64 protein-coding genes and 1 pseudogene (1 of these 65 only partly in view) are annotated in these 56,937 nt (G+C 34.9%); 38 read left to right on the top strand and 27 right to left on the bottom strand.

Annotation, left to right across the window (positions count from 1 at the left end):
* The 8 genes from GSY47_RS01035 to GSY47_RS01000 all read left to right on the top strand — a co-directional run.
* Positions 1–566, top strand: partial view of a VIT1/CCC1 transporter family protein gene (locus GSY47_RS01035; RefSeq protein WP_219071047.1) — the 3' portion only. The gene continues 124 nt to the left of window position 1, outside the view; 566 of the gene's 690 nt are visible here — the last part of the coding sequence; its start codon lies beyond the left edge, outside the window; it ends in the stop codon at positions 564–566.
* Positions 567–671: 105 nt separating this feature from the next.
* Positions 672–1,106 carry a thioredoxin family protein gene (locus GSY47_RS01030; protein ID WP_219071046.1) on the top strand — a complete coding sequence of 145 codons (435 nt, stop codon included), beginning with the start codon at positions 672–674 and terminating at the stop codon, positions 1,104–1,106.
* A gap of 40 nt (positions 1,107–1,146) precedes the next feature.
* Positions 1,147–2,040: an FAD:protein FMN transferase gene (locus GSY47_RS01025; RefSeq protein WP_219071045.1), complete on the top strand. Its 894-nt coding sequence runs from the start codon at positions 1,147–1,149 to the stop codon at positions 2,038–2,040.
* Positions 2,037–2,270 (top strand): DUF4266 domain-containing protein, encoded by a 234-nt coding sequence (locus GSY47_RS01020; RefSeq protein WP_056251109.1) that lies wholly within the window; start codon positions 2,037–2,039, stop codon positions 2,268–2,270. Before GSY47_RS01025 ends, GSY47_RS01020 begins: the two co-directional genes overlap by 4 nt.
* A gap of 17 nt (positions 2,271–2,287) precedes the next feature.
* Positions 2,288–3,472 carry a DUF3570 domain-containing protein gene (locus GSY47_RS01015; RefSeq protein ID WP_056251106.1) on the top strand — a complete coding sequence of 395 codons (1,185 nt, stop codon included), beginning with the start codon at positions 2,288–2,290 and terminating at the stop codon, positions 3,470–3,472.
* 154 nt (positions 3,473–3,626) lie between these two features.
* Positions 3,627–4,046 carry a hypothetical protein gene (locus GSY47_RS01010; protein WP_219071044.1) on the top strand — a complete coding sequence of 140 codons (420 nt, stop codon included), beginning with the start codon at positions 3,627–3,629 and terminating at the stop codon, positions 4,044–4,046.
* A 124-nt stretch (positions 4,047–4,170) separates the two neighbouring features.
* Complete coding sequence (locus GSY47_RS01005) at positions 4,171–5,955, top strand: chloride channel protein (protein ID WP_219071043.1); 1,785 nt, start codon at positions 4,171–4,173, stop codon at positions 5,953–5,955.
* 141 nt (positions 5,956–6,096) lie between these two features.
* Positions 6,097–7,407 carry a DUF389 domain-containing protein gene (locus GSY47_RS01000; protein ID WP_219071042.1) on the top strand — a complete coding sequence of 437 codons (1,311 nt, stop codon included), beginning with the start codon at positions 6,097–6,099 and terminating at the stop codon, positions 7,405–7,407.
* Here GSY47_RS01000 and nhaA read toward each other — a convergent pair.
* The 9 genes from nhaA to GSY47_RS00955 all read right to left on the bottom strand — a co-directional run bounded on the left by nhaA (position 7,404) and on the right by GSY47_RS00955 (position 14,097).
* On the bottom strand, positions 7,404–8,597 hold the full coding sequence (gene nhaA / locus GSY47_RS00995) for a Na+/H+ antiporter NhaA (protein WP_219071041.1): 1,194 nt from the start codon (positions 8,595–8,597) through the stop codon (positions 7,404–7,406). The genes GSY47_RS01000 and nhaA overlap by 4 nt on opposite strands.
* A 398-nt stretch (positions 8,598–8,995) precedes the next feature.
* On the bottom strand, positions 8,996–9,640 hold the full coding sequence (locus tag GSY47_RS00990) for a hypothetical protein (RefSeq protein ID WP_056251096.1): 645 nt from the start codon (positions 9,638–9,640) through the stop codon (positions 8,996–8,998).
* A gap of 2 nt (positions 9,641–9,642) precedes the next feature.
* A complete protein-coding gene (locus tag GSY47_RS00985) occupies positions 9,643–10,677 on the bottom strand; it encodes a D-alanine--D-alanine ligase (protein WP_219071040.1) in 1,035 nt (344 codons plus the stop codon).
* Between the two features lie 10 nt (positions 10,678–10,687).
* Positions 10,688–11,398, bottom strand: coding sequence for an NRDE family protein (locus tag GSY47_RS00980; protein WP_219071039.1), 711 nt, complete (start codon positions 11,396–11,398; stop codon positions 10,688–10,690).
* Complete coding sequence (locus GSY47_RS00975) at positions 11,386–11,874, bottom strand: hypothetical protein (protein ID WP_035688624.1); 489 nt, start codon at positions 11,872–11,874, stop codon at positions 11,386–11,388. Before GSY47_RS00975 ends, GSY47_RS00980 begins: the two co-directional genes overlap by 13 nt.
* 6 nt (positions 11,875–11,880) lie before the next feature.
* Entirely contained in the window at positions 11,881–12,261 is a 381-nt protein-coding gene (locus GSY47_RS00970; RefSeq protein ID WP_035689431.1) for a hypothetical protein, read from the bottom strand.
* Positions 12,262–12,268: 7 nt separating this feature from the next.
* Entirely contained in the window at positions 12,269–12,727 is a 459-nt protein-coding gene (locus GSY47_RS00965) for a YHS domain-containing (seleno)protein (protein WP_035688623.1), read from the bottom strand.
* 5 nt (positions 12,728–12,732) lie between these two features.
* Entirely contained in the window at positions 12,733–13,329 is a 597-nt protein-coding gene (locus GSY47_RS00960; protein ID WP_219071038.1) for a peroxiredoxin-like family protein, read from the bottom strand.
* A gap of 90 nt (positions 13,330–13,419) precedes the next feature.
* Entirely contained in the window at positions 13,420–14,097 is a 678-nt protein-coding gene (locus GSY47_RS00955) for a Crp/Fnr family transcriptional regulator (RefSeq protein WP_056252210.1), read from the bottom strand.
* A gap of 408 nt (positions 14,098–14,505) precedes the next feature.
* Here GSY47_RS00955 and GSY47_RS00950 point away from each other — a divergent pair, with 408 nt between their 5' ends.
* Positions 14,506–15,060 (top strand): fasciclin domain-containing protein, encoded by a 555-nt coding sequence (locus tag GSY47_RS00950; RefSeq protein ID WP_035688618.1) that lies wholly within the window; start codon positions 14,506–14,508, stop codon positions 15,058–15,060.
* A gap of 282 nt (positions 15,061–15,342) precedes the next feature.
* On the opposite strand, the gene hemH is transcribed toward GSY47_RS00950, so the two are convergent.
* From hemH to GSY47_RS00925, 5 genes are all read right to left on the bottom strand, one after another.
* Positions 15,343–16,356: a ferrochelatase gene (gene hemH, locus GSY47_RS00945; RefSeq protein ID WP_219071037.1), complete on the bottom strand. Its 1,014-nt coding sequence runs from the start codon at positions 16,354–16,356 to the stop codon at positions 15,343–15,345.
* A 125-nt stretch (positions 16,357–16,481) separates the two neighbouring features.
* On the bottom strand, positions 16,482–17,348 hold the full coding sequence (locus tag GSY47_RS00940) for a helix-turn-helix transcriptional regulator (RefSeq protein ID WP_219071071.1): 867 nt from the start codon (positions 17,346–17,348) through the stop codon (positions 16,482–16,484).
* A 95-nt stretch (positions 17,349–17,443) separates the two neighbouring features.
* Positions 17,444–17,983 carry a YceI family protein gene (locus GSY47_RS00935; RefSeq protein WP_035688612.1) on the bottom strand — a complete coding sequence of 180 codons (540 nt, stop codon included), beginning with the start codon at positions 17,981–17,983 and terminating at the stop codon, positions 17,444–17,446.
* A gap of 45 nt (positions 17,984–18,028) precedes the next feature.
* Complete coding sequence (locus tag GSY47_RS00930; RefSeq protein ID WP_219071036.1) at positions 18,029–18,568, bottom strand: YceI family protein; 540 nt, start codon at positions 18,566–18,568, stop codon at positions 18,029–18,031.
* Positions 18,569–18,583: 15 nt separating this feature from the next.
* Positions 18,584–18,952: a hypothetical protein gene (locus GSY47_RS00925; protein ID WP_035688608.1), complete on the bottom strand. Its 369-nt coding sequence runs from the start codon at positions 18,950–18,952 to the stop codon at positions 18,584–18,586.
* Between the two features lie 166 nt (positions 18,953–19,118).
* Between GSY47_RS00925 and GSY47_RS00920 the strand changes: the two genes are divergently transcribed.
* The 5 genes from GSY47_RS00920 to hemA all read left to right on the top strand — a co-directional run bounded on the left by GSY47_RS00920 (position 19,119) and on the right by hemA (position 23,029).
* Entirely contained in the window at positions 19,119–19,517 is a 399-nt protein-coding gene (locus GSY47_RS00920; protein WP_035688606.1) for an OB-fold protein, read from the top strand.
* 17 nt (positions 19,518–19,534) lie between these two features.
* Positions 19,535–20,374, top strand: a complete 840-nt coding sequence (locus GSY47_RS00915) for a DUF5777 family beta-barrel protein (RefSeq protein ID WP_035688604.1) — start codon at positions 19,535–19,537, stop codon at positions 20,372–20,374.
* A 133-nt stretch (positions 20,375–20,507) separates the two neighbouring features.
* Positions 20,508–20,942 carry a hypothetical protein gene (locus GSY47_RS00910; protein ID WP_035688602.1) on the top strand — a complete coding sequence of 145 codons (435 nt, stop codon included), beginning with the start codon at positions 20,508–20,510 and terminating at the stop codon, positions 20,940–20,942.
* A gap of 17 nt (positions 20,943–20,959) precedes the next feature.
* Positions 20,960–21,556: a globin family protein gene (locus GSY47_RS00905; RefSeq protein ID WP_035688600.1), complete on the top strand. Its 597-nt coding sequence runs from the start codon at positions 20,960–20,962 to the stop codon at positions 21,554–21,556.
* A gap of 168 nt (positions 21,557–21,724) precedes the next feature.
* The gene (gene hemA / locus GSY47_RS00900) at positions 21,725–23,029 is read left to right on the top strand and encodes a glutamyl-tRNA reductase (protein ID WP_116751109.1); all 1,305 of its coding nucleotides are present in this window, start codon (positions 21,725–21,727) and stop codon (positions 23,027–23,029) included.
* Positions 23,030–23,375: 346 nt separating this feature from the next.
* Here the strand turns inward: hemA and GSY47_RS00895 are convergent, their stop codons facing one another.
* The 5 genes from GSY47_RS00895 to dnaK all read right to left on the bottom strand — a co-directional run bounded on the left by GSY47_RS00895 (position 23,376) and on the right by dnaK (position 28,469).
* A complete protein-coding gene (locus tag GSY47_RS00895) occupies positions 23,376–23,717 on the bottom strand; it encodes a helix-turn-helix domain-containing protein (protein ID WP_035688596.1) in 342 nt (113 codons plus the stop codon).
* Between the two features lie 107 nt (positions 23,718–23,824).
* Positions 23,825–24,490 (bottom strand): hypothetical protein, encoded by a 666-nt coding sequence (locus GSY47_RS00890; protein WP_317197885.1) that lies wholly within the window; start codon positions 24,488–24,490, stop codon positions 23,825–23,827.
* Positions 24,491–24,570: 80 nt separating this feature from the next.
* Positions 24,571–25,830: a site-specific integrase gene (locus tag GSY47_RS00885; RefSeq protein WP_035688592.1), complete on the bottom strand. Its 1,260-nt coding sequence runs from the start codon at positions 25,828–25,830 to the stop codon at positions 24,571–24,573.
* Entirely contained in the window at positions 25,827–26,381 is a 555-nt protein-coding gene (locus GSY47_RS00880; RefSeq protein ID WP_219071035.1) for a helix-turn-helix domain-containing protein, read from the bottom strand. Before GSY47_RS00880 ends, GSY47_RS00885 begins: the two co-directional genes overlap by 4 nt.
* A 204-nt stretch (positions 26,382–26,585) precedes the next feature.
* Complete coding sequence (gene dnaK / locus GSY47_RS00875) at positions 26,586–28,469, bottom strand: molecular chaperone DnaK (RefSeq protein WP_179003295.1); 1,884 nt, start codon at positions 28,467–28,469, stop codon at positions 26,586–26,588.
* Positions 28,470–28,736: 267 nt separating this feature from the next.
* Here dnaK and GSY47_RS00870 point away from each other — a divergent pair, with 267 nt between their 5' ends.
* From GSY47_RS00870 to GSY47_RS00805, 14 genes are all read left to right on the top strand, one after another.
* Complete coding sequence (locus GSY47_RS00870) at positions 28,737–30,221, top strand: TlpA family protein disulfide reductase (RefSeq protein WP_179003294.1); 1,485 nt, start codon at positions 28,737–28,739, stop codon at positions 30,219–30,221.
* A gap of 69 nt (positions 30,222–30,290) precedes the next feature.
* Positions 30,291–31,055: a hypothetical protein gene (locus GSY47_RS00865; RefSeq protein WP_179003293.1), complete on the top strand. Its 765-nt coding sequence runs from the start codon at positions 30,291–30,293 to the stop codon at positions 31,053–31,055.
* 622 nt (positions 31,056–31,677) lie between these two features.
* Positions 31,678–32,985: a Na+/H+ antiporter gene (locus GSY47_RS00860; RefSeq protein WP_179003292.1), complete on the top strand. Its 1,308-nt coding sequence runs from the start codon at positions 31,678–31,680 to the stop codon at positions 32,983–32,985.
* A 27-nt stretch (positions 32,986–33,012) separates the two neighbouring features.
* Positions 33,013–33,477 carry a nuclear transport factor 2 family protein gene (locus GSY47_RS00855; protein WP_179003291.1) on the top strand — a complete coding sequence of 155 codons (465 nt, stop codon included), beginning with the start codon at positions 33,013–33,015 and terminating at the stop codon, positions 33,475–33,477.
* A 6-nt stretch (positions 33,478–33,483) separates the two neighbouring features.
* Positions 33,484–33,945 (top strand): SRPBCC family protein, encoded by a 462-nt coding sequence (locus GSY47_RS00850; RefSeq protein WP_179003290.1) that lies wholly within the window; start codon positions 33,484–33,486, stop codon positions 33,943–33,945.
* A 74-nt stretch (positions 33,946–34,019) separates the two neighbouring features.
* Positions 34,020–34,676: a hypothetical protein gene (locus tag GSY47_RS00845; protein ID WP_179003289.1), complete on the top strand. Its 657-nt coding sequence runs from the start codon at positions 34,020–34,022 to the stop codon at positions 34,674–34,676.
* 67 nt (positions 34,677–34,743) lie between these two features.
* The gene (locus tag GSY47_RS00840; RefSeq protein WP_057122622.1) at positions 34,744–35,181 is read left to right on the top strand and encodes an acyl-CoA thioesterase; all 438 of its coding nucleotides are present in this window, start codon (positions 34,744–34,746) and stop codon (positions 35,179–35,181) included.
* A 90-nt stretch (positions 35,182–35,271) separates the two neighbouring features.
* The gene (locus tag GSY47_RS00835) at positions 35,272–36,135 is read left to right on the top strand and encodes a mechanosensitive ion channel family protein (RefSeq protein ID WP_179003288.1); all 864 of its coding nucleotides are present in this window, start codon (positions 35,272–35,274) and stop codon (positions 36,133–36,135) included.
* Between the two features lie 5 nt (positions 36,136–36,140).
* Positions 36,141–36,983 carry a maleylpyruvate isomerase N-terminal domain-containing protein gene (locus GSY47_RS00830; RefSeq protein ID WP_179003287.1) on the top strand — a complete coding sequence of 281 codons (843 nt, stop codon included), beginning with the start codon at positions 36,141–36,143 and terminating at the stop codon, positions 36,981–36,983.
* Positions 36,984–37,087: 104 nt separating this feature from the next.
* On the top strand, positions 37,088–38,077 hold the full coding sequence (locus tag GSY47_RS00825; RefSeq protein WP_179003286.1) for an alpha/beta fold hydrolase: 990 nt from the start codon (positions 37,088–37,090) through the stop codon (positions 38,075–38,077).
* Between the two features lie 85 nt (positions 38,078–38,162).
* Positions 38,163–38,552, top strand: coding sequence for a DUF1398 domain-containing protein (locus GSY47_RS00820; RefSeq protein ID WP_179003285.1), 390 nt, complete (start codon positions 38,163–38,165; stop codon positions 38,550–38,552).
* Positions 38,553–38,568: 16 nt separating this feature from the next.
* Positions 38,569–39,426, top strand: coding sequence for a ThuA domain-containing protein (locus tag GSY47_RS00815; RefSeq protein WP_179003284.1), 858 nt, complete (start codon positions 38,569–38,571; stop codon positions 39,424–39,426).
* A gap of 2 nt (positions 39,427–39,428) precedes the next feature.
* Positions 39,429–40,280, top strand: a complete 852-nt coding sequence (locus tag GSY47_RS00810; protein WP_179003283.1) for a sulfurtransferase — start codon at positions 39,429–39,431, stop codon at positions 40,278–40,280.
* Between the two features lie 84 nt (positions 40,281–40,364).
* Entirely contained in the window at positions 40,365–41,588 is a 1,224-nt protein-coding gene (locus tag GSY47_RS00805) for an ATP-binding cassette domain-containing protein (protein WP_219071034.1), read from the top strand.
* A gap of 118 nt (positions 41,589–41,706) precedes the next feature.
* Here GSY47_RS00805 and GSY47_RS00800 read toward each other — a convergent pair whose 3' ends face one another.
* Both GSY47_RS00800 and GSY47_RS00795 read right to left on the bottom strand, forming a co-directional pair.
* The gene (locus GSY47_RS00800; protein ID WP_179003281.1) at positions 41,707–42,750 is read right to left on the bottom strand and encodes an RluA family pseudouridine synthase; all 1,044 of its coding nucleotides are present in this window, start codon (positions 42,748–42,750) and stop codon (positions 41,707–41,709) included.
* Positions 42,740–43,357: a PASTA domain-containing protein gene (locus GSY47_RS00795; RefSeq protein ID WP_179003280.1), complete on the bottom strand. Its 618-nt coding sequence runs from the start codon at positions 43,355–43,357 to the stop codon at positions 42,740–42,742. Before GSY47_RS00795 ends, GSY47_RS00800 begins: the two co-directional genes overlap by 11 nt.
* Positions 43,358–43,715: 358 nt before the next feature.
* On the opposite strand from GSY47_RS00795, the gene GSY47_RS00790 reads away from it, so the two are divergent.
* From GSY47_RS00790 to GSY47_RS00775, 4 genes are all read left to right on the top strand, one after another.
* The gene (locus tag GSY47_RS00790; protein ID WP_179003279.1) at positions 43,716–44,687 is read left to right on the top strand and encodes a D-alanine--D-alanine ligase; all 972 of its coding nucleotides are present in this window, start codon (positions 43,716–43,718) and stop codon (positions 44,685–44,687) included.
* Positions 44,688–44,859: 172 nt separating this feature from the next.
* On the top strand, positions 44,860–45,552 hold the full coding sequence (locus GSY47_RS00785; RefSeq protein WP_179003278.1) for a DUF421 domain-containing protein: 693 nt from the start codon (positions 44,860–44,862) through the stop codon (positions 45,550–45,552).
* Between the two features lie 113 nt (positions 45,553–45,665).
* Positions 45,666–46,127 (top strand): pantetheine-phosphate adenylyltransferase, encoded by a 462-nt coding sequence (gene coaD, locus GSY47_RS00780; RefSeq protein ID WP_091491061.1) that lies wholly within the window; start codon positions 45,666–45,668, stop codon positions 46,125–46,127.
* Between the two features lie 149 nt (positions 46,128–46,276).
* A complete protein-coding gene (locus GSY47_RS00775; RefSeq protein WP_091491062.1) occupies positions 46,277–46,855 on the top strand; it encodes a PhnA domain-containing protein in 579 nt (192 codons plus the stop codon).
* Positions 46,856–47,116: 261 nt separating this feature from the next.
* Here GSY47_RS00775 and GSY47_RS00770 read toward each other — a convergent pair whose 3' ends face one another.
* From GSY47_RS00770 to GSY47_RS00760, 3 genes are all read right to left on the bottom strand, one after another.
* A complete protein-coding gene (locus GSY47_RS00770) occupies positions 47,117–47,563 on the bottom strand; it encodes a hypothetical protein (protein WP_179003277.1) in 447 nt (148 codons plus the stop codon).
* A gap of 212 nt (positions 47,564–47,775) precedes the next feature.
* Positions 47,776–49,116, bottom strand: coding sequence for a DEAD/DEAH box helicase (locus tag GSY47_RS00765; protein WP_179003276.1), 1,341 nt, complete (start codon positions 49,114–49,116; stop codon positions 47,776–47,778).
* Between the two features lie 523 nt (positions 49,117–49,639).
* Entirely contained in the window at positions 49,640–50,044 is a 405-nt protein-coding gene (locus tag GSY47_RS00760) for a helix-turn-helix domain-containing protein (protein ID WP_179003275.1), read from the bottom strand.
* Positions 50,045–50,211: 167 nt separating this feature from the next.
* Here GSY47_RS00760 and GSY47_RS00755 point away from each other — a divergent pair, with 167 nt between their 5' ends.
* The 4 genes from GSY47_RS00755 to GSY47_RS00740 all read left to right on the top strand — a co-directional run bounded on the left by GSY47_RS00755 (position 50,212) and on the right by GSY47_RS00740 (position 53,772).
* Entirely contained in the window at positions 50,212–50,955 is a 744-nt protein-coding gene (locus GSY47_RS00755) for a DUF6882 domain-containing protein (protein ID WP_179003274.1), read from the top strand.
* Positions 50,956–51,206: 251 nt separating this feature from the next.
* Complete coding sequence (locus GSY47_RS00750; protein WP_179003273.1) at positions 51,207–52,124, top strand: hypothetical protein; 918 nt, start codon at positions 51,207–51,209, stop codon at positions 52,122–52,124.
* Between the two features lie 114 nt (positions 52,125–52,238).
* Positions 52,239–52,703 carry a hypothetical protein gene (locus GSY47_RS00745; protein WP_179003272.1) on the top strand — a complete coding sequence of 155 codons (465 nt, stop codon included), beginning with the start codon at positions 52,239–52,241 and terminating at the stop codon, positions 52,701–52,703.
* Between the two features lie 217 nt (positions 52,704–52,920).
* Positions 52,921–53,772 carry a hypothetical protein gene (locus GSY47_RS00740; protein ID WP_179003271.1) on the top strand — a complete coding sequence of 284 codons (852 nt, stop codon included), beginning with the start codon at positions 52,921–52,923 and terminating at the stop codon, positions 53,770–53,772.
* Positions 53,773–53,903: 131 nt separating this feature from the next.
* Here the strand turns inward: GSY47_RS00740 and GSY47_RS00735 are convergent, their stop codons facing one another.
* Positions 53,904–54,554, bottom strand: a complete 651-nt coding sequence (locus GSY47_RS00735; RefSeq protein WP_179003270.1) for an NUDIX hydrolase — start codon at positions 54,552–54,554, stop codon at positions 53,904–53,906.
* A 7-nt stretch (positions 54,555–54,561) separates the two neighbouring features.
* On the opposite strand from GSY47_RS00735, the gene pyrE reads away from it, so the two are divergent.
* On the top strand, positions 54,562–55,206 hold the full coding sequence (gene pyrE, locus GSY47_RS00730) for an orotate phosphoribosyltransferase (protein ID WP_071637185.1): 645 nt from the start codon (positions 54,562–54,564) through the stop codon (positions 55,204–55,206).
* Positions 55,207–55,400: 194 nt separating this feature from the next.
* Positions 55,401–55,793 (top strand): SRPBCC family protein, encoded by a 393-nt coding sequence (locus tag GSY47_RS00725; RefSeq protein WP_179003269.1) that lies wholly within the window; start codon positions 55,401–55,403, stop codon positions 55,791–55,793.
* A gap of 59 nt (positions 55,794–55,852) precedes the next feature.
* Here the strand turns inward: GSY47_RS00725 and GSY47_RS00720 are convergent, their stop codons facing one another.
* Together GSY47_RS00720 and GSY47_RS00715 are read right to left on the bottom strand one after the other, a co-directional pair.
* Positions 55,853–56,689, bottom strand: a complete 837-nt coding sequence (locus GSY47_RS00720; RefSeq protein ID WP_219071033.1) for an IS3 family transposase — start codon at positions 56,687–56,689, stop codon at positions 55,853–55,855.
* Between the two features lie 2 nt (positions 56,690–56,691).
* A pseudogene (locus tag GSY47_RS00715) lies at positions 56,692–56,937 on the bottom strand (IS3 family transposase); the annotation flags it as partial.

Genomic DNA, 56,937 nt, shown 5'->3' with positions numbered 1-56,937 from the left:
GAGAACCTATTTTGCTTGCGGCCGTAGCAGGTTTAGTAGCAGGTGCGCTTTCTATGGCGGCAGGCGAATATGTATCGGTAAGTTCCCAGTCTGATGTAGAAACTGCAGATTTGAAAAGAGAAAAAATCGCTCTTGAAACGCTGCCCGAAGAAGAACTGGAAGAACTCACCGATATTTACATTCAAAGAGGATTAAATAAAGAACTGGCCAGGCAGGTTGCTGTCGAATTAACGGCTCATGATGCCCTTGAAGCCCATGCCCGGGATGAACTGGGAATCAATGAAATCACACAGGCCAATCCTTTAACTGCAGCTTTTGCATCGGCCATATCCTTTATTATTGGTGGTTTATTGCCGCTTTTGGTGGCTATTTTTGCTCCTATCAAAGAAATGGTTTTTTATCAATATGGCTTCTCCATACTCTTTTTGGCATTATCAGGAATACTGGCAGCAAAAGCTGGCGGATCACATACTTTAAAAGCGGTATTACGTATCTGTATCTGGGGTACTTTTGCCATGGTAATGTCAGCACTCGTGGGTTATATTTTTGGTGTTCAGACTGCTTAGGGAATAGTTTTTTTGATTTAAAATTTAATCGAATCTTAAGCAAGCAAAAAAAATAAGATACCCAACAATTCGTTATTTCGTATATACTTAAAACAACTCCGCAAAATGAAACTAATTACAATGTTCCTTTTAATGACAGTACTTCCCATCAACTGGGAACCTGACTTTACTAATGCCAAAAAAGTGGCAAAGGAAAAGCACGAATTAATTCTACTCAACTTTTCCGGTTCAGACTGGTGCGGGCCTTGTATCGTGACGCGCAGAGACTATCTTGAAAATCAAACATTCACAGAGATGGCCAACGAGAATCTGGTACTGGTTAATGCTGATTTTCCACGAAAGAAGAAAAACATTGGAACTCCCCAGCAAGTAAAGCGAAACGAGGATTTAGCCGAAATTTACAATAAAGAAGGAAGTTTCCCTCTAACCCTGCTTCTTGATGCTGATGGAAAAGTTCTTAAAACCTGGCACGGAAAACCAGAAACTACTCCTGAGCAGTGGACAGCCGAAATAAAAGCAATCTGTGATAGCAAAAAGTAACATACTGAAAAAACAGAAGTATTCCGAGTCCCTAAAACTCATGGGAAACAACTTTACTATTACTGTTGTGGCAGAAAATGAGCATATTGGAAATAAGAGTATTAACCTTGCCATTGAGGAAATAAGACGCATCGAAAAACTTTTGACTACTTATAAAGCCGACAGCCAAACCAACCTGATTAACGAAAATGCAGGAATTAAGCCTGTTAAAGTAGATTTAGAAGTTTTTAATCTTATCGAAAGATGTATTGGAATTTCTAAAATTACACAAGGAGCTTTTGATATTTCTTATGGAAGTATCGACAAAAGTCTATGGAATTTTGATAAAGCAATGACCCAATTACCAGATGCCGAAACGGCACTCAAAATGGTACATCTTATTGATTACAGAAATATCATTTTAGATCAGGAAAACACAACCGTATATTTAAAACAAAAAGAAATGCGAATTGGTTTTGGCGGTATCGGAAAAGGATATGCCGCAGAAATGGCAAAGCAGATTCTTTTAAATCATAATGTTGAAAGCGGAATTATTAATGCCAGCGGAGATCTTTCGGCCTGGGGATTACAGCCAGACGGCAGAAAATGGACAATTGGCGTAGCAGATCCTGATGCTCCAAATGCAGCATTCTCTTATATGGAAATTTCCAATAAAGCAGTGGCGACCTCTGGAAATTATGAAAAGTTTGTAACCATTAACGGCAAAAAATATTCGCATACCATTGACCCAAAAACAGGACTTCCGATAACCGGAATAAAAAGCGTGACCATTATTAGCGGAAACGCAGAATTTGCAGATGCAATGGCCACTCCAATAGCGGTTATGGGTATTAAAGCAGGCTTGTTTTTAATAGATCAGATAGCAGATCTATATTGTATTATCATCGACGACAACAATAAAATTTACACTTCTAAAAACATTAACCTGAAATGAAAAAGCCAAAACAAAAAGCGCTAGTACTGTTATGCAGCATTGCTTTTACGGGCATTCTGTTCACCTCCTGCACATCGGTAAAAGAATACCAGAAAGGAAAAATCAACGATTCTGAAATGGTCCTTTCCAACAGGAAAATAGAAAAGACAGAACTCAGTTTCCAATCCTACCGTGAAGGAGCTTCCGGGGCAAATTCAGGAAAAAGCGGCGGCGGCTGCGGTTGTAACTAATTTTCATACTATAAAAAATGAAAAGAATATTCATTACAGGATTTGCCTTACTGGCATTATTTCAGACAAGAGCACAAAATGTTCCTACAGATTCCACAGCTTACAAAAGCAAAAAATTAAAACTAGAGGAGGTAAATCTGGTTTCCAGCTATTACAAGCAGGACGGAAACAATTCAGCCGTTACCGGGGGAATTGGTTCTGAACATTTAACCGACATTGCCAACACGATCGATGTTAAACTGGTAAAATACGGAGAAACCGGAATCAAGCATACTTTTGATATTGAAGCCGGTATTGACCACTATACCTCTGCCTCATCAGATATGATTGATTTAAGTGCCAATTCATCTGCATCTTCTTCAGACAACCGCTTCTACCCTTCTCTAACTTATCTAAGAGAAAATGAAGAGAAAGGAAGAACATTGGGTATTGGCGTTTCATCATCGACCGAATTTGATTATCAGTCGTTTGGAGGCAATATCAGCTTCTCCCAAAAAACAAAAGACAGAAATGGTGAATTCACGGCCAAATTTCAAACCTTTCTCGATCAGTTAAAACTGATTGAACCTGTTGAGCTTCGCACTTCGGGAGGCGAAGGCTACGGAAGCGCGAACCGAAATACTTTTGCAGGAACTTTGAGTTATTCTCAGGTAGTAAACAAAAATCTGCAGGTCATGCTTGTAGGTGACGTTATCAGCCAAAACGGATATTTAAGCCTTCCGTTTCACAGGGTTTATTTTGCAGACGGTTCTGTTCATCAGGAAAAAATGCCCGATACCAGACTTAAAATTCCACTGGGGATCAGGGCCAGTTATTTCTTAGGAGACAATGTAATTATTCGCGCCTATTACAGATATTATACCGATGACTGGAGTCTCAGAGCACATACTGCCGATCTTGAAATTCCGGTGAAATTAACCCAGGCATTTTCAATGAGCCCGTTTTACAGATATTATACCCAAACTGGCACGAAGTATTTTAAACCGTATGGCGAACATACAGCAGCTGATGAATATTACACCAGCAACTATGATTTGTCTAAGTTTGACAGCAGTTTCTTTGGGATGGGAATGAAATTCACTCCATTAAACGGAATCTTCGGACTCAAACACTGGAATACTTTAGAGATTCGTTATGGTCATTATACAAGAACTACCAATATGACTTCGGACATTATCAGTATTAACATCAAATACAAATAGAATTAATTATTTAAAAACACAAAGCCCAATCCAATTGGGCTTTGTGTTTGAATAACATCACAGCAGCAAAATGAAATTGTCCTGGTACAAAAAGAACAGATAAGAATCTCTGATAAAAAACCGTTACCTTTAAATCAGCGAACAGCAATAGAAAATGAATAGAATTTTTGAAAAATTAACCCGTCATCTGGCAAAGAATCCAAGAAGACTTTTCTTAATTGACTCTGTGGGGGCTCTGCTAACCGCTGTACTGCTTTGTGGAGTGCTTTCAAATCTAAGCCCCTATATTGGCATGCCCAAGACAACACTCAATTTACTCTTCTCAATCGCAGCTTGTTTCTGCTTTTACTCGGCTGCCTGCTTTTTATTTTTAAAAGCAAAATGGGCGCTTTACATCAGACTAATAAGTTTTGCCAATTTACTGTACTGCGCGCTGACCATTGCCTTTTTATTTATTCATTACAACAAGCTTACAATTCTTGATCTGATGTACTTCTCAGCTGAAACAGCAATCATCTGCCTGCTTCTTTACATAGAGCTTACCGTATCGGGAAAAATTTTAAACAAGCGGTAATGGCAGTCAAATTATCTCGCGCCGTAAACCCTGCCTTTAAAATTAGCATTACATTAACGTTTCATTTTTCCCGTTAACACCTTTGAAGAGGTAACTTTGTGATTCTACACTACAATTTAGTAAAATGTTCAAAAAACAACTCCTAAAGGCAAAGAACCTGCTGATCTGGGGACAGGAAAAATTAACCAAAAAACAGTTTATTTTTCTCTCCAGTGTCCTTATCGGAATTATTTCCGCCTTTGCCGTAATTTTCTTAAAAGCCTTCGCGCACTGGGTCTATTCTTTTGCCACTTACATCAACAGCACCTTAAAGCTGAGTTTTATAAACAGCATCCTGCCAGTTATAGGTATTCTTTTAACTGTTTTTGTGGTGAAAAGAGTACTGGGAGGCACCCTGGAGAAAGGGACTTCACAGATTTTATATATTGTGGCCAGAAAAGCCAGTATTATTCCCAAAAAGCAGATGTATGCCCAGATTATCACCAGCTCGCTCACCGTAGGGCTTGGAGGATCTGCAGGACTGGAAAGCCCCATTGTGATCACAGGCGCCGCTTTTGGCTCCAATTTTGCCCAGCAGTTCAAGTTAAGCTATCAGGAACGCACACTGCTCATTGGCTGCGGGGTTGCCGCCGGTATAGCGGCCGCCTTTAATGCGCCGATTGCCGGGGTGCTCTTTGCCATCGAGGTGCTGCTGGTGGATGTGACTATTTCGGCCTTTACCCCTATTATGATTGCAGCTGCCACCGGAACACTGGTTTCCACCATAGTGCTTAATGAGAATGTACTGCTGACCTTCAGGGAAAAACAGACTTTCGATTACCATAATATTCCCTTTTACGTTTTAATGGGACTTTTCACGGGTTTTATTGCCGTTTTTTATGCCCGGAAATTTTTAAAAACCGAGCACTATTTTGCCCATTTAAAATTTGGCATCTATAAAAAAGCGCTAATCGGGGCCTGCATTTTAGGACTGATGATCTTTATTTTCCCTACGCTTTTTGGCGAAGGATACGAAAGCATTAAAACCCTTGCCGACAAAGAGCCCGGAAAATTGCTTGAAAATACGCTATTTGGGGATTATGCCGACAACAGCTGGGTACTGCTGGCCTTTGTAGGGTTTTCTATGATGCTCAAGGCATTTGCTTCGGGAATTACCTTGGGAAGCGGCGGTAACGGCGGTAATTTTGCCCCTTCGCTTTTTTTGGGCTCTTATGCCGGATATTTCTTTTCCAAATTTTTAAATCTCACGGGACTTACTGATCTTCCCGTCAGCAATTTCACGCTCGTGGGCATGGCAGGGATCCTCAGCGGCCTGTTTCATGCGCCGCTAACGGCTATTTTTCTTATTGCAGAGATAACAGGAGGATATGATCTGATGATTCCCCTTATGATTGTAGCCTCTGTGAGTTTTGCTGTTTCCAAGCGTTTTGAAAAGCACTCCCTGGATGTAAAGAACCTCGCTAAAAAAGGAAATGTTTTCACCGGCAACAAGGATACTAATATTCTGTGCACACTGGAAATTGAAGATCTTGTCAAAAAAGATTACCTCACTATAGCAACCAGTCAAAACCTTGAAAATGTTGCCGATCTTCTGGCACATTCCGATCAGGTTATTTTTGGGGTTGTAAACGGTGAAAATGACCTTCAGGGACTGGTGTATTTTAATGATATCCGCGAAGTAATTTTTGATAATATCAAAGCGGAAAATATCCTTGTAAAAGATATAATGGTACAGCCAGTCCAGACTGCGGATCTCTTTGACAGCATGCAGACCGTTATGAATAAATTTGAAAAAAGCAATAAGGCCTTCCTGCCGGTGATTAAAAACGGGAAGTACTATGGTTTTATAACCAAATCAGATGTGCTGGAATCGTATCGAAACAGGCTAAAATCGATGATTTTTGAATAAAACCTTCCCTTATATAAAAATGAATTCAATCAGCTTTGAGTTCTCATTTGCCCGATTTCAGTAAATAATTATTAAAATTAGTCTTATCTTAGTCCTACATGCCAAAATAGCGTATTAAATCGCTTGCTAATTATATAGATTATGAGAAAAATTACAGACCTGCTCAACCTTCGCGATGGAGAAGATGACAGGGTAAAAACCCTGGAGGCGGTAAAGAACAATATAACGTTCAAAGGAGCAAACCTTTGGATTTTAGCCTGCGCTATTATTGTCGCCTCGGTTGGGTTAAATGTAAACTCAACAGCTGTGATTATCGGGGCAATGCTCATATCCCCTCTCATGGGGCCGATTGTGGGGGCCGGATTCGCATTGGGTATTTATGATTTTTCATTGCTTAAAAGGTCACTCAAAAATTTACTGACTGCAACAGTAGTAAGCCTGGTGGTTTCGACCTTGTATTTTTACCTTAGTCCCTTCAAGGATGTACAGTCCGAACTGCTGGCCAGGACTTCCCCAAATATCTATGATATCCTTATCGCCTTTTTTGGAGGTGTTGTGGGAGTGATTGCCGTTACCAGATCGGAAAAAGGCAATCCAATTCCAGGGGTTGCCATTGCAACGGCCCTTATGCCGCCGCTGTGTACGGCCGGTTACGGGATTGCCACCGCGCAGTGGACCTTCTTTTTAGGGGCATTTTATCTCTACTGCATCAACTGCGTCTTTATAGGGATCGCTACTTTTTTAATCATTAAATACCTTAACTACCCGGCCGTTAAACAGGTAGATGAAAGACACCAAAAACGGGTAAAGTATACCATTGCTTTTTTAATAACAGTTATGCTGGTACCCAGCAGCTATCTGGCCTACTCCCTGTACAGGGAGCAGCAGTTCAAAAAAAATACAGATCTTTTCATTGAGCGTGAATTCACCAATAAAGGATATACCATAGTGTATAAAAAAACTGATTTTACGCCTAAAGCTAAAAAACTCGAGCTGGCTTTCCTCTCCAGACGGTTTTCTGAATCAGAAATAAAAGAGCTTAAAGATAAACTGAACCTGAATAAATACCTGGCCGGCACACAATTGCAGATCCGTCAGGACAGCACTGACCGCTTCAATGCTCTAAAGGGCGATATCCTGAGCCAGATTAAAAGCAGTGAGAATGAGATGAATGTCAAAGACGTTAAGATCATGCAGCTGGAAAAGCAGCTGACCAGGAACAAATTTGACAACATTCAGATTTTAAAAGAAACCAGGGTTTTATTTCCCGAGGTAAGTTCACTCTCTATCAATAAAAGCAGCCTTGTTAATCAAAAAGACAGCATTACAACGATAACGGCCGTTATCTATGACGGCGCTAAAACTCTAAGTCCGGCCCAGAGCGACAAACTCAAGCTGTGGCTCAATGAGCGCCTGCTGGTAAAAGATGTGGAACTTTTTAAGAAACATTAATTTTCCCCAAGAGCTTTTTTCTGCTTCTTATTGTACAGGCTCAAAATGCAAAATCCTGAAATACCGGCAATTGTAGAGGCAATGAGTATCGCGAATTTGGCTTCATTTTGATGCAGTGCATCTCCAAAGGAAAGAAGTGCTATAAAAATCGACATTGTAAATCCGATCCCGCCCAGCAGACCAAGCCCCAATACATGCATCCAGGTAACAGACTGGGGAAGCTCGGCAATTTTCAGCTTGACCGAAAGCCATGACATTATAAAAATCCCAATGGGTTTACCTAAAAACAATCCAAGGATAATACCCAGTCCCAGGTTACTGAAAAGCCCTGCTATCATTTCAGATTCAAAAGTGATATTGGTATTGGCAAGGGCAAAAATGGGCATAATTATAAAATTCACCGGACGAGTGAGGGCATGTTCCAGTTTTTCAAGCGCAGACTCCGTATCATCCTCAGTAGTGGGCAGTGTTATGGCTACCAAAACACCGGCAATAGTGGCATGAATACCCGAGTGATGAATAAAATACCAGATAACTGCTCCGGGGATCAGGTAAAAAAACAGATTTTTGACACCCATTCGATTAAAGATTATCAATAAAACAAACAATGCCCCTGCATATCCTAAATAGAGAAAATTAAGTTCCGAGGAGTAAAATATGGCTATTACTAAAATTGCAATAAGGTCATCCACAATAGCCAGCGCGGCCAGAAATATTTTAAGGCCCGAAGGCACCTTACTGCCTAAAAGGGATAAAATTCCCAGCGCAAAAGCAATATCGGTAGCCATTGGAATCCCCCAGCCTTTGGCCGTATACGGATCGCCATTGTTAAAAAAGAAATAAATTAAGGCCGGCATCACTACACCGCCTACTGCGGCAAAAACCGGCAAAGCTGCCTGGGCAAATGACGAAAGCTCCCCTTCTATTATCTCCCTTTTTATTTCCAGTCCTACAAGAAGAAAAAAAACAGCCATAAGCCCGTCATTGATCCAGAGTAAAACCGGATATTTTAAATGCAGCGAAGAACTATTGAATCCCAATTCAAAATTAAGCAGTTCCTTAAAACCATCCGACCATCCTGAATTGGCAATCAAAAGTGATATAAGTACACAGATTAATAATATAATTCCACCTGCAGAGGAGGATCGGAAAAAATGAGAAAAGACCTTAAGATTTATGAGTTTTGCCATAAATACAAATTTAACTCATTATAACTGTACCTCCAATTAAATATACCAAAAACCAATAGACTGTATTTTAAACAGGGCTGCATGGAAATATTTTTCGTGTGATTTAAAGAATAATATTCAGACTGTAATTTATCATTTCAGCAGGTAAAATTCAGGTTTGCTGCAAAGAATTGCGTTTGAATGTGCAGTCCTCCACGACAAAACAGGGCTCTGTGGCAGCCCTACCCTCGATGGCAGTGAAATCCTTTTGTGCCGGGGCTTGGCACAAAAGATTGCTTCGCCAGTACGCTGGCACTCGGGTGGAACCGATAGCGGGAAAAGCTCCTGAAAAATTATTAATTAATAGTCTCCACTAAAAATCACCTGCAAATCATAATAAATTTTACCCTTTTAAAATTCTAATACACACTGAAATATTTCTTATATACTTTAAACAATTGAATACCTGCTAAAGCAATAAAAAAAAGCGGAATAAAAACAGGCAGTATGCCCTTTGCGAATTGATTTGTGTCTTGTAAAACAGACTGCAATATTATTATTACGCTAAGCATTCCTGTAAAAATACCCATTAAGGTTCCTGCGATATAATAATATTTTAGCTTCCTTTGAATGGTAATATATTTTTCATTGAGCAGATATAAATTCCAGCTGGTCCAAAAAGGCAATTGTAAAAAATTAAATCCATTTAAAATTACCCCAATTATAAATGGAGAATAAATCAAATATCTCCCTAAATAATAGTTAGACTCTGCCGGGTGATTGAAATTCAAATAAAAAACAAACGCCAGAGTAAGCATGAACCCAACTGAAAACAGATCTATGATCTTCATGAGTTTTCTGTTTTTGATAAGCTCTCTGGCGAAAAGCAGCGTAAAATAAATCACAAAGGTTTCAATAAATATGACTCCAAACAAAAAGTAAACCAAATTATGAAATCCTGATTTTGCATAGATTTCCAGTCCAACTAAGTTTAAGTATCCCAGCGGAACTGATCCGAGAAAACTTACCAGAAATCCAACGGAGATATTTTTTAACTTTTTCATTTCTAGAAATTCATTATTTTATTGTTTTGTGCCAGATGCAATCTGTACTCACGCATACCTGCTTTGTGCTCTAAATAGGGAATGCCTTTTTTATGGTTTTCAACACTTATTTCATACATATAAGTAATATGTCGTGCCAGTTCTTTCCAGGCAAACCAAACCGAATGTTTGGGGTCATAGATATGTGTAGGTTCGCTTGCCGCGCCGTTTAATTCTACAATCTGGAAGTTTTCTCCTTGTTCTAATTCTTCAAAAGTGTTGTACATGATATCGAAACGCCCGAAATAAAATTCAGGGATTTGAGCAGCGAGCTCATTGATCATCTTGGTTAATTTTGGCGTAACCCAATGGCTGCCATCCAAAAATTTTGCGCCCCGGGCGTGATTGCCAAATGGAACTAAATTTATGGTTTCGCCTCTGGGTAATATCAGGTCCAATTGATCACCATATTCTTCTTTTAAAACATTAAACTGCAACTGAAATCTTGGCGTTTGTTTGATCAGATTTTCAATTGTTGATTTGCCATCACCTGTTACAATCAAAAACTCTTTAGAGACAATTCCGGTAATTTTTCCGTATTTTTCCAGCGGATGACGAACATAAAAAACACCCACTTCATTCTTGAATGGGATTAAATCCTGCAAAAGAAAATCAAAATTTGCTTTTTGGGCATAGTCTTTCAGCTCCGATATTGTTTTAATTTTTTTCACGCCCGAACCACGCAGGCCAATATCCGGCTTTGCAATTAACGGGAAATAGATTTCCCTTTCTAATACCTTATCTGCTATGGTTTTAAAATCCGTATTTTCTTTAATTAAAATGGTTTTCGGGTAGCATTTTTCAGGAAGCAGATCATAAATCTGTTTTTTGCTTTCCATCATAAACCCGCCGTTTTTAATTTTCGGATTAGAGGCATTAAAGAAAAAAAAAGATCTTGCTCTGATGGCATAATAGGCCCAAAGAAAATAGATAGGAACATACAGAACCTGAAATGGCCAATATTCCCAATTGGTAATTTTATGAAAAAATAGTTTCATCTGAATGTTTTTAAATTCGAATAAATGAGGTTGAAAAATCTTCTGCTTTGACTAAATCATAATATTTCATTACCCCCCTATTTTGCTCTATTACGCTTTGGGTTACGCTCAGGGTTTTCATCCTATTTTCTCTATTGATAATTAAACCATTTTGAGTGTCTTCGCTGCTTGTGTTTCGATGAAAATCCAGCATTTCCAATGGTGATATTTCATTTTTATCTTTCAAAAAATCAAAAAACCAGTCTGATCTTTTCTTTCTTACCGGATCTGTATATAAAGTAACTGATGACCAAATATAATTTCGGGATTCATCTAATATTGTGCTCTTTTTTTCAATGCCATCCCAAATCAATTCGTACAATTCTTTTTCCTGATACAAAACCAGCGTAAAAGGCTCAATATTATCCAGATCAATTTGTTTCCAAAAGTCCTTTGGAGAATCATCCGAAATAATGTCCAAAACAATTAGTCCGCGGCTTTTTCGATAAGGCAGTATCACATTGTGTTTTGCGATTCCGCCATTTAGCAAAACCAGAACTGTTCCGTTTTCATCCATGACAAACCAGGTTCCCCCCGCTTTTGAATCTTTTGGGTACATCATATTTTTTCCCTTATGCTTATAATTCCTGGGCACAATAGCACTGGGACGAATTACTTTTTCATCCCTGTTTGAAGTGATCATTACAACTCCGTTATTATTTACAAAACTTACTGTACACATTGTTTTCTGTATGCTATGGTCGAGCGCGCTACACCAAAATTTTCATCAATGATAATATTTTCGAATTGCAAAACGGCCACTTTTATGAGCGCCTGATGATGCACACAATGCTCTAAATTATAGAGCAATTCTCTATAATAATTGCTTTGAATCCTCATGCTAAGACCATCAATAAACTGTTCGAGATAGATTATTTTGTTCTCGCTTTTCAATTCTTTTTTAATTTGAATAATGCATTTTTTAGCAAATTCTGTTTCGGTTTGAATTTGCTTATTTCTCTGGCGGTTGTCATAATTTAAAATTCCCGAATCATAACTTTGTTCCAGACATTGAAACATCTCCAGAATATGTCTTGTATGTTCGCCAATTGTGGCATTACTTAAAGCCTGGCAAGATTTTGAATAATCCTGATCTGACAATTGATCTAATAGATAAATTAACTCATCTAAACTCTGGCGTATTGATTCTAGTAACATGATCTTTTAATTTAGAAGATTAGACAATTTGTTTTTGTTGAAATAAAGCAAACCCAGGCAGCATAATAAGGTAATAATAGCCAGACTAAAAAGTAATCCGCCGTCATCTTTTACCACGAGTCCCAAAACAAATACATGTGATAAAATAGCTCCGGTCATTACCCCAATTCCACTCAAAGCACCAATCCAGGTGGTTTTTGGAATGAGGATTAAAATTACCACTATCAATTCGGCTATTGCTGAACCAATTCTTCCGTAAGGTTCTACTCCTAGGGCAGTGAAAATATAGATGCTTTCTTCTGCTCCGCTGAACTTGAAATATAAGGTCTGCAATAAAATTACCGAGGCGGCAATTCTGAGAATCCATATTAAAATTTCCCTTTTCATGACCGTGTTATTTATAGATTTTTTTCCAGTTGTCATCTGCCTGTGTTTTTAAATTTACCTCGTCTTTATTCCAGCTTTTTAAGGTGTTGTTGAAAAAGGCATTGTAAAACAGAAAAAGTTTGCCATCAGTAATTTTAAACGTTTCGGGGTTTATTTCGACTTTTTCGCCAGCGCTTCCCATCGCATAAGCACACCAGCCACCGTATTGAGGTTCGTATTTTGATGGATTTTTCAGAAAAGCATTTTTATTTTCACCTGACGAAAAATTATAAATCACGCCCTGGTAAGAAGCTGAGATCCCTTTTTTCCCTTTAACTGCTTTTCCCTGACTAAAATATCCTACCGGATCATAACCCTGAATGGCAGTTTTGTTTTCTAAATTATACTGGCTAGCTCTTTTGGCATCATTTTGAGCAGAAGAAACTCCAAAAACCAAAATCAATACAAGTAATACTAACTTTTTCATTTTTTTTATTTTAAATTTTTTAATACTGAAACAAGTAATTCGGTCGTGATACGATGCTTAAAATCAGGAGAGACATATTCAAAAAGGATATCACTCTGGGGATTCACAACAAAAACGGACGGAACAGGTAAAAAACTAGTATTCATTCCTTTAGAATTTACGTTAATTACACTTTTATAGTTTTCAGGAGCCTCAAAAGCAATTCCCATGGCTTTTATTAATTCTCCTTTTGAGTCAGAAAGTAAGGTATATTTTACTTTATCTTTTTCTGCTGTCATTTTTAAATTTTCAGCAGAATCAGGACTTACCGCAATAATTTGATATCCCAAATCCAGAACTTGCTTTTCGGCTTCAGCCAATGCCTGCAAATGCATATTGCAATACGGGCACCAGCCTCCACGATAAAAAACAAGAACTGTCTTTTTCTTTTTTAGCAGGTCTGAAATTTGTACATCTGTATTATCCGATGATTTTAAAGTAAGGTTTGGAATCTTCTCTCCTATTAGCAAAGGAGCGATATCAGTGGCAGATTTAGCAATCATGTTCTGCGCGTTAGCAGCCCAAGTAAGGGTCGCTAAAAAAATAAAAATTAATTTTTTCATAGTGTATGTTTTTACATCTTTTTAATAATGTAAAATTATCATACTATAAAAAAGCAAAATGTCGGCTAATTTACACTTAGCCCAAAATAATTATAATTTGGTAATATCTCGAATGATAATTTCTTTTCTGTTGTAGTTTAAAAGCTGATTGGTTTCCATCTCATTGAGCAATTGTGTAGCGGTTTGTCTGGAGGTACAGATAATCTGGGCAATATCATTTTGGGTTAGATAATTTTCAATGGCTACTGAATTTCCTTCTCTAACGCCTTCCTGTTCTGCCCAGTCTTTCAGGAATTGATACAATCTGGTTTTGGCATCCTTAGAAATTAGATTGGCATAATTGTTTTTAATGCGTTTCATTTTCAGTCCTACAAACTTGGTGTATGAAAGTGCTAAAGTCGGATTACGAAGCAATAAATCTTCAAAATCAGACATTAAAAAACTGCAGATGGCAACATCGTCTGAAAGGACTTTTGCATATTCTTCGTTTTTATTATCTGTTTCCAAAGTCAGTTCACCAAACAAATCTCCTTTCTGGATAATGTCCTTTATAGTTTCGTTGCCATTATTATCCAGGGCAACAATCTTGATATTCCCCTTTTTAAGTAAAAAAATCCGGGGCACATCTGAAGATGAAAAATAAATAATTTCCCCTTTTGAGGCTTTTTTAAAACCTGTGATTATGCAAAGTTGCTTGATTTGAGAAAAACTCAAAGTCCTAAACAATTTATGATCACGCAAATACCAATATTTTAATTCTTCGTACATAAGAGATACATTATTTGGTAAATGTAAACAATTTGAAAAATAATTCGCTTCCATGTTTAAATCGCATATTCAAGCCCTATAAGTATATAGTAGCCTGATGCATAATTTACGATTAATAAAGTTACATTAAAAGTATAGTATCTAAACTGCTTTTCTGATCTAAACATATCACAACTAAAGAAAAAGAAATTTTCGCCTCTCCTTTTCATCTTTTCAGGCTGCTTTCATTGTGAAGATAACAGCGAAATTATTTTGACCATAGTAAGTTATCAAAAAATATTCCCTTAAAATACTCATCCATAATACCTTTTAGTTAGTCCGGTTTTATTTTAGTTTATTTCTTGGCTTATTTTAAAACCAAAAAGAATATTAAAGCGTAAATGACTTTATAACTTAAAAAAAGTAATTATGAAAACTGGAAAATTTTTAGCAGCAGCAATCCTGGCATTAGGATTTGGATTTACATCATTTGCACAAAAAACAGTAATGGTTGGTGGAGCGGCTATGTATCCTAATAAAAATATTATAGAAAATGCGGTAAACTCAAAGGATCATACCACATTGGTAGCAGCAGTAAAAGCAGCAGGATTAGTTGAAACCCTGCAAGGTAAAGGTCCATTTACTGTTTTTGCACCGACAAATGAAGCTTTTAGTAAATTACCGGCCGGAACTGTTGAAACATTATTGAAACCTGAGAATATTAAAACATTGCAAACTATATTGACCTATCATGTAGTATCCGGTAAAATGAATAGTTCTGATATTGCAAAAGCAATAAAAGCCGGTAAAGGAAAAGCCACTTTAAAAACAGTGAGCGGCGGAACTTTAACTGCCTGGATGGATGGAAAAGATTTGTACATCAGCGACGAGAGCGGCAATAAGGCTAAAGTTACTATTTCAGATGTAAATCAATCCAATGGTGTTATACATGTAGTGGATACAGTACTGCTTCCGAAAATGTAATTTTCCGTGAATAAAATACAATTACAGAAAAGCCCTGAAATTTCAGGGCTTTTTCTGTAATTACTATCCTGAACAATAGTAATAGCAGATTATATATGAGATACTGCTTAACATTTTATTGCCAGCTCAATACTTTAAATATAGGGAGCTGATGTCTTTTTTGATACAGAAACATAACCTGCAACGACTATCGGATCAGGTGCGAAAGTTTGGGATTAACCAAAAGATTAAATAATCTAACTATTAATAGTAAATGTAATATTCTATGCTCTTAATTTAGATTTATCTAGCCCAATCATTAATCCAATTACTCACGGTCTTACACCATTCATCATCATCATTCAAACACGGAATCGCTAAGAAATTCTCTCCTCCTTTTACTTCAAAATCTTCTTTGGCTCGCATTGCGATTTCTTCCAGCGTTTCTAAACAATCTGAAACGAAAGCCGGAGTTACCACTGCCAATTTCTTGATCCCTTTTGCTGGCATTTTATCAACTTCAACATCGGTATAAGGTTCTAACCATTTGTCTCCCGCTAAACGCGATTGAAAAGTTAAACTGTATTTATCAGCTGGAAGCCCTAATAATTTTACGACTTGTCTTGTTGTTTCATAACATTGATGACGATAGCAGAAATCGTGTGCCGGCGAAGGTGTGTTACAGCAAGAGCCGTCAATTTTACAATGTGATTTGGTTACATCGGTTTTGCGAATGTGACGCTCCGGAATTCCGTGATACGAGAATAACAGATGATCGTAGTGGAATCCAACTAGATGTTTCTGGATAGAATCAGCCAGATTCTTGATGTAATCCGGTTTGTTATAAAACGCAGGAACATCGGTAAAAGTCATTTGTGGAAATTTCTTTTTACGAATTTCTTCCGCTTTAACCAAAATTGTCAATGTTGAAGCCATTGCATATTGCGGATATAAAGGAAAAAGTAATACTTCTGTGACTCCTGTATCATGTAATTCCTGTAGCCCTTTTTCAATTGTCATGCTTCCATAGCGCATTGCTAACGAAACCGGAACATTTACTAAAGACTCTACTTTTTTCTGCATTCTTTCAGATAGCACCACTAACGGAGAACCTTCTTCCCACCAAATTTTAGTATAAGCATGTGCAGATTCTTCCGGTCTTTTTCTCAGGATAATGCCACGAACTAAAAAAGCTCGCAACAAATACGGAACATCGATCACGTGTTTGTCCATTAAAAACTCGTCTAAATATGGTTTTACATCTTTTGTAGTTGGACTTTCCGGAGATCCTAAGTTTACTAATAATACGCCTTTCATTTACTTTTTGCTTTGTTCTATAGAATAGATGTTAAAATTGTCGCGCAGATTTTGCAGATTGAGTAGATTAAAATTCGTGGATTGCTTCGCCCGTTCATTATCACCAGGCTCATAGCCAACAAAACTTAAACATTCGTATTAATCGACATCAGATATTTTTTTGGAGTTGTTGCAAACTTTTTCTTGAATCCTGCAATGAAATGGCTTCCTGTACTGTAACCTATTTTCAACCCCACTTCGTTTACATTGTAAGAACCGCTGTCAAGCAATTTTCTGGCGAAATCCATTTTATAGTCAAAAAGAAAACCGTAAACCGTATAGCCATAAATTTGTTTGAAACCCATTTTCAGTTTCTTCAGATTCAGACCAATTTCATCGGCTAATTCTTGTAAACCAGGCGGTTCAGCCATATTGGCGATGATAATTTCTTTGGCTTTTTTTATTTTCAATACATTACCTTCATCAATTAAAAACGGACAATGATGCGCATTTGGATCTTCGCTCCTGTTAAAAGATAAACTAAGTAATTCGTATCCTTTACCTTTACAATAAAGATTTTTTATGGATGGATGAAGGTTATAATGGAACAACTGGCTTAAAACAACTGCCATTGAAGGACTTATACAACCTTCATTATAATAATTTTTATACTTGTTATCAGGACTTAAAAAAGTAATATAATCTGCTTCAACAGAAAACAATGCATGAAATTTCCTAATTGAAATAATAACAGAAATCATCCACGAATTTGGTGAAAGCTCTAAATGAAATGGTAGCTCCTTTTGTGGATTGTATAAAAGAAAGGATTTTTCTTCTTGTAGTGCTAAATCATAATTACCATTATTAAATGAAAGTTTGGCGTTACCTTTAAGTACGAAATGAAACTGTATGAAATCAGTGGTTAGTTGACGGTGTGTAAAAAAAGGTTCTGGACCGTCATTCTGAAAACGGATAAGTGCAAAGTCGTTTTCAACTTTTATTTCTTCCTCCATTTTTGAAATAGCGAATAATTGGTTTTTCAAAATTAAATCTTTTTAATGGTTTAGTATACTTCTCTTAAAGTTATAAATCTTACTTTTTTGATCTGTCATTTCAAAACTGCAACAACTAGAATATTAATTTTATTAGAAACTTTGCTTTTCACGAGAGTTGGTATGACGATGTTAAAATCACTGGCATTTACGGCAAAATTAGATACAATACTAATTCCAGATCCGGACATCATTATCCTTGCTTTGGTTATTATATCCTTTGATTTTCCATGAAGCTCTAACTTCCCTTTTATAGTAAAATCTTTAGCAGAATTGGTAAGACTGTTTAAATCAAAATCTTCTATTTTCCCTTTAAATATAGCTTTAGGGTATTGATCGCTCTCCATATAATTTTCATTGAAATGCTCTTCCATTAACGCAACTTTAAATTGAAATCCTTTCATCAATGCTAAACTTGCAATTTCTCCTGTTGTAGTATTCAATACAAAGGTTACATTGTTATTTGTAGCTTTAACCTCTTCAAAAGAAGCAACAGATGCTTCAAAAGTTATTTTACCTGTTTTACTGATCATTTTTTCTTGCGCCAGACCAATAGCGCAAGCATAAAGCATGGAAACGAGTATAATTTTTTTCATGGTTTTCTTTATATTATTATGTTAGTTTAAAAATCAATTTTTTGCTTATTTTAAAACAGCAATAATTTGAACCTTTACTCTATCATCAAGTTTATACTTGATAAGCGATGGAATTGGAATGCCAAAATCACTGGCATTAACAGCAAAATCTGAAATGATGGTAATTCTGGAACCTGTCCTGGTGATCTTTGCGCTCGCATTTATATCTCTTGATTTCCCATGAAGTTCTAAGTTTCCTTTTATTAGGTAATCTTTATAATCTTCAGTTAAATTATTGGCATCAAATTTTTCTATTTTTCCCCTAAAAATAGCTTTCGGATATTTATCGGTCTCCATGTAATTTTCATTGAAATGTTCTTCCATCAAAGGCATTTCAAACTGAAATCCTTTTATAAGGGCTAAGGATGCAATTTCACCTGTTGCCGGATTTAAAACAAAAGTGACATTGGTATTGGTTCCTAAAACCGGCTGAAAAGACGGGACCGAAGCTTCAAAAGTGATTGTTGATGATTTAGTTAAGATTTTTTCCTGCGAAAAAACAAGGAACGAGGCCAATATCATTGGCATTATTATGATTTTTTTCATGTTTTTTACTATGGATTATTGCTCTAATAATCCATCTTGTTCCCATTTTTTAATAACATCAATTGTGGTTTGAGGCAATCTTGGCCCTCCCTGTGGCATTAATGAACTATTTCCATTTTCTAAAGAAATCCGGTTGAGCAGCCCGCGATTTAAGACCGCATTTTTAACCTGATCATAAGTAACCAGGGACATAGGTGCCCCATTTTTGGGAACAGCTGCATGGCAGACAACACAATTATTATCAATGATGGATTTCACATTCTGATTGTATGTGGCAACGCCGGTAATTGGTGGAGTGTCAATTAAAGTACTGGGATTATCATCTGTACAACTTACCAGTAGTAAAGCAAATGATGGAATAAGCAAACGAGTTTTTAAATTCATGGGATTGGTTTTTAGTTTTAGAAAGGCTAAATGATTTTAATATTTAAAGCATTTTCAAATCATATACGGTGAAATGGATGATACAGATTTAGCAGCAGTCATATTTGATCATTTAAATCCAATAGGTATTTTTTAACGTAGATAATCCAAATACTAAAAACCAGCCATGAGAAAAAAAATACTTATTATTATTCCCCTCTTCCTGATAACTGGGATCTCAATTTACCTCTACAGTTACAAAGGTCATAGGAATATCGAATCAGAAACTGCAGATTATACTGTAACGGTTAAAGGACTCGAAAAAGAATTTACTTTCAATGACAGCCTTGCTACTGCCAAATACCAGGACAAAACAATTGAAGTAACTGCAATTGTAACAGCTGTTGAACCCGCCAGTAAGGGAATCGTTATTAGCGAAAAGATATTTGCAACCTTCAAAGACAGTTTGCCCAAAGACATTGCAATTGGCAGAATGCTAAAAATTAAAGGACGATTTTTAGGATATGATGAGCTCTTACAAGAATTTAAAATAGATCAATCCTCCCTTGTACACCAAAACAAATAACAATTAAAATTAACCACATGAAAAAGCTCATTCTATTATTGTTTTTATTTCCATTACTAACCTATTCGCAAGACGACCTATTATCCGGAGTTGATGCGCCAATCACAAAAGAAAAGGTGACATCTGCATTTAAAGCCCTGAAGATTGTCAATCTCGAATCGACCAAACTCGCGGCAAAAGGAGATTTGTATTTTGTTGTAGCACACCGGTTTGGTTCTATAAAAGACGGCTTTGAGGGATTCTATGGACTGGATAACGCCAACACACAAATAAAATTCATATACGGATTGACCCCGGGGATTAATATAAGTGCCGCCAGAAGTGAATTTGCTTATGACTTTGCAACAAAATATATGTTATTGCCGCAAATAAAAGACGGATTTCCGGTGACTATTGCAGGGTTTAATAGTTTGTCTATCAACAACACGCTAAAGGAAAGTCTATATCCTAAACTTGAATTTAAAAATAGGCTCACCTATGTAGCCCAGCTTTTAATTTCCAGAAAATTATCTGAAAAATTATCTTTAGAAATAGTTCCATCATTTTTCCATGAAAATTTTGTGCTCGACCCCGAACAGAGCAATTCACAATATGCCATTGGCTTTGGCGGTAGATATAAGTTTGCAAAACGCTGGTCATTGAATATGGATTATGCGGCACACTTAAACAGGGCGTCAAATTCTATTTATAAAAATCCATTATCCATTGGTTTTGACCTGGAAACCGGCGGACACGTTTTTCAAATGCATTTTACCAGTTCTCAAGCCATTGATGAAGCCGGATATCTTGGAAGAACTACGGGAGACTGGACTAAGGGAGATATTTTCTTTGGGTTTAATTTGGCAAGAGTTTTCTAAAAAACCCTGTAATTCAGTGTGTTGTTATTTACAATAAATCTAAACTACTATTTTATCAATTTAAATAAAACCAAGCCAAAAAAGGGTTCGTATATGATCTAGAAAACCTAAAATCATTTTAAAAATCAGCTTTATGAAAATTAACAAATTTATTAAAAAAGGCCTTTGGACGGGATTGATCATTTTGGTACTATTTTTTGCCATTTTTCTATTCCACATTATTACCGCTAAGCCTGCTGTTTATGAAAGCCCAAATCTGCAGGTAAGCCGAATTGATTTTAAAACAAACATAGATTCGGTACAAGCCAAACAAATATGTTCAGATTTGAGATCTATCAAAGGATTAACCTCTGATTCTATAATCGTAAAAAGAAATGTGGTTGTTTACTTCCATAACAACAAGATCACGAATTCTAAAAAAGTATTTGACCAGTTGATAGCCATAGGACATTATGATGCTCAGCGTTATATTTTACCGGAAAATTTGGCTGGCAAAGAAGTTTGTCCAGTGAATCAAAATAGTTTGAGCTACAGATTGTCTCAAAAACTAAACCGTTTTTTTAATTAACCTTTAATATTTTTATTATGAAAATTTATTCCAAAATTACACTTAGTGTATTACTCGCAGCTTCTGCAACCCTGGCTTCGTGCAGTAGTAATGATGATGACGCCCCGGTAACTCCTCCTGTAAAGGCATCTATTTACGAAAGATTAGGCGGAACTAAAATGGTTTCAGATCCAGATAACGCTGGCCAAATGATCGAGCAGGGGCGTTTGAGTTTCCGCAAGGTGGTAAATTCAACTATAGGATTAATTGTTGCCGACGTTCAGTCGAATGCAGCGGGGAATCTACAAGCGCATTTTGCCCCGGTATTAGCCGAAACAGGAACTACCCAGTCTACAAATATTGCTAAACTATCGGACAATCTGACTGATTTCTTTTCGTTTAACACTGGTGGTACAAATGCCGTAAATACCTATTCTGGTTTGAATATGGTAGCTGCGCACGATCCTGCGAAAAATCCTCGCATGGGGACAAAATCAAGTACTGCGGATTATACAAAATTTGAAGGATATGTAGGAGCAGCTGCAAATGCAAATGGTGTAGCTTCAAATACAGAGCTTTATACAGATATTGTTGCGGTCTTAGAATCACTTAGAACTCCAATAGTTCAAAAATAATTTCTCTTAAACGCTACCTGTTTTTCAGGTAGCGTTTTATATTTAAATCCTGCCGGCAACTTATAATGCAATTATGTGTGAATCCATTATTCTTTAGCATTAAAGGAAGTTTCATCGTGTTTTACAATAACCTACTAATATTTTTTTGAACTTTAAAAAGAGCATAATATGGAAAAATATAACATGTCCAAAAATACCACCTTTTATGCTTTAGGCTTAAGTTATAAAAAAGCAGATGCAGCAATTAGAGGGAAGTTTAGTTTGGATACTAAAGCACAATCTGATCTTTTGCTGCAGGCAAAGGCAGAAGGGATCGAATCATTAATTGTCACTTCTACTTGTAATAGAACCGAAATATATGGTTTTGCCAATCATCCATATGAATTAATCAAATTACTTTGTGAGAACAGCAAGGGCTCCGTAGAAGAATTTCAGCAAGTTGCTTATATATACAAGAATCAGGAAGCTGTGAACCATATGTTTCGAGTTGGAACAGGGTTGGATAGCCAGATTTTAGGTGATTTTGAAATCATTAGTCAAATTAAAATCGCTTTTAATAATAGCAAACGCGAGGACTTAATCAATACATTCCTGGATCGTTTAATAAACGCGGTTATACAGGCTAGCAAAAAAGTCAAAACAGATACTGAAATTTCATCCGGTGCCACATCTGCTTCATTTGCAGCTGTTCAATATATTATCAGAAATGTAGAAGATATTAGAAATAAAAATATCTTACTATTCGGAACAGGGAAAATTGGCAGAAATACGTGTGAAAATTTAGTAAAACATACAAAGAATACCCATATCACCCTTATAAACAGAACAAAGAACAAGGCCATCGAATTAGCTGGTAAACTAAACGTTATTGTAAAGGATTTTCTAAACTTACAAGAAGAAATAAAACAGACAGATGTGCTCATAGTTGCAACAGGTGCACAAAATCCAACTATAGACAAAGCACTACTTAACAGAAAGAAACCATTACTGATTTTGGACTTATCCATTCCACGAAATGTAAATCCAGATGTAGCGCAAATTCCAGGAATAACTTTAATACATCTCGATTATTTGTCTCAGGTTACAGATGATACGCTTGAGAGAAGAAAACAACATATTCCTGCTGCAGAAGCTATTATTGAGGATATGAAATTAGAATTCAATACATGGATGAATACTCGAAAATATGCGCCAACTATCCATGCGTTAAAAGCTAAACTAAATGATATTGCGGCAAGCGAATTGGCTATTCAGAGAAAGAAAACAAGCAATTTTGATGTCGCTCAGGTTGATTTAATCAGCGCCAGGATCATTCAAAAAATAACAAACCACTTTGCAAGCCACTTGAAAAATGAAAATACTTGCGTGGATGAAAGTATTGACTTTATTGAAAAAGTATTTCAAATTGGACAGCTCGCACCAAAACACGCTTCTTCTCAAATTGAAAAAACATATAAGATCAATCTTTCATAGACGTTATTAGGTTTTGCAAACAATTTTCTATCTGTATTAGAAATACCCAAATAAGTTAGCAAATTTGATCCTGAAACTTGCTGTAAATAACTATTGATGTATAAAAGTTCAATCCCAACAGGACATCCAAACCAAATTAGTAATAGCCAATCTTTTCAAATCTTCCGCAAAAATTTATAGAAATTTGTACAGTAGAGATCACTATAAAAAGTAAAATCCTGAAAAATTTAGATTTTTCAGGATTTTTTTGTTCAAATTCATTTACAGATAACATATCGCTTTGTATTAAATGCTTTTTGATGATCTACCAGAGTGACATAAGTATTTTTGCGGTCTGTTATTCCCCCTATTTTTTTTGATTATCATTATACTTCAATACTTCTGATTCAATTTCCTGTATTGTTTTCTTTTTCCCTTTAGAAATCCATTCTAAAAGTTCTTCTTCAAAAAAATACAGCTTTTTACCATATTTATAGCACGGAATTTTTCTCTGCCTTACAAGAGCGTAAATTGTAGGCTTTGCTTTGCCTATTAGCCGGCTTGCTTGTTCAATACCAATAGGAATACTTTTTTCTTTCGATTCATACACCTGTACATTCTGAATCAGAAGTTTAATCTCGGCAATTTCTTTCACTAAGTGTGCTACTGCTTTGGGCAGGTTTTCAAAAGAGATTTCATTTGTATCCATAGCTATCGTTTTTAACAGTTATGATGCAAATGAAAAAAGTGTTTCTGCTGTGTCCTTCTTCACAGCAAAAACACTTGAAAAACACAGTGCTTTATACCTATTGGCATTTAAAAATCTGTAAAATCATCTATTATCTTTATAAGACCTTTATGTTCATCATCTTTGAGATGCGTTTTAATGCTTTTCTCTTCAACATCTTTTAAAGCATCGGCAAAAGTCAGCTTTAAAAATTGTGCGGCTCTGTCCTGTCTGCTGGCTTTAAAGCAATTCCAGATATTCCAGCCAAAATGATACAGATCCAGATTGGACAGATCTTTTACTTTGATCGGTTTAATCTTTTCAAAATTTAGGACTTCAGCATATATGATTATATTGCTGCCCAATTGTTCCAGATCATCATCCGACACGTACAGCGCAAACTCCTGCTGCGCATAACGGAGGGCAGTATCAATCCTGGCCTGTTTTTGATTTTTAATTGCATTTTGCTGCTGCTCCCTTAACTGCTGAATATCAATGACAGCATTTTTATTTTCAGGCATTTCGGGCTTAATTAAAGCATCCTGTGGCTCCTCTTCTATTTTTTCAAGGTTTTCAACTGGAATGCGACTTTCAGGCGATTCATTTTTTTTTGCCTTCAAAAAACAATTCACCAATCTCTCAGCCAAATCGTTTAGAAATAAACTTAGAATTGCAAACATTAAAACTCCAAATCCAGTGCTGATCCAAAAGAAAACGCCGGCCGTATATTCATCGGCGCCTTTTTCCAGCAGCACCAGTCTTCCAATTACACCGACAAAGACACAGACTAAAAAAACAGACAGGTAAACTGTGATATATTCAAAGTACTTTATTTTCATTGCGCTCTTTTCTTTAAAGATTCCAATTGTATTGCCTTCGAAGCTCTGTTTTTCTTCTCATCTATTACTTTAGCGTAGATTTGAGTAGTTTTTACGTTGGTATGCCCCAGCATTTTACTGACCGTATAAATGTCTGTCCCGCTGGACAGCTGCAGTGTTGCAAATGTATGACGGAAGCAGTGGAAGGTAATGTTCTTTTTAATGCCGGCAGATTCAACCCATTTTTTCAGAGGCCTTGAAATCCACGACGGGTCCATCAGATCCTCAAACACAAGCTGCCCGGGAAGCCTTGGCTCTCCGCAGAGATCTAAAGCCTGCTCAGAAATAGGCATATATTCGACACCCCTTGTCTTTTTCTGCGTAAAATGCAGTTTGGCCATGCCGTCTTCCATGCTTATCTCTTTCCAGCGGAGCTTCTGAATGTCGGAATGCCGCAGGCCGGTAAGCGCTGAGAAAAGCGCGGCTCTTTTAAGGACATCTTTTTCGCAGGGCGTTTGGGCCAATCCGTTCAATTCTTTAATGGTAAGATATTCGCGTCTTGATTCCTGCTCAGGTATGCCTCTTACTTTTGAAGATAAATCAACGGTTAGATATCCATCAATAAAAGCCTGTTTCAAAGCGGCTTTAAATATGGAAAAATACCTTGCTGCAGTGTTACGGGAAAGTATTCCTTTTTTGCCTCCTCCGAGCGGCGCAGCCAGCAGAAACAGCTTAAAATCTTCCGCCATTCGGCCGTCAATCTGGGAAAACATCAGCCTGCCTTTGGAATAGATTTTTAAAAACTCTCTGGTCCGCTCCCAATTGATCATAATGGATTTTGAGCTTCGGGCATGCCTTTTTGCTGCCACAGAGGCAATGTATTTGATAAAATCCTCTTTTGCTTTTTCTTTCTGCTGAACCAATAGGTTCTCAGCATCACTGTACAGATCTGTATTATCATATTCTTTCTGCCTGATTTTACGCACTCCGTCGGCATAGAGCATTATCTCGCGGTCGGTTTCGCTTCTGGTGATTATTATTCCGTTATCGCTGCGTCTGGGCTTATAGGATTTTATGCCCTGCGCATCCGTACGAGCGGTTCTCTGCTTATCCCACTCCACGGTTTTTACGGTTCTGTTTAAGTATTCACGGATTCTCTGTGGCGTTTTCTTTCCGGAAACCTCAACAGGATAGCTTTCTATGTAGACATACCATTCCTCTCGGTCTTCTGCTTTTCGAAGACGCACAGTTACCTTGGTTTTTGCTAATTGTTTCATATAAAATCATTTCCGTTATACAAGTTATCAATTTCGCTTTTTGGAGCATATACATGCTTTCCGATCTGCCTGGTAGGTATTGAATATTTCCTTATATGGCTGTAGACAGAACCTTCAGATATCTGAAATCTCTGAGCAATTTCACCAATCGAATAGCAGTCTTCTTTTTCAAGGCTGTATAATTTTTTCTTCGGTGGGCTTTCAGCCTGCTGCAGGATGCTTGCAGGGCCGAACATCTCTTCCATAACTCTGCGGTCTATTCTTATAAGGCGAGTCCCCAGATTAACTGAAGGAATTTTTCCCTTTTCGACAAGCCTATAGAGTGTCTTTTTGGCAATCCCAAAAAGCATGCCAGCTTCAGGGACAGAAATAAATGCCCTGTTCTGGGGTATTTTATCTACCAGCGCTTTGATTTCTGCTTCATTTTTAAGCTGCTTCATCTTCTGTTTGTATGCTTTTTTACTGCATACATGCGAGCAGTAAACAGAAGTCACGGTTTTAGGCAGGAATTCTTTCCCACAATTAAGACATTGTTTATCAGATCTTTTCATAGTCTTTGTCTCCCATTAAGGTACCATAAGGGTACATAAGGGACACTTTGTCCCCCTTTAAGTGCCGGTACAAATATGGTACAAATATATGATAAAAAACGATTAAAAAACAGCAGAAACAAAAATGCATAAAAAAGAAAAACCGCTGTAAACTTTACGTTTACAGCGGTTTAGCACTTATTGTTAACTGATATTAATCAGTACTTATTTGACCTCTTCGAATTCAACGTCTTCCACGTTATCTCCAGAAGACTGCTCTTGTTGTGGAGCTGCTTGTTGACCTTCACCACCTTGAGCGTACATTGCTTCTGTAGCTGTTTTCCAAGCTGCATTTACATTGTCTAATCCTTTTTGGATTGCATCAAGATCTTGAGATTGGTGAGCCATTCTCAATTCAGTTAAAGCATATTCGATAGCTGTTTTTTGATCGTCTGTCAATTTATCTCCTAACTCTTTCAATTGAGATTCAGTTTGGAAAATAGTACTGTCAGCTTCGTTCAATTTCTCAGCTCTTTCTTTTGCAATTCTGTCAGCATCAGCGTTAGCTTCAGCATCTTTTTTCATTTTTTCGATTTCTTCAGCTGTTAATCCAGAAGAAGCTTCGATACGGATATCGTGAGATTTTCCAGTTCCTTTGTCAGTTGCAGAAACTTTGATGATACCATTAGCATCGATATCGAAAGTTACTTCGATTTGAGGAACTCCTCTTGGTGCTGGTGGAATACCATCTAAGTGGAAACGACCGATAGTTTTGTTATCAGCAGCCATTGCTCTTTCTCCTTGTAAAACGTGGATTTCAACAGATGGTTGAGAATCAGCAGCAGTAGAGAATACTTGAGATTTTTTAGTTGGGATAGTTGTGTTAGACTCGATTAATTTAGTCAATACACCACCCATAGTTTCGATACCTAAAGAAAGAGGTGTTACGTCAAGTAACAATACATCTTTTACATCTCCAGATAAAACTCCACCTTGAATAGCAGCTCCAATAGCAACAACCTCATCAGGGTTAACACCTTTAGATGCTTTTTTACCGAAGAATTTCTCCACTTCGTCAGCGATTCTTGGCATACGAGTAGAACCTCCTACAAGGATTACTTCGTCGATATCAGATGTAGATAAACCTGCATCTTTTAATGCTTTAGCAACTGGCTCCATAGAACGTTTTACTAAAGAATCAGATAATTGCTCAAATTTAGCTCTAGATAATTTTTTCACTAAGTGTTTTGGTCCAGAAGCAGTAGCAGTTACGTAAGGTAAGTTGATTTCTGTTTCAGCAGAAGATGATAATTCAATCTTAGCTTTCTCAGCAGCTTCTTTCAAACGCTGTAATGACATTGGATCTAAACGTAAATCAATACCTTCTTCAGATTTGAATTCGTCAGCTAACCAGTCAATAATAACTTGGTCAAAATCATCACCACCTAAGTGAGTATCACCATTTGTAGATAATACTTCGAATACACCGTCTCCTAATTCAAGAACAGAGATATCAAAAGTACCTCCACCTAAATCGTAAACAGCAATTTTTTGATCGTTTCCTTTTTTATCTAATCCATAAGCAAGTGCAGCTGCAGTTGGCTCATTGATGATACGCATAACTTTAAGACCAGCAATTTCACCAGCTTCTTTTGTAGCTTGACGTTGTGCATCGTTAAAGTAAGCAGGAACTGTAATAACTGCTTCAGTTACTGTTTGACCTAAATAGTCTTCAGCAGTTTTTTTCATTTTTTGAAGTGTCATTGCAGACAATTCTTGAGCAGTGTATAAACGACCGTCAATATCCACACGTGGTGTATTGTTGTCACCTTTTACAACACTGTAAGGAACTCTTTTTGCCTCATCTTGAGTTTCAGCAAAAGTGTGTCCCATAAAACGTTTAATAGAAGCAATCGTTTTTGTAGGATTCGTTACTGCTTGTCTTTTTGCAGGATCACCTACTTTAATCTCTCCACCTTCAACAAAAGCGATGATAGATGGTGTAGTTCTTTTTCCTTCTGCGTTAGGGATAACAACTGCTTCGTTACCTTCCATTACAGAAACACAAGAGTTCGTCGTACCTAAGTCAATTCCGATTATTTTACCCATTTTTTATATATTTAATTTTTGATTTTATTTTAATAACTCAGGTGGCATAAGTCAATCTTTGTGCCAATATAAAAAACTAAATAAAATTGTCAGTTTTCATGTTGGCACATTAAAAATCATCTGACAACATGACATTTTTGCCCCCTGACAATTTTGGCACAACACTGTTTTACATGTCATTATTTACTTATTAACCCAATTATACTTCTTAATTTCTCTCAAAAAAATTATATTTGAGATACTTTAAAAATCCTTAAAATTGCAAAAATGAAATGGTTCCATTTAGTTTTATTCGTTCTGTTTCCCGCCTTGATTATAGGTCAGACCAAAAACAGTATTCAAATCTTAGGAAATATAAACGGTAAAATTCCTGAAATAATAGAATATACTTTGCCAATTGGCGGAATTGATTATTTCGGTTTTACAGATTCTGTCCAGCCGGATTCTTCAGGCAATTTTCAAATCAATCTCAAACTGAATCAAACCTGTTTTATTGATTTATCTTATAAATACAAATCATATGGAACTTTAATAATTGAGCCCGGCATGACTTATAAAGTTCATATTAACACTGAAGATGCTAAAAATCCATTTACTGTCGAATCTAAAAATGCAAAAGGACAGCAATTATACAATCAGATTCCAAACAGAAGCATGATAGTGGGAGGACATTTTGAACTCGAATCCAGAAAATACAGCAAAGACAGTGTTCCAACTGTAATCAAACAAAAACTGGAAGAAAGCAGAATAAATGAACTACAAGGCTTTAAAGATCTTTTGAAAGAGAAGATTATTTCTAAAGATTTCTACCGTCTAGTTGAAACAGACAGAGATTATTTCTATAAAGGAGCGCAGGGAAGTGTGGCCTTTATCAATTATTTAAATGAATCTCAAAATAAGAATACTTTAAATAAAGTGCAATACTCGGAACTCTGGTCAGCAATTTTCAAATCTAATCCGGTAACCAATCCTGAACTTTTAAAATCTCCGTGGTTTTATTTTTATGCAGAAAACTATTTACGTTATAATGAATTAATCCTGGATAAGATAAATACAGCTGTTCTAAGTGAACTTAATAAAAAAGGACTTATTCATACCCATAACATTGATAATGCAAAAAAACATTTATCCGGCTTGCAGTTAGAATATTATTTCGCGGCCTATATTTATTACGAAGCAATCAATAACAATTACGAACAGGAACTAATTAAACTTTTTGAGCAATTTAAAAAAGAATATCCTTCCAGTTCTTACACTCATTTTCTTGAACCCGTAATTATTCCTATTATTTCTTTCCACAAGAAAAAAGAGGAACCGCTAAATGAGAAGGTAAAATTTGTAGAAAATACTGCCGAAATAAACTCCGTAAAAGATCTGGTAAAGAGTTTAAACGGAAAACCTTTTTATATCGACGTTTGGGCAACCTGGTGTGGTCCCTGTAAAGAAGAATTTAAAGACAACACAAAGTTATATGAATTGCTGAAATCTAAAAAGATTACCATGGTTTACATTTCGATAGACAAAGAAACCAAAGAGAAACAATGGCGAGATATGGCACATTTTTATAACTTAGAAGGCTATCATATAAGAGCTAATAAAAAGTTAGACGACGATTTACGAAATATATTCGGCAGTCAATCACTTGCGATTCCGTGGCATTTTCTTGTAGATGAAAATGGAACTGTTTTAAACAAAAAACTAAGTGGCGGATCAGAAATTCAAAATTTAGAAAAACAGTTGGATAAAAACTAACAAGTCTTTGTTTTAAAAATCTTACATAAAATATTTTATATTTGAAGAATATATTAAAAGCCCAAATTAATGAAAAACTCAATCCTATACATAATACTGTCCCTTTTGCTTGTTTTTACAATACAATCTTGTAAAAAAGACACCAAAACCACTTCAAAAAACGTTGCTGTTACTGACAGTCTTCCAGCCAATAAAGAATTTGAAGAAAATGGCGAAGAATACGAAGAAAATAATCCTGAAGAAGCAGATGTTACCTATCCGGAAACAGGAAAAAAAGCTACTGATTTCCTTCCAAAACTTGGTATTTATGAAATTGAGTATGATGCTGAGGGAGATTTAAATAATGACGGTTTAAAAGACATTGCTATTGTTTTAAAACATAAAGATGTAAAAACTGCCAAAAGACCAATGTTGATTCTTTTGCAAAATACAGACAAATCGTATCGTTTAGATAAGGTTTCTGATGTAGTCATGCCTGCAGAATACAATGAATACGATTTTAAACTCTACGACACAGAAGACATAAGTATTGAAAAAGGTAAATTACTCATAAATCTCTACGGAATAGGACCAAGTGGAACGTTATTAAGTACGTTTAAATATGTTGGAAAAGATTTTATTTTGAATTATATGGAAGCTTATTACAGCGGTGCAGGAGGTCGCTCCGGACTTACCTATGATTTTGAAAAAGGCGAGATAACAGAAACAGAAACCAACACCATGAAAGAAGATGAACCTACAACATCTTCAACAACTCCAGTAAAAAAGAAAATGCATTCATTTGAAAATACTTCTATTACTGAGTTTTTTAATGAAGATAATAATCCATCTTAAAAACCTTCTTTCTTTATATAATGAACTTTGAATCAGTATGCTTCTTATTTGGATTAATGATAATTCCTTTTTCGTTTCAATTTTTTCCAAGATTATACTTCAATGAAAAATTATTTTGGCCAATTTATATCTTTACAATTATTTTAGCTGTTCTAGGTTTATTGACTTTAGGAAACTCAAATTCATCAAAACCAAATTTTTATTTATTTCTAATTTGTCCATTATATTCTTTATCAATTTTAAGAATTGGCCTTGAATTATTTAAAAAGAATTTTAAACGAAACCCTAAAAATCCTCCTCGATTTTCTTTTGGATATGACGGATTAGGTTGGGATAGATTTTTTTATTTTTCATTTACGATGTTGAGTTTGACATTACCAATCTTGATTTTAGCTTATTATTATACTTAAATTATGAATCTTGAAAGTTATGAAAACAGGAAACTACTTTATTAATTCTTGTGAAACATTTATCTCGGCAGTTTAAGACAAACTAGTTAAATAAATATAATAACTAAGATTTTTGAATACATAGAAACTTTCAAACATCTGAAATTGATATATTAATCTTTAAACATCTAAAAGAAAATAGATTTTTAATTTAAACGAAGAATTCTAAAATAATGGAAAACTACAGCATCATTATATTTATACTCGCCATTGTTATCGGATTATCTGCCTTTGCTGATAAAGCCAAACTGCCCTACCCTATTCTTCTTGTAATTGTCGGAGTTGGAATCGGTTTTATTCCAACAATGAATGAAATCGAAATTAATCCAGAGATTATTTTTCTACTATTTCTTCCTCCGTTATTATATGATGCTTCCTTTAATATTTCACCTAAAGATTTCAAAACAAACATCAGCACCATTAGTACTTTAGCAATAACATTAGTTTTTCTTACCACATTTTGGATTGCTGTTGTTGCACATTATTTGATCCCGAATATAACTTGGCCTCTTGCTTTTGTATTGGGAGCGATTCTTTCTGCAACTGATGCTGTTGCCGCTATAAGCATTACAAAAGGACTTGACATTTCACATAAAACCATAACTATTCTCGAAGGCGAAAGTTTGATAAACGATGCCTCTGCATTAGTAGCTTATCGATTTGCTGTTGCCGCCGTAATGGGATCCGCTTTTGTAATCTGGCAGGCAACCTTGCAATTTATTTTATTATTAGGAGGTGGATTTCTAGTTGGTTTTGTGATGTCCAAAATTCTGGCTGTCATTTTGAAAAAAGTACATAAAAATTCAAATGTTACCATTAGTTTTATGCTTTTAATGCCTTTTGTAACCTATTTGATTGCGGAGCATTTACATGTTTCAGGAGTAATCGCAGTTGTAATTTCAGGATTAGCAATTGCTCGCTTTAGCAAAAAGATATTTCCTGAGAGTTTAAAAAACAGTTCACGAAACCTTTGGGACATTATCATCTTTTTATTAAACGGATTGATTTTTATCCTTATCGGACTTAATTTTAGATATGTATTAGAAGATATCGAAAGCGATATGTTATTACCTTACATTGGTTATGCCTTTATCATTACGATTGTTGCTTTACTCATTCGATTTGTTAGAATATTTCTGCAGAGAATTAATCTTCAGAAAGGTTTTGAAAAAATTAAAAAAGGAAAAAGAAAAATCAGTGAAGATGCACTTCTCGATTTTAAAAACAGCATCATTTTAGGCTGGTCAGGAATGCGCGGGATAGTATCTCTTGCTATCGCTATTGGACTTCCCAGATTTCTAAAAGACGGAAGCCCGTTTCCAGAAAGAAATGCTATTATTTTTATTTCTGTAGCCGTTGTGCTTTTTACTTTGATTGGACAAGGACTTACACTTCCTTGGATTGTTAGAACATTAAACAAAAAGGACAATCAGAAAAACAACACTGAAAATCAACCAATTGAAAAACAATTACTAAATTAGTTTTTTATTATTCTAAAAATAACCAATATGAAAAACATTTTAATCGTTCTTATTATTTTCATCTCCTTTTCCTCCTGTAATAATGTAAAATCTGAAAAAATGACTCCAGTATCTTCATCCGAAAATGAAAAACTAGTAAAAGAATATTTCGAACTTTTTAATCAGCATAAATGGAAAGAAATGGCCGAAATGTATGTTGAAAATGCCGATTTTAAAGACCCATCTCTAGGAAACGGAATTGTAAAACAATCGCATCAGCAAATCATCACAAAATATACCGAATTGAGCGATATGTTTCCAGATGTTCACGATAAAATCCTGCAAATTTATCCTTCAGGCGAAAAACATATTATTGTAGAGTTTGTCTCAACTGGAACCGCACCTGATAACTCTAAATTTGAACTGCCGATCTGTACCATTTTTACAATTGAAAACGGAAAAATCACTAAAGACTTTACCTATTACGACAACTTTGAAGAACCTCAGGAATAAAAAACAATGGATTCAAAAATTATCAAAACCACAGCAGAATCTGAAATTGTAAGCACACGAGTTTTTAGTTTCCCGCAAGAACTAGTTTTTAAAGCTTGGAGCGAGCCCGAACATTTGAAAAACTGGTGGGGACCAAATGGTTTTACGAATACTTTTCATGAATTTGACTTTCGCGAAGGCGGAAAATGGACATTTACGATGCATGGTCCCGAAAAAGGAAATTATGAAAATGATGTTGAATTCATCAAAATAGAAAAACCGAATCTTATTGCCTGGAAACGTCACTCAAAACCGCTTTTTCAAATCCTGACAACATTTGAAGCTATTTCTGAAAATGAGACAAAATTGGTTTTTAAAATGCTTTTTGAAACAGAGGAAGAATGTCAAAAATTAAAACCTTATGTTGTGGATAAGAATGAAGAGAATTTTGATAAACTAGAGATTGAATTATCAAAAATGAAATTGTAATTCCTCTAAGATTAAGCTCAAAAATATTAATAAAATTTCTTGCTAATTTTTCAATTAATCAAACTTTAATATCAATGAAAAAAACATCTTTTTTCTTTTTTCTTATTTTAGGAATGAACTGGATTTATTCTCAGCAAAAATCAGCAAAAACGATCAAAGAGCATGAAACGTTTAATAAAACAATCAAAGACATTGACCCGAATTTAAAAGGTTTTGTCCCGAAAGATTATAATGTAATTGCCATGAAAAAAGGAAATCTGAATCTAGATAAATTTGAGGATTGCATTATGGTTTTAAGAAAAAAAACAGAAACCACAACTTCAAACATGAACGAGGAAAAACCAGATAAAAGACCTCTTTTAATTTTGTTAGGACAAGAAGATAAAAGCTATAAATTAGTTTCAAAAAACGAAAATGTCGCTTATTGTATAGATTGTGCTGGTGTTTTTGGCGACCCTTTTGTTGGAATCGCAATCAAAAATGGATTTTTTTCTATGGAACATGCTATTGCGGGAGGGCACCATTGGCAACAAATTATCACTTTCAAGTATAATAAAACAAAAAGAAACTGGTACTTATTTAAAAATCATTATATTAATTATGTATTAAATTCAGATTCTTCTCCAAATGCAGAAGCTTTAGTTGCAGATGTTGATAAACTCACTACGGTTAAAGATTTTGGAGAAATTCCTTTTCAAAAATTCAATATTTACTCTGATCGGGGTTATTAAATTTTACTATGACCAGTTTACATATTTATTCGTAATTTCGGTTTCAAATTAAAATTACAATTACAAAATGGCTTCATTTACAAAAGAAATATCTTTTCGATGGTCAGATCTTGACCCAAATTTTCACGTTCGTCACAGTGCTTATTACGATTTTGGTGCACAGCATCGTATCGAAATCCTTGAGGAATTAGGACTAACTTTAAAGGTAATGCAGACACAAGGTTTTGGGCCTGTTTTATTTAGAGAAGAATGTGTTTTCAGAAAAGAATTAAAACTTTCGGATAAGATCTTCATTCATACCAAAACATCCAAAATGAAAGCCGATGCTTCGCGCTGGTCAATCATTCACGAGTTTAGAAGAGAAGATGATACACTTTGTGCCACTATTACAGTTGACGGAGCCTGGATGGACACTAAACTGCGTAAACTGGCTTCTCCAACTCCTGAAATTGCGATTCAGGCATTGAGCATTTTCCCTAAAAGCGATGATTTCGTAGGGCTCTAAAAACAAAGATTTTTATCTTAACTTTATAAAATCCAAAAAGCAATATTTGATCATTTGTTTTTTGGATTTTTTTTCTCAAAATCAGAAATTATGATTGATTATATAAAAGATTTCAGAATAGGTATTTTTATAGCAATAATTGCAATAATTACAATCATTCTTGGCGCAATTACAGATCGTGTACTTCGTTATTTTTTATATAAAAAAGAAACCAATAAAGAGTATGATGCGACCGGTTTCAAGTTCCTAAAACATTTAATTATAACGATAATTTACATTCTGGGATTTGCCTTTGCTTTAATACAAATTCCTGAATTTAAAATTATTGGACATTCTTTTTTAGCGGGTGCCGGCGTTATCTCTCTTGTTGCAGGTTTAGCTTCGCAACAAGCACTAAGCAATATTGTAAGCGGTATTTTTTTAGTGATTTTCAAACCTTTTAAAATCAATGATAAAATTACCATTAACAATTTTGTCGGAACCGTTGAAGATATAAATCTGAGACAGGTTGTTCTGAAAGATGCCGAAAACAACCGAATCATAATCCCTAACTCTGTAATTAGTACGCAGATTATCGTAAACACCAATATGCATGATACCAAATGCTGTAAAATAATCGAAATTGGAATTGGCTACGATTCTGATATGGAAAAAGCATTGGAAATAATGAAAGACGAAATCGCCAAACATCCTCTTTTTATCGACACCAGAACCGCAGAAGCTAAAAAAGAAAAAACTCCTCTGGTGGTGGCTCGTGTAGTCGCTTTAGCCGATTCGAGCGTCAATCTAAAAGCATGGGCCTGGGCAAAAAATTCTACAGACGGCTTTGTAATGTATTGTGATTTACTGCAAAGCATCAAAAAAAGATTTGACGAAAATAATATTGATATTCCATATCCACAGCGTGTGGTGACTCTAAAAAACAGCGATTTCAAAATTCCTGATCAAAAATAAATGAAATGAAATCTTCAGAAATAATTCCGATTCAGACTTTACATCTCTTCCCTATTCTGGACACTTTATTAATCGATCTTTTAAAATCATTAACAGAAGAAGAATGGAACGCCCAAACCGTAGCAAAAAAATGGAAAGTTAAAGATATTGCATCCCATTTATTAGACGGAAATTTAAGAGGATTGTCTATTTCCAGAGATCGATATTTTGGAGAAAATCCAGAAAACATTAATTCTTATCAGGATTTGGTCGATTTTCTAAATCAGCTGAATATGACGTGGACGAATGCCACAAAAAGACTAAGCCCAAATGTACTAATTGATTTACTGGAGAGCACAGGAAAAGAATATTCGGATCATTTACAAACATTAAACTCATTTGAAAATGCAATATTTTCAGTGGCTTGGGCGGGACAGGAAACTTCGTTAAACTGGTTTCATATTGCAAGAGAATATACCGAAAAGTTCCTCCATCAACAGCAGATTAGAGATGCTGTAGGAAAACCCGCTTTGATGACCAAAGAATTGTTTAATCCGTTTATAGAGACTTTTATTCAGGCTTTACCGCATACTTATAGAAATACACAAGCTCCAAATGGTACAATTGTGAGTCTAATTGTAACAACAGAAATTGGCGGACAATGGAACATCATTAAAAAAGAAAACAATTGGGAATTTATTGATTCTTTAGAAAACAATCCTACTTCAACCGTGAAAATTAATCCACAAGATGCATGGCTTTTATTTTCGAAAGGAATGTCGCCAGTTGATGCGCTGGAAAAAGTGGAAATTATCGGTGACAAAGATCTTGGTTGTATTGCCCTTAACATAATTGCTGTAATGGCTTAATTGTTAACTCAATCGCTTTTTTGTAATAACTTTAAGAGTGTATTTTTTGGTTTTAAAAATGCATAGCGGTAATTTTATGTTCCTTAATAAAAAACCATTTTTAAATGAAAAACTTAAAACTCCTCATACTTTTATTGCCTGTTTTTTGTTTGGCACAAGAACAGAAAATCAAACAATTAGATATTAATCTAACGAATTACGAATATCCTTTTCCTGTCCATTTTTTAGAATTAAACAATCAGCGTCAAGCACTTAAGATGGCTTATATGGATATTAAACCTGATAATTACAATAACAAAAACATTGTGCTGCTTCATGGAAAAAACTTCAACGGCGCTTATTGGGAAACTACTATAAAAGCATTGACAAAAGAAGGATTTCGTGTCATTGTTCCGGATCAAATAGGTTTTGGAAAATCAACAAAACCAGATCATTTTCAATATACTTTTCAGCAATTAGCTCAAAATACCAAAAAACTTTTAGACCATTTAGGAATTCAAAAAACAACGATTTTAGGACATTCTATGGGCGGAATGCTGGCAACTCGTTTTGCTTTATTATATCCTGAAACGACAGAAAAATTAGTTTTAGAAAACCCGATTGGTTTAGAAGACTGGAAATTAATTGTGCCGTACCAACCTGTTGACTGGTGGTATGAATCGGAACTGAAACAAAATTATGAGGGTATTAAAAAGTATCAAATGGCGAATTATTACGATGGTAAATGGAATGCCGATTATCAAAAATGGGCAGAACTCGGCGCGGGTTGGACAACTGCTCCCGATTATAATAAAGTTGCTTGGAATTCCGCCCTTCTTTACGACATGATTTTTACTCAGCCTGTTTTATATGAATTTAAAAACATTAAAAGTCCAACACTTTTGATTATTGGAACAAGAGATAAAACGGCTTTAGGAAAACCTTTAGTTGCTGCCGAAGTTCAAAAAACAATGGGAAATTATGCCGAATTAGGTAAAAAAACGCAAAAGGCAATTCCCAATTCAAAATTGGTCGAAATTCCAAACACTGGACATTTACCACATATTGAATCTTTTGATTCATTTATAAAAGCATTAATCGTATTTTTGAAATAATTTCATTAGCCACGAATTCACGAATTTTATTAAAATAATTCGTGAATTCGTGGCTAAAAAAACTAACCTAAAAAACTATATAAATATGTTTACAATAGACCAAATAAAAGAAGCACATGCCAAAGTAAAATCTGGTGCAGATTTTCCAAATTACATTCAGGACTTGATTATTTTGGGTGTTAAAGGATATGATACTTACGTTCATGATGGAAGCGTTGTATATTATGGATTAAACAATTATACCGCTGAAGCCGAAGAAAAATACCCTGAAATAAAAGTAGCCGATTTTCCAAACAAAGAACTTTTTATAGAAAATCTGGTAAAACATCAGCATGGCGAAACTGATTATATGACATTTTGTAATCATTGCGCACAATGTGGAATTGCAAAATGGCGTGTGGATATTGTCGAAATGACCTGCACTTATTTTGACAAAGCTGAAAATGAAATTTTGATCGAAAAAATTCCAAGCTAATCTTTGATTTTATTTCATGATTATTTCTAACCAAAACCTCCAAACCACTTTTAGAAGAGGTATTTTCATCTTTGCATTAGCCATTTCTTTCCTTGGATTTTCTCAAAACAAAAAAGAAAAACCAAAATTTAAAGTCATTGCTTTTTATACCGCTAAAAATGATCAAGCTCATATCAGTTTTGTTCATGAAGCCAATAAATACTTGCCGAAATTAGCTGAAGAAAATCATTTTCAATACGATTCAACCAGCAATTGGGATAATCTAAACGCAAAATTTTTAGCACAATATAAGGTTGTTTTATTTCTGGACACACGACCTGAAAAAAAAGAGCAACGAGAAGCATTTCAAAAATATATGGAAAATGGCGGTGGTTTTATCGGATTTCATTTTGCTGCTTTTGCTTTGAATAATTCGAGTTATAATCAGGATTGGGACTGGTATCACAATACTTTTTTAGGCTCCGGTGAATATGGCAGTAATACCTGGAGACCTACTTCGGCGGTTTTACGCGTAGAAAATCAGCATCCTGTTACTAAAAATCTGCCTAAGACTTTTAGTTCAGCTCCAAACGAATGGTATCGCTGGTCTAACGACTTAAGTAAAAATCCTGACATTGAAATTTTACTAGCTATCGACGAATCTAGTTTTCCGTTAGGAACTGGGCCAAAAGCACATGAAATTTGGCACAGTGGTTATTATCCTGTTGTATGGACCAATAAAAAATACAAAATGCTGTACATAAACATGGGGCATAACGACATTGATTATGAAGGTGGAACCAACAAAACATTATCGTACACGTTTGAAAATAAAACACAAAGCCAAATGATCCTTAATGCATTACTTTGGCTTGGCAATTCAAAAAAACAATAAAAATGTCTACTACTCTTTCTCCAATAATTTCCGCTGAAGAATTAAGCCAGCTCACTCTTTCTGAAATTATTTTAATTGATGCCAGAGCGGGTTCAAATGCATTTGAAGTTTATCAAAAAGAGCATTTAAAAGACGCTCGTTTTGTAGATCTAAATCAGGATTTGGCTTCTATTCCGGAAAATCCAGCAAATGGAGGCAGACATCCATTGCCGACTATAGAACAATTTGCAGAAACACTTTCAAAATTAGGAATTTCGCCATCAGATCATATTATTGTTTACGATGATAAAAATGGTTCTAATTTCGCTGCAAGATTTTGGTGGATGATGCGTGCAATTGGACACGAAAAAATTCAGGTTTTAAATGGTGGTTTTCAAACTGCAATTCAAATTAATTTTCCAACCAGCTCTGGAATCGAAACTTTTCAAGAAACAAGCTATCCAATTCAGGAATGGAAATTACCATTAGCCAATATTGAAGAAGTTGAAAAAGCTCGAAAAAGCGATCAAAATATTGTGATTGATGTTCGAGACAAAAACAGATTTGACGGACTCATAGAACCTTTGGATTTAATTGCAGGACATATTCCTGGCGCAGTTAATATTCCGCTAACTGAAAATTTAGATGAAAATGGATTCTTTAAATCTGCTGAAGAATTAGCTCAAAAATACAAATCCGTCATTGGAGATAAAAAAGAAGAAAACATAATCGTACATTGCGGATCAGGAGTTACAGCATGCCACACTTTATTAGCAATGGATTACGCTGGACTTCCCATTCCGAAGTTATATGTGGGATCATGGAGCGAATGGTCTAGAAACGATCGCGAAATGGCAACAAAAAAAGCAGAATAAAATAATATTTAGCCACAGATTAAAAATATTCAAATGATTAATCCTTTTAATCTGTGGCAAAAAAGTCAAAAATTTAAGAATACAATGCAACACTGGGATATACTTTTATCAAATCAGGTAAATAAAAAAAAACTAATAGACAACATATTAAACGGTGAAGCAACTGGAGAATTAGCCGTTTTTAACACTCAAAAAGGAATACTGTTCTCTGATATTGTCATCGAAAAATTCATCGAAAAAGAATTTCAATACGACAGCGTAGAAGCTTCTCCAGAATCACACAGACAGCTTCGCACTTTCTCCTCTGGTGAACGCAAAAAAGAGTTTTTAAAATACTGTATCAATCAAAAACCGGATTTCATTATTTTCGATAATCCTTTTGATCATTTAGATCAGGCTTCAAGAGTCATTCTAGCCGATTCTTTAAAAGATCTAACCAATGATATTGCGATTATCCAGCTTTTAAACCGTACCGTTGATGTATTGGAATTTGTTCCCAATAAAGCTCAAATCAAAGACAACACATTCGAACTGCATCCGTTTGTAAAAAGTGAAAATCATTTCAAAACATTAAATACAACGGCAATTCCAAAAGCAACTGAAATCCATACTTTTCCTGACGATGAATTAATCAGACTAGAAAATGTTTCGGTAAGCTATGACGAAAGAAAGATTCTTGACAACATTTCCTGGACGATAAAACAAGGCGAATTCTGGCAGTTAATTGGCCCCAACGGTTCTGGAAAAAGCACTATTTTATCCTTAATCACAGGAGATAATCCGAAAGGTTTTGGACAGAATTTATTCTTATTCGGAAGAAAAAAAGGAACCGGAGAAAGTGTTTGGGACATCAAAAAACAAATCGGAATTTACACCACTGCAATGATGGATTTGTTTCAAAAAGGACATACGTTGGAACAAATGATTCTTTCAGGATTTTTCGACCAAATCGGACTTTACACAGAACCAACCACACACCAAAAAAATATCGTAGCGCAATGGCTGGAAGTAATCGAAATGACCCATTTGCGTAAAAAACGTTTCATTGATCTTTCTATCGGTCAGCAAAGAGTTGGATTAATTGTTCGCGCCGTTTTAAAACACCCGCCTTTATTAATCTTAGACGAACCTGTAGAAGGTTTAGATGATGAAAACGTAGATTTAGTAATTCAGTTAATCAATACCATTAAACAAGAAACAAACGTATCTATTTTGTACGTTTCACATAGAATCGAACAAGGCCTCGCTCCTACTTCAGTATTTGAACTTCTGTCATCAGAAACTGGATCAACTGGACAAATTAATTGAATTAGGCAATTAAATAATTACTTGAATACTATCGTTAAAACGAAAAAGCTCCACAAAGGAGCTTTTTTTAATATACTAAAGTAAATTATCTAATTTTCAAATTGACTAATTATCTAATTTAAGAATCCTCTTCCGTATTATGCGATTTCACATAGTTACGCCATTTTTCGATACATTCTTTAAAATCGTCTGGTAATTCCGTATCAAAACGCATTAATTCTCCTGTGTTTGGATGAACAAATCCAAGCGTTTTAGCATGCAATGCCTGACGAGGCAAAGCTTTAAAACAATTTTCGATAAACTGTTTGTATTTCGTAAACGTTGTTCCTTTTAGAATCAAATGACCGCCGTAACGTTCATCATTAAATAACGGATGTCCAATATGCTTCATGTGCGCGCGAATCTGGTGGGTTCTCCCAGTTTCCAGTTTACAAGAAATCAAAGTCACATAACCAAAACGTTCCAAAACTTTATAATGTGTAATTGCAGGTTTTCCTATTTCAGGATCATCAAAAACTGCCATTTGCATACGGTCTTTTAAATGTCTTGCAAGGTTTCCTTCAATAGTACCGCTTTCTTCAGCAACATTCCCCCAAACCAAAGCAATATATTCACGCTCAGTAGTTTTAGCTTCAAACTGTTTTGCCAAATGCGTCATCGCAGCTTCTGTTTTAGCAACCACCAAAAGTCCGGAAGTATCCTTATCAATTCTATGAACCAAACCTGGACGCTCACTGCTGTTCATTGGCAGATTATCAAAATGATGCGCCAATGCATTTACCAATGTTCCAGTATAATTTCCGTGACCTGGATGTACGACCATTCCCGGCTCTTTATTAATCAATAAAAGAGCATCATCTTCATACACAATATTCAACGGAATATCTTCAGGAAGAATATGATTTTCAAACGGTGGATGCGACAGCATAACCGTAATCACATCAAGAGGTTTAACTTTGTAATTTGATTTTACCGGAATATCATTTACAAAGATATTTCCATTAGTTGCCGCGTTCTGAATTTTATTTCGAGTGGCATTCGGAATCAAATACATTAAATATTTGTCAATACGTAAAAACGCCTGACCTTTTGGGACTTCAAATCTGTAATGCTCAAATAATTCGTCTTCCAGATCTAAATTTTCTTCAATATTATTGTTCATCTTGTGGGGTTTCTACAGGCACTGCAGTACTGTCTGCCTGGCTATCATCTACATAACTTGCTTTTCCGTCACCTAAAACCAAATCGATTTTAGACGCTTTCAAAACACGGTCTCCTACTTTTAAATTTCTTCCTTTTAAACGCATTTCCAATACCATATCTTTTCCAAGGTTCGGAATATAGGTAATCGTTCCCAGTTCAAGTCCTAACGCTTTTAACGTTGGCACTGCCTCGCGATACGTTTTTTCAATTAAATCTGGAATTTTAACAGATGAGAATCCAGATGCATTAATTTTAATATAAATTTTTCTACCTACTTTTACCATTGTTCCAGGAAGCGGATCCTGCTCTACAACACTATATTTTGGGTATTCACTTCTGTAATCAACACTATCCAATAGAACATAATCCAAATCTAATTCGTCCAATTTATTTTCAACTTGCTCCTCAGTTAATTTAGACAAATTCGGAACCTCGATTTCGTGTCCGTGATCGGTCGTAAAAGTCAACCAATGCATAAATAAATAACCAATTACCGCGATAATAGCTGCGGCTGCAAGCAATTGCAAGAAAAAAACTCGGCTTGTTAAATACTTTCGTAAACTCATAAATTTATTTTTAATAGCGACAAAGATAAAGTATTTCGTTTCAAAAAAAATGATAATTTTGTTTAAAACAAAGAACTTTGGAATTTGGATTTTTTAAAATTCCTGATTTCAATTTTTTGGAGCTGTTTCCTGCTATCCGCTGTATCTTTTGCGCCGAACCCCGGCACAAAAGGATGCCGCTTCTATCAGGGCTAGAACTCTTGGTTTCATAAGAACGTTATTTATTAAAAAATAATATACTCAATAAAAAAGATTCAACAATCAGTTTTCACAATCGTAACAAAAAATGAAACCTGAAACTTGACACGAGGCTTTAGCCGAACTGACGAAGTAAACAATTAAAACCTGAAACAAAAACATGAAAAACATTGCCATCATCATGGGCGGCTATTCCAGCGAATACAAAATATCTTTAATCAGCGGGAATGTCGTGTATCAATATCTTGACAAAACAAAATACAACGGATTCCGAATTCATATTTTTAAAGAAAAATGGGTTTATGTAGACGATAAAGATGCCGAATTCCCAATCGATAAAAATGATTTTTCTGTAACGGTAAACGGCGAAAAAATCACTTTTGACTGTGTTTTCAACGCTATTCACGGAACTCCAGGCGAAGACGGATTAATGCAGGCTTATTTTGAATTAATCGGAATGCCGCAATCTTCTTGCGATTATTACCAATCGGCTCTAACATTCAATAAAAGAGATTTATTATCGGTTTTAAAACCATACGGAATCAAAACTGCAGTTTCTTACTATTTGAACAAAGGAGACGAAATCAATACAGCTGAAATCGTTAAGAAAGTAGGATTGCCATGTTTCGTAAAACCAAACAAAGCAGGTTCTAGTTTCGGAATTTCAAAAGTAAAAACTGAGGCTGAACTTCCAATTGCCATTGAAGTAGCTTACAAAGAAGACAACGAAATCATCATCGAAAGTTTCCTTGACGGAACTGAGGTTTCTGTTGGTGTAATCAATTATCAAGGCGAAATCAAAGTTTTACCAATTACCGAAATTGTTTCAGACAATGATTTCTTTGATTACGAAGCAAAATACGAAGGGAAATCACAAGAAATCACGCCAGCAAGAATCTCTGACGAACTAACCAAGAAAGTAGCAGATACAGCAAAACGTGCTTATGAAGTTTTAAAAATGAAAGGTTTCTCCAGAAGTGAATTCATCATAGTAAACGACGAACCTCACATGCTTGAAATGAATACTATTCCAGGTTTAACAACAGAAAGTTTGATTCCGCAACAAGCAAAAGCAGCAGGAATTTCTCTGGAAGATTTGTTTACAAATGCAATTGAGTTAGCTTTAGCTTAAAGATACTAAGGTTCTGAGATTCTAAGATACTAAGATTTCAGAACCTTATTTTTTTTTACAGTAATAAAACTGAACAAAGTGAAGCAAAAAACTTTGTCACTTTGTCACTCTGAACCTTTGAACCTAAAACCTTAGCATCTCAGAACCTTAGCAACTTAGCATCTTAAAAAAAATGAACCAAATATTCGAATGGAATAGAGTTTTCTTTAACAGTCTACCAGAAAGTTTTCTTCTGGAAGTGATTTTTCGTTCGACTGTTATGTTTACGATTTTGTTACTGACATTAAAACTGGCAGGAAAACGAGGTGTAAAACAATTATCCATTTTTGAAACTGTAATTATCATTGCATTAGGTTCTGCAGCAGGCGATCCTATGTTTTATGAAGATGTTGGAATAATTCCCGCTGCAATAGTTTTTACTACCATAATCATTTTATACAGAACCGTAACCTGGCTTACCGGAAAAAGCAAAAAATTCGAGGAATTTATAGAAGGTAAAACCGAATGTCTGATTAACGACGGAAAGTTTTCTATAACCAGTTTCAAAAAAGAAAGTCTAGCACAAGATGAGTTTTTCGCAGAATTACGTATCAAATCGATTGAGCATTTAGGACAAGTAAAACACGCTTTTATAGAAACCAGCGGCGAAATCAGTGTTTTTTATTATGAAGACAAAGACGTTGGCTACGGATTACCAATTCTGCCTTTGCTTTTTGAGAAAAAAAATAAAATTATTCCAGAAGACGGAGTGTATTCCTGTTCCTTTTGCGGTAATACTGAAAAATTAAAAAAAGGAACCTCCACTTGTAAAGACTGTCATAAAGACCAATGGGTTCCTTCCATCAATACCAAAAGAATAACGTAGATTTAAATTCCAAAAATAAAATACCAAATTCCAAAAAAAGAAAAAATAAGATGCAGCACAATCCTAATAAAACTTAGAATCTTAGCATCTCAAAACCTTAGAAACTAAAAAAAATGCGAAAAGCCATATTCCCAGGATCATTTGACCCTATTACACTTGGACACGAAGACATTATCAAAAGAGGAATTCCTTTATTTGATGAAATTGTAATTGCGATTGGTGTCAATGCCGAAAAAAAATACATGTTTTCCTTAGAAGAAAGAAAACGTTTTATCGAAGAAACCTTTAAAGACGAACCAAAAGTTTCTGTTATCACTTACGAAGGATTAACAATTGATTTGGCTAAAAAAGAAAAAGCCAATTTTATTTTAAGAGGTCTTCGCAACCCAGCCGATTTCGAATTCGAAAAAGCCATTGCGCACACCAACAGAAAACTTTCGAAAATAGAGACCGTTTTCTTGTTGACTGCTGCAAGTACCTCTTTTATCAGTTCAAGCATTGTGCGTGATGTATTGCGTCATGGTGGTGAGTATGAACAATTGGTTCCAAAAGCCGTTAGGGTAAAAGAAAAATAAAACATAAAAAGGTTCTTGAAATACATAGATTTTGTGCTTCAAAAGAATAAAATTTTCAAACGGTTTTTAAGAATTTTCAAACCCAAACATAAACTTGCAAGCGAAGCAAATTATAAGTAATTTCGCATTTTCAAAATAAACACCAAAAAATGAGTATCGAAAGAGAATTGAGCAAACGAAGCGGCGCTAAATGCGAGCTTTGTGGTGCTGAAGAGAATTTAAAAGTTTATCAAGTACTTCCAACTAGAAAAGGAGGCCTTGATGAATCTGTATTTGCCTGTAACACTTGTATTGACCAAATTGAAAATCCCGACAACGTAGATTTAAATCACTGGAGATGCCTTAACGACAGCATGTGGAACGAAAATATTCCGGTTCAAGTTGTAGCTTGGAGAATGTTAAGCCGTATGCGCGCTGCAGGATGGCCTCAAGAATTGCTTGACATGATGTATTTAGACGATGATACGTTGGAATGGGCAAAAGCAACAGGAGAAGGAGAAGATGACGAAAATAAATTGGTTCACCGTGACAGCAACGGCGTAGTACTACAACACGGAGATTCTGTTGTTTTAATTAAAGATCTTAAAGTAAAAGGATCAAGCATGGTTGCCAAACAAGGAACTGCTGTGAGAAACATCCGTTTAGACCACGAAAACGCCGAATATATTGAAGGAAAAGTAGACGGACAGCAGATTGTAATTATTACACAGTACGTTAAGAAGATATAATTTAAAAGATGCTGAGGTTCTAAGTTGCTAAGATTCTAAGATTTTAGTTTAACCGCGAAGCACGCAAAGATTTACGCGAAGTTCGCAAGGTTTTATCAACGTAAAGCTTTGCGAACTTTGCGCTTTTTAAAAGCCTCACAAATAAAAAAACTTAGCGCCCTTTGCGGTAAATCTACCCATAAAGTATATAAAACTTGAAATATAAAAAAAGCCCGTTCATAAAACAGAACGGGCTTTTTACTATTTATTTCTCGTAGAAAATTATTTCTGGAATAATTTGCTGATTTGGTCTTTTACGAATGGCTCAGAAACGTTGTTTGTATCTGCGTCTCTTTCTTTACTTGAAACCATAAATTGTACGGTTGCTTTGTCTGGAACAACATTTCCTGTATAGTGTAACCAAATGTAGTTGTTTGGTAATTCTAATTTGATATCATACAAAGGCGTTGCAGTAAATCCTCCAACAATAATGTTATAAAGATTGTTGTATGCGTTGTCAATGTTTTTGAATGAAAATTTTCTTAGGTTTGAAGAATCTTCATCAGTTTGGATAATAGTGTAATACACCGTATACTCATCTCCAACTTTTTGAATGTAATTGTTGTTTACTTTCCCTAATTTCTCAACAGGAACAGTTTCAAGAACCTTAACTTGTGCAAACGAAACGAAGCTAAAGAACATAGCAGCAAGGGTAATAATGTTTTTCATAATGGAATTTGGGGTTAACAATTTTCTGTAGCAAAAAAACATAGAAATATTGAAAAAACACCTATCAAACCATTATTTTTTTAACATAAAATTGTAAAACTTAGTCACACAATTATAAAACACTGAAATACAGATAGATAAATTTAAAAAATCTAAATTCCGATTCCGATAGCTATTGTAACTACAAATCAGTACTTTCCTCTTTTCTCCTCCTATACTTTCTTGATGACATTTCGGGCAACTTCGATTTTAAACTTCTTGCCTTTCATTTTCTCCTCTTTAATGTTTTTCAGAAGGTCTTTTACTTTATTGTATTTTACAGCTGCAAACGAAACAAAGTCTTTTACTTCAATTAAACCTAAATCGTCTTTTTCTAGTTTTCCTTTTTGCGAAAAGAAACCCACAATATCAAATTTGTTCAGTTTTGTTTTCTTTCCGCCACTGATGTAGATTGTTTGAAATTGTGGTGGTTTTGGCAATGAAACATTTCCTTCAACATCTAAAACCTCCATTTCATAATCGATATAATCGAATTGTTTTTCACTTTCGTGAATGATAATATAAGCCGTTCCTGTTGCCTGCATACGTGCTGTACGACCGTTTCTGTGGGTGAATTCGTCTTCTTTTAAAGGCAGATGATAATGAATAACGTGTTTCATTTCTGGAATATCCAAACCTCTGGCTGCCAAATCTGTCGTAACCAAATAGGTAACACTTCCGTTTCTAAACTGAATTAAAGCTCTTTCACGCTCTTCCTGATCCATCCCGCCATGATAATAAACCGAATAGATTCCTTTCTCGTTTAAAGTATCGCTGATGCGTTCTGCAGCATCACGATGATTACAGAAAATAATTGCTGATTCTGATTTTAAAGAACAAATCAAATTGAACAGACTCTGCAATTTGTCTTTGGCTGGCGAAAGCACCATTTTCATCGAAAGGTTTTCTTTTTCCTCTTCTTCTGGAATAAAATCCAAAACAGTCGGATTTACAACTTTGGTGTATTTCGGAATCTCAATATCTGAAGTTGCCGAAACCAAAACTCTTTTATTTACTTTCGGTAATCTCCCGATAATAAAAGACATCTGTTCATGAAACCCTAATTGAAGCGATTTATCAAACTCGTCCAAAATTAAAGTCTGAATTTTATCTGTTCTAAAAGTTTCTCTGTCGATATGATCTGCAATTCTTCCTGGCGTTCCAATTAAAACTGCCGGCGGATTGCTTAAGTTTTTCATTTCGGTTTCAATCGAATGGCCGCCGTAACAAATATTGACTTTGTACTGCGTTCCCATTTTCTTCCAAACCTGCTCAATCTGAAGCCCCAATTCACGCGACGGAACCAAAATCAAACATTGAACAGATAAGATTTCAGGCTGTAATAATTCTAAAACAGGAAGCAAAAATGCTAATGTTTTTCCAGATCCTGTTGGAGAAAGCAACAAAGTGTTATTATCGTGAAGAATTACGTCTTTTGCAGTTTCCTGCATTTCGTTTAGGTTTTCGATGCCTAAATTCGAAAGTATATCGTTGGAATGGTGTTTTTTGTTCATTTTGCAAAAGTAGAGAAAAAATAGCTGGCAGTTTACAGTTTTTAGTGTTCGGATTGGAATGCTGCTTATTTAAACGCAATCCCGATAGTTATCGGGAGCTAAGTTTTTTTAATTTTGATTGAGCATAGCTATTGATTGCCTGATTTTTTTTAACGCAAAGTGCGCTAAGTTTTTTTAATTTTGATTGGGTTTGGCTTGCGATAAGAACGCAAAGCTGTATGTTTAGAACTTTGCCAAAATTCTTACTTAAAGTTTTTTTTGCACAAAGTATGTCATTTCGAGGAACGAGAAATCACACTCGTAGCTCGACAAAGATTGTCAAAATTCTGCGCGTCCCGAGGCTTCGGGATAGTGCGATTTCTCGTTCCTCACTGCTAGCGCGAGCGTCCCGCTCGTGAACGCAATCTAAATCAATACATAAAACGGACACGAGCGGGACGCTCGCGCCAGCAAGCAATATATAAAATCAAAAAGCCTAATAAAAAACAAATTTTATTAGGCTTTTTCAAATTGCAAAGAATAACTACTTATCCTTCAATATCTTCTCCAAATACTCCACTTTATCTTTTTCAGCTTGAATTAAACGTTCATAAAGCTTTTTATTTTCTTCGTAAGATTCTATTAATTTATCTAATGGATTAAAAGTACAATGATTATTAAATGTTCCAGCACTTTGATCTGTAAAATTATTGAAATAATTAATTGCAGCTTCGTCTGAGAAATTCTTAAGAGCTTCAACACTTACTCCTAGAGCTTTTGCAATTTGTTTTAGCTTTTCATCATCTATCGTTTCGCTGTTTTCTAAAGCAGAAATCGCTTGTTGGTTTGTTCCTAAAGCCTGAGCCAAAGCTTCTTGTTTCATATCACGAAGTTCACGAATACGACTTATTTTTCTTCCTATATGGCTTGGTTTTGATAGTGTGCTCATAATTCAAAATAATATTAGAGTAATAATAAGCAATATACTTTGCTTTGCATCTCGAACAAAAATACAATAAATATTGATGCATTATTCAGATTAATCATTTTCCTACTTATTTTTTAAATTATATATTTGAAAACATCAATTTTAAAATTCTAAAAAATCGTAACAAAATGGGACTATTCAACAATATTTTTAAAAAGAAAGAAGAAAATACAGAATCAACTACTAATCAGCAAAATGACAGGAAACACTTTGTATCTGAGAATGATTTTTTAGAAAAATACGGCGCTTTGGCTTTAGAAAAACAAAGAAATCTTTATGCTGTAACTGGCGGACTTTCATGGAATGTTGACATGAATAAAGAGGAAATAACTTTTGGAGATGATCTAACATTTCCAATGCAGGTTTTGGGTTCTTTTTCGCATTCTTCTGAAACCTGGCTTTGGCTTTGGGAAAACAAAGCGGGCGGTTATGCAGAATCTGTTATGAAACAGGCGCTTTTATTAAAACAATATGGCGAAGAAAACAATATCGATTTATTGACCGTTGGCAAATTTGATGCTGTTCCTAATGATTTACATTTGATTGGAATGATTGCCACTGAAATGTTTGACGGAAGTGGTTATTATCTTGGAAATTATGGTCAGGGAACTATGGTGGTTACGATTAAATCGGATTTGATTGATAATGTTGAAAGTGAGGAATTCTCGAGAATTTTAACTGTTTTTCCTGAACTGATTTCAACATTTGAAATTCAGAATCACAAAAATGCTTTTACAAATTATCTGTCTCAAAAAGGCTACGAATTGACTTCGAATGGAAACGAAGTTAAAGCAGAAAAAGACGGAAATATTATCAATGCCGTTTTCAACGAAAATAACCTTTTGACCAACTTAAACGGTAATAATTCTTAAAATTAGAATAACTAAATAATCTAAAAAGTTCATCTGAAAACGAGTGCCGCGTGAGGGATAGAAGCTAGCTACCGAAGTAGCGCGGATAGCCCGACAGCATGCCGATAAGAGGGCGTATAAGCTCAAAGTATATTTGCCCTCTTATCGGGATGGTGGCACGCCCAGCTATTTATTTTTACAATTTTTCTTATTTATTTACGCAACCTTTTAAATTATGTTTTACTACTAGATATAACTTAAAAGGTATGAAAATGAAAAAAATAGTAATTCTTATTTTAGGTCTGTTTACAGTTGCCTGCTCCAATGATGCTATTACTTATAGTGATTATGAATTGGATAAACCATTAGATCCAAATATTGAGATTTCGTATACCATAACAAAAAGATATTACAACGATCAAAATATTAATAATGATACCGAAAAATTCTACTTTTCTGAAGAAAAGATTGTTCTTTATCTAAAAAATAACGGTTATTATTTTAAATACAAATACAATAACAATTTACTTAGTGAAATACAAGGTTACGATCCAAGAAATACGGTCATATCAAGTACAAAATTTGTCTATGATAATTTGGAAAGAATAATTGAAATTGATGACCTGCCTAATACAGCCAGAAAAAATGAAACCACAAAATATTCTCTTGTGTATGATTTAGACAAGATTACCGCGATTGAAAAAGTTTCATATCCAGAACAACATACAAGAACATATGAATTTAAAATTAATGGTAATAATCAAATTATCAGTTATGATTTTACAAAGATGGATGAAAAGGAAGTTCCTAAGATTTATCTAAAACAATTTTCTTATGAAAATGGTAATTTAATCTCGCTTAATGACTTGGAAATTTCGTACGGTAATGTAAAAAATGATTACAACTTTAAGAAAAACCTTTTCGGGAAAGAATGGAAAAAAAATAATTTTATAACTAATTATCTTCTAAGAGAAACTTTTGTTACAAACGCACCACAAAGCGAGATTTCTGATTATCTAATCTCATCTTCCAAACAAAAATTAGACAACAATGTTATTTATGATGTAAAAGTAGATTACGAATTTAATAATCAAAATAAAATAACTAAAGAAATTAGAAAATACAATTTCACAGCAAATGGAGCAACAAAAGATGGCGGGAGAACTGAGTTTATCTATGAATACAACTAAGGGAATTATTCATTAGAAAATAAACTGTTTATTTATTCTCGCTTTTTTTTATTTCTGCACGCAACCTTTTAAAAAATATTTTACTGTTAAATATAAACTTCAAAATCTATACTAATGAAAAGCTCACTAAAATATATGATTCTCGCTTTAGTCACGATCTCAATAAGCTTGACAATTTCTTCATGTTCCAATGAAGAGGTGATGACTTATAATGTGCCAGATGATTATTTTTCACCTCCTTTATATCTCAAATGCACCTCAAGTATTGAAGATGCAGATCCAAAAAATGTGACTTTAACGCAATATACAAGAGAGAATCCTTGCAAACCAAATTCAATGGCAATTGTGAAATCAAAATCAAGTAAATATACCCTTTTCATGAGAGGCCTTGCTTCACCTGGAGAATGGAAGGTCTATTCTGGAAGCGGAATCACTTTTGATAACGGTTCATTAACCGCTTTTGGAACAACGGTCACAGTACATTTTGCATCAGACTTTAAAAGTGGGTCAATTAAGGCAGTAGGCAATACAGTCTCAGGAGAAACATGGGGTCCAATTTTGAATTTTTCTAAACCTTAATTTTTTCAAATAAAACTAAACACGAAATCACTTACAACCTAAATACAGAATCCATAAACCAACATAAACCAAATGTAAAAAGGCTCTAATAAACGTAAAGTTATTTAGAGTTTTTTTTTCATTTAAGTAAATTCTAAATTCTTACATTTTTTTGCTTTTCTACGCAACCTTTTAAAAAATATTTTACTACTAGATATAACTTAAAAGGTAAAAAAAAATGAAAATAATAATAATTATTCTAATTGGATTTTTAGCTGTTTCCTGCTCAAATGATGCCCCTAAAGAATCTGAATTGGTTTCTATTACAACAAATTATTATGCAGACAATATTTTATGGGATTCTTCAAAATACTATTACTCAAATAGTAAACTGGAAGATGTGAAAAACTTAGACAAGAGCCGTACAAATTACAGCTACAATAATAATTTAATTGCAACAGCTTCTAATTATGAACCTGACGGTTTTTTATTCTCTACCAACAAATATACTTTTGACAGTAATGATCGTTTAACTGAATTTGCAGTAGTTCTTAGTGATAATAGCGAGATAAAATATACTATAACCTATAACGAAACTACTATTCTTGTTACTTACAAGCACTACATTGGCAACTCTATAGTATATGAATTTGGTTTAAATGCAAACAAACAGATCATTAGTAAAAAAACAATCTCGGTAAACGGCGCTCCTCCTAAAGCAAATTCTTTAAGATATCAATATACCTACGAAGGACAAAATTTAGTCTCGGTAACTTCTTTTAATGCTGAAACAAATGTTACGACGCCTCTAGTGACTTATACTTACGGCACTGAGAAAAATGAGGCAGATCCTTCTAAACATATGTACGGAAAAGCCTGGAAAATGAATAGTTTTTTTATGGTAATAGTAAATGGAGGAAATTACACTTCGCAAGTTTCTGAAAATATATTTTCTAGTTACAAAGAGGGTACAAGAAATGCCACAATTAACCGCGAATATAGTAATGGCAAAATTTCGAAAACGACTACAGAATACGTGTCTTCTTCAAATATCGCCATGAAGATTGTGTCTGTTTATGAGTATAAATAAGATAGTTTCATTTTGTAAAAAGTCTCGATTAGAATTATCTATCGAGACTTTTGTAATATTAGCATGACTTAAATATTTAAAATTTATTTCCAAAACTATTGGAATAAATTTCAACTTAAAACTCTAATTTTCTAACTATTAGAATTTCGATCTGACTGATAAGGAACAGTCGAAGCTATTTTTGCTATTGGTTTTTCTTCTTCAAACAACAATTTAATGTTTTCGTATGAATTTTTAAGTGCCTCTTTAATTTGTTCTGGGTTTAACCACGCTACTTTTTCGATTCCTTCTTCTAATTGGCCGTGTGGAGTTCCTTCAAAATCAGAAAACATTTCGAACCAATGTGTGATTTTGAGTTTGTATTTTCCGTTACGTTTAAAGATATGATACGTTTTCTGAAGTTTATTCGTAATTCTTAACTTATTTACTCCAGTTTCTTCCTCGACTTCGCGCATTGCAGTCGTTTCAATGTCCTCTCCCTTCTCTATTCCGCCTTTTGGTAAATCCCATTTTCCGTTTCTAAAAATAAACAGAACCTCTCCTTTCTTATTATAGACAAAGCCTCCGCCCGCTTTATTAACGGGAATTTTGGCTTTAAGGGTTTTCATCATTTCACTTTCGTCTGGATGATATAGAATCGCTTTTTGAATTTTATTTTGAAAAATTTTTATAATAAGCTGTTCGATATCAATACTCTCCAACAAGAACAATTGGAAATCTGTTTCCTTTGAGATTTCATTTGTCAAAAAAAGTGGTTTGTCGTTTACAAAAACTTTATACATTTGTACTATGATTTTTAATAAAGATACTGCCGAAAAAACAGCCGAATTGCTTTTGCAAATAAATGCAATTAAATTGAATCCCGAAAATCCTTTTACATGGGCTTCTGGTTGGAAATCCCCTATTTACTGTGATAATAGGTTAATTCTTTCATTTCCGAGCATCAGAAACTATGTTCGTGATGAATTTGCTAAAAACATCGAAAAACAATTTGGAAAACCTGATGTAATCGCTGGTGTTGCCACTGGAGCCATTGGAGTTGGTATTTTGGTTGCCGAAAGTTTAGGCCTTCCGTTCGTATATGTACGTCCAGAGCCTAAAAAACATGGAAGACAAAACCAAGTTGAAGGTTTTTTACAAAAAGGACAAAATGTTGTGGTTGTTGAAGATTTAATCAGCACAGGAAAAAGTAGTTTGATGGCTGTTGAAGCTTTAAGAAGTGAAGGTGCTAACATTAAAGGAATGGCAGCAATCTTTACTTACGGTTTTGGTGTTGCTGAAGAAAATTTTAAAGAAGCAAATATTGATTTATTTACTTTAAGCAACTACGAAAACTTGTTAGACTTAGCAGTTCAAAAACAATATATTACTGAAGACCAGCAATCGACTTTACTAGAATGGAACGAAAGTCCATCAACTTGGGGACAGGAATAGATTTTAGATTTTAGATTTTAGATTTTAGATTTTAGATTTTAGATTTTCTAAAAGTCGCCCTGCTCCTTTTTTGGATTTTTTTTTAAAGTTCAGCTTTGCGAACTTAAATAAAGTTAAAGTAACACAAAAAAAGACCTTGCGTCCTTTGCGGTAAAAAAACATTTGCAGTAAAAAATAAAAAAACAAAAAACAATATGAACTTAGAAAGTCCAAAAGTTACTGTTCAGAAATCAGCTCAAGATTTATTCGATCAATTGACTGATGTTAAGAATTTTGAAAAATTAATGCCGGATAACATTGCTAAATTTGAAGTGACTGGTGAAGACTCTTTTATTTTTGGATTAAAAGGAATGCCTGAAATCAAATTAAAAATGAAAGACAAAGTAGCTCCAAACAAAATTGTTTTGGGTGCTGCAAGTGATAAACTTCCGTTTACGCTGACTTCAAATATTGATAGTGTTTCTGATTCAGAAAGTGCTGTTCAGTTATTCTTTGACGGTGAATTCAACGCTATGATGGCCATGATGGTTAAAGGCCCTATTGGCAAGTTTATTGAAACTTTAGCAAACAATATGAACAAACTTTAATAATGATAAATTATTAATTGTCTGAGTCGTCCTGAAATAGGTTGACAGGTTTCACAATATTAATTAAAACCAGTAAAGTTCTCTTTGCTGGTTTTTTGATATACAAAATTAGGTGTTTTCATTTTCAAGCTTAAATGCGGCCTTTTTTGATTATAGCATTCTATAGATTCTTTAATTAATTTATTTAATTCTACTGCTGATTTACATTTATAGATTAAAAATTCATGCTTTAAAATCCCATTGATTCTTTCTGCTAAAGCATTCTGATAGCAATCATATCCATCGGTCATTGATGGTTCAATATTGTTCTTTCTTAATTCATTCTGATAAATCTGGGAACAATACTGAAGCCCTCTGTCTGAATGATGTATAAGTGCAAGTTTGTTTTTTCTATTTTTAACTGCCATTTTCAGGGCTTTAACAACATTCTCTGCACTCATATCGTCACTTAAATGATAGCCGACAATTTTCCTGCTGAAAACGTCTGTAACTAATGAGAGATAATGGGTTCTTTCATATGATTTTACATAAGTTATATCACTTACAAAGACCTGTTCGGGCCTATGCACATTAATATCTTTTAGAAGATTAGGATATTTATGAAGCCAGTGTTTAGAAAAAGTTGTTTTAATATAACTCTTTGCAGGCTTTATAAGCAGCTGCTCTCTTTTTAAATACTTGAAAAATGCATCTCTACCGATTTTAATTCCATTTTCAGCAAAACAATGCTCCAATAAAAAATAAAGTTTTCTTGTGCCTAATCTAGGCATTATTCTTCTTTGTTTTTCAACCAGTTCCCTAACTTTGAGCAATTGTTCTTCGCGTATTAGTAAACGTGATTCATGCTGATAAATCGATTGTCGGCTTATCCCAAATAATCTACAGGCATAGGACATACTTATTCCTTTTTCCTGCCGGATGCTTCTGATGGTTTGGGAGAAAACTTTTTTCTGATTTGAGTTCCATATTGACTGTCAGAAATATCAATCATAGTATTAAGAACCATGTTTTTCAGTTTTTCATCTGCCAGTTCTTTTTCTAATCTTTTGATAATCTGTGCCGGAGTTTCTTTTGATTTTGACATAAAAAGAAGATTAGGTTTGCTCCAGTCTAAGTTACCAAATTTTCGTAACCAAACCAAAAC

This window comes from Flavobacterium quisquiliarum (assembly GCF_019308285.1).
In the GTDB taxonomy this organism is placed as follows: domain Bacteria; phylum Bacteroidota; class Bacteroidia; order Flavobacteriales; family Flavobacteriaceae; genus Flavobacterium; species Flavobacterium quisquiliarum.
Note: the sequence above shows the minus strand (reverse complement) of the source record. Positions and strands in the feature narration are given on the sequence as shown.

Coding starts and splice junctions, on each gene's coding strand:
- GSY47_RS00910 (WP_035688602.1), top strand. CDS start 20,508: ATGAAAATTAACAAATTTATTAAAAAAGGCCTTTGGACGGGATTGATC.
- GSY47_RS00960 (WP_219071038.1), bottom strand. CDS start 13,329: ATGAAAAAATTAATTTTTATTTTTTTAGCGACCCTTACTTGGGCTGCT.
- GSY47_RS00970 (WP_035689431.1), bottom strand. CDS start 12,261: ATGAAAAGGGAAATTTTAATATGGATTCTCAGAATTGCCGCCTCGGTA.
- GSY47_RS01030 (WP_219071046.1), top strand. CDS start 672: ATGAAACTAATTACAATGTTCCTTTTAATGACAGTACTTCCCATCAAC.
- GSY47_RS00750 (WP_179003273.1), top strand. CDS start 51,207: ATGAAAAAAATAGTAATTCTTATTTTAGGTCTGTTTACAGTTGCCTGC.
- GSY47_RS00820 (WP_179003285.1), top strand. CDS start 38,163: ATGTTTACAATAGACCAAATAAAAGAAGCACATGCCAAAGTAAAATCT.
- GSY47_RS01000 (WP_219071042.1), top strand. CDS start 6,097: ATGAGAAAAATTACAGACCTGCTCAACCTTCGCGATGGAGAAGATGAC.
- GSY47_RS00975 (WP_035688624.1), bottom strand. CDS start 11,874: ATGTTACTAGAATCAATACGCCAGAGTTTAGATGAGTTAATTTATCTA.
- GSY47_RS00980 (WP_219071039.1), bottom strand. CDS start 11,398: ATGTGTACAGTAAGTTTTGTAAATAATAACGGAGTTGTAATGATCACT.
- GSY47_RS00740 (WP_179003271.1), top strand. CDS start 52,921: ATGAAAATAATAATAATTATTCTAATTGGATTTTTAGCTGTTTCCTGC.
- GSY47_RS00830 (WP_179003287.1), top strand. CDS start 36,141: ATGAAATCTTCAGAAATAATTCCGATTCAGACTTTACATCTCTTCCCT.
- GSY47_RS00755 (WP_179003274.1), top strand. CDS start 50,212: ATGGGACTATTCAACAATATTTTTAAAAAGAAAGAAGAAAATACAGAA.
- GSY47_RS00915 (WP_035688604.1), top strand. CDS start 19,535: ATGAAAAAGCTCATTCTATTATTGTTTTTATTTCCATTACTAACCTAT.
- GSY47_RS01005 (WP_219071043.1), top strand. CDS start 4,171: ATGTTCAAAAAACAACTCCTAAAGGCAAAGAACCTGCTGATCTGGGGA.
- GSY47_RS00930 (WP_219071036.1), bottom strand. CDS start 18,568: ATGAAAAAAATCATAATAATGCCAATGATATTGGCCTCGTTCCTTGTT.
- hemH (WP_219071037.1), bottom strand. CDS start 16,356: ATGAAAGGCGTATTATTAGTAAACTTAGGATCTCCGGAAAGTCCAACT.
- GSY47_RS00720 (WP_219071033.1), bottom strand. CDS start 56,689: ATGTCCTATGCCTGTAGATTATTTGGGATAAGCCGACAATCGATTTAT.
- GSY47_RS00860 (WP_179003292.1), top strand. CDS start 31,678: ATGGAAAACTACAGCATCATTATATTTATACTCGCCATTGTTATCGGA.
- GSY47_RS00950 (WP_035688618.1), top strand. CDS start 14,506: ATGAAAACTGGAAAATTTTTAGCAGCAGCAATCCTGGCATTAGGATTT.
- GSY47_RS00990 (WP_056251096.1), bottom strand. CDS start 9,640: ATGAAAAAGTTAAAAAATATCTCCGTTGGATTTCTGGTAAGTTTTCTC.
- GSY47_RS00985 (WP_219071040.1), bottom strand. CDS start 10,677: ATGAAACTATTTTTTCATAAAATTACCAATTGGGAATATTGGCCATTT.
- GSY47_RS00880 (WP_219071035.1), bottom strand. CDS start 26,381: ATGAAAAGATCTGATAAACAATGTCTTAATTGTGGGAAAGAATTCCTG.
- GSY47_RS00760 (WP_179003275.1), bottom strand. CDS start 50,044: ATGAGCACACTATCAAAACCAAGCCATATAGGAAGAAAAATAAGTCGT.
- GSY47_RS00865 (WP_179003293.1), top strand. CDS start 30,291: ATGAAAAACTCAATCCTATACATAATACTGTCCCTTTTGCTTGTTTTT.
- GSY47_RS01015 (WP_056251106.1), top strand. CDS start 2,288: ATGAAAAGAATATTCATTACAGGATTTGCCTTACTGGCATTATTTCAG.
- GSY47_RS00810 (WP_179003283.1), top strand. CDS start 39,429: ATGTCTACTACTCTTTCTCCAATAATTTCCGCTGAAGAATTAAGCCAG.
- GSY47_RS01025 (WP_219071045.1), top strand. CDS start 1,147: ATGGGAAACAACTTTACTATTACTGTTGTGGCAGAAAATGAGCATATT.
- GSY47_RS01010 (WP_219071044.1), top strand. CDS start 3,627: ATGAATAGAATTTTTGAAAAATTAACCCGTCATCTGGCAAAGAATCCA.
- GSY47_RS00955 (WP_056252210.1), bottom strand. CDS start 14,097: ATGTACGAAGAATTAAAATATTGGTATTTGCGTGATCATAAATTGTTT.
- GSY47_RS00765 (WP_179003276.1), bottom strand. CDS start 49,116: ATGAACAAAAAACACCATTCCAACGATATACTTTCGAATTTAGGCATC.
- GSY47_RS00940 (WP_219071071.1), bottom strand. CDS start 17,348: ATGGAGGAAGAAATAAAAGTTGAAAACGACTTTGCACTTATCCGTTTT.
- GSY47_RS00795 (WP_179003280.1), bottom strand. CDS start 43,357: ATGAGTTTACGAAAGTATTTAACAAGCCGAGTTTTTTTCTTGCAATTG.
- GSY47_RS00770 (WP_179003277.1), bottom strand. CDS start 47,563: ATGAAAAACATTATTACCCTTGCTGCTATGTTCTTTAGCTTCGTTTCG.
- GSY47_RS00965 (WP_035688623.1), bottom strand. CDS start 12,727: ATGAAAAAGTTAGTATTACTTGTATTGATTTTGGTTTTTGGAGTTTCT.
- GSY47_RS00815 (WP_179003284.1), top strand. CDS start 38,569: ATGATTATTTCTAACCAAAACCTCCAAACCACTTTTAGAAGAGGTATT.
- dnaK (WP_179003295.1), bottom strand. CDS start 28,469: ATGGGTAAAATAATCGGAATTGACTTAGGTACGACGAACTCTTGTGTT.
- GSY47_RS00885 (WP_035688592.1), bottom strand. CDS start 25,830: ATGAAACAATTAGCAAAAACCAAGGTAACTGTGCGTCTTCGAAAAGCA.
- GSY47_RS00790 (WP_179003279.1), top strand. CDS start 43,716: ATGAAAAACATTGCCATCATCATGGGCGGCTATTCCAGCGAATACAAA.
- GSY47_RS00745 (WP_179003272.1), top strand. CDS start 52,239: ATGAAAAGCTCACTAAAATATATGATTCTCGCTTTAGTCACGATCTCA.
- nhaA (WP_219071041.1), bottom strand. CDS start 8,597: ATGGCAAAACTCATAAATCTTAAGGTCTTTTCTCATTTTTTCCGATCC.
- GSY47_RS00920 (WP_035688606.1), top strand. CDS start 19,119: ATGAGAAAAAAAATACTTATTATTATTCCCCTCTTCCTGATAACTGGG.
- GSY47_RS00935 (WP_035688612.1), bottom strand. CDS start 17,983: ATGAAAAAAATTATACTCGTTTCCATGCTTTATGCTTGCGCTATTGGT.
- GSY47_RS00735 (WP_179003270.1), bottom strand. CDS start 54,554: ATGTATAAAGTTTTTGTAAACGACAAACCACTTTTTTTGACAAATGAA.
- GSY47_RS00850 (WP_179003290.1), top strand. CDS start 33,484: ATGGATTCAAAAATTATCAAAACCACAGCAGAATCTGAAATTGTAAGC.
- GSY47_RS00870 (WP_179003294.1), top strand. CDS start 28,737: ATGAAATGGTTCCATTTAGTTTTATTCGTTCTGTTTCCCGCCTTGATT.
- GSY47_RS01020 (WP_056251109.1), top strand. CDS start 2,037: ATGAAAAAGCCAAAACAAAAAGCGCTAGTACTGTTATGCAGCATTGCT.
- GSY47_RS00775 (WP_091491062.1), top strand. CDS start 46,277: ATGAGTATCGAAAGAGAATTGAGCAAACGAAGCGGCGCTAAATGCGAG.
- GSY47_RS00895 (WP_035688596.1), bottom strand. CDS start 23,717: ATGGATACAAATGAAATCTCTTTTGAAAACCTGCCCAAAGCAGTAGCA.
- GSY47_RS00725 (WP_179003269.1), top strand. CDS start 55,401: ATGAACTTAGAAAGTCCAAAAGTTACTGTTCAGAAATCAGCTCAAGAT.
- GSY47_RS00785 (WP_179003278.1), top strand. CDS start 44,860: ATGAACCAAATATTCGAATGGAATAGAGTTTTCTTTAACAGTCTACCA.
- coaD (WP_091491061.1), top strand. CDS start 45,666: ATGCGAAAAGCCATATTCCCAGGATCATTTGACCCTATTACACTTGGA.
- pyrE (WP_071637185.1), top strand. CDS start 54,562: ATGATTTTTAATAAAGATACTGCCGAAAAAACAGCCGAATTGCTTTTG.
- GSY47_RS00905 (WP_035688600.1), top strand. CDS start 20,960: ATGAAAATTTATTCCAAAATTACACTTAGTGTATTACTCGCAGCTTCT.
- GSY47_RS00825 (WP_179003286.1), top strand. CDS start 37,088: ATGAAAAACTTAAAACTCCTCATACTTTTATTGCCTGTTTTTTGTTTG.
- GSY47_RS00855 (WP_179003291.1), top strand. CDS start 33,013: ATGAAAAACATTTTAATCGTTCTTATTATTTTCATCTCCTTTTCCTCC.
- GSY47_RS00835 (WP_179003288.1), top strand. CDS start 35,272: ATGATTGATTATATAAAAGATTTCAGAATAGGTATTTTTATAGCAATA.
- GSY47_RS00805 (WP_219071034.1), top strand. CDS start 40,365: ATGCAACACTGGGATATACTTTTATCAAATCAGGTAAATAAAAAAAAA.
- GSY47_RS00845 (WP_179003289.1), top strand. CDS start 34,020: ATGAAAAAAACATCTTTTTTCTTTTTTCTTATTTTAGGAATGAACTGG.
- hemA (WP_116751109.1), top strand. CDS start 21,725: ATGGAAAAATATAACATGTCCAAAAATACCACCTTTTATGCTTTAGGC.
- GSY47_RS00840 (WP_057122622.1), top strand. CDS start 34,744: ATGGCTTCATTTACAAAAGAAATATCTTTTCGATGGTCAGATCTTGAC.
- GSY47_RS00800 (WP_179003281.1), bottom strand. CDS start 42,750: ATGAACAATAATATTGAAGAAAATTTAGATCTGGAAGACGAATTATTT.
- GSY47_RS00925 (WP_035688608.1), bottom strand. CDS start 18,952: ATGAATTTAAAAACTCGTTTGCTTATTCCATCATTTGCTTTACTACTG.